This is a genomic window from Paenibacillus solanacearum (assembly GCF_910593845.1).
Classification (GTDB): Bacteria; Bacillota; Bacilli; order Paenibacillales; family NBRC-103111; genus Paenibacillus_G; species Paenibacillus_G solanacearum.
This window is the reverse complement of sequence record NZ_CAJVAS010000001.1, coordinates 173,015-230,685: the sequence shown is the minus strand read 5'-3', so window position 1 is coordinate 230,685 and position 57,671 is coordinate 173,015. Positions and strand designations below refer to the sequence as shown.

General features: G+C 54.4%; 56 protein-coding genes (1 of these 56 cut by a window edge). 7 read left to right on the top strand and 49 right to left on the bottom strand.

Features of this window, described 5'->3' with window-relative positions; genetic code table 11:
* Positions 1–54: 54 nt before the first annotated feature.
* From KXG62_RS00955 to KXG62_RS00800, 32 genes are all read right to left on the bottom strand, one after another.
* Complete coding sequence (locus KXG62_RS00955) at positions 55–492, bottom strand: PTS mannitol transporter subunit IIA (protein ID WP_218090025.1); 438 nt, start codon at positions 490–492, stop codon at positions 55–57.
* A 52-nt stretch (positions 493–544) separates the two neighbouring features.
* Positions 545–1,981 (bottom strand): PTS transporter subunit EIIC, encoded by a 1,437-nt coding sequence (locus tag KXG62_RS00950; protein WP_218090024.1) that lies wholly within the window; start codon positions 1,979–1,981, stop codon positions 545–547.
* Between the two features lie 187 nt (positions 1,982–2,168).
* Positions 2,169–3,176, bottom strand: coding sequence for a galactitol-1-phosphate 5-dehydrogenase (locus tag KXG62_RS00945; protein ID WP_218090023.1), 1,008 nt, complete (start codon positions 3,174–3,176; stop codon positions 2,169–2,171).
* A 77-nt stretch (positions 3,177–3,253) separates the two neighbouring features.
* Positions 3,254–4,021 carry a glycerophosphodiester phosphodiesterase family protein gene (locus KXG62_RS00940; protein WP_218090022.1) on the bottom strand — a complete coding sequence of 256 codons (768 nt, stop codon included), beginning with the start codon at positions 4,019–4,021 and terminating at the stop codon, positions 3,254–3,256.
* 167 nt (positions 4,022–4,188) lie between these two features.
* On the bottom strand, positions 4,189–5,484 hold the full coding sequence (locus tag KXG62_RS00935; protein ID WP_246627240.1) for an ABC transporter substrate-binding protein: 1,296 nt from the start codon (positions 5,482–5,484) through the stop codon (positions 4,189–4,191).
* A gap of 35 nt (positions 5,485–5,519) precedes the next feature.
* Positions 5,520–6,353: a carbohydrate ABC transporter permease gene (locus KXG62_RS00930; RefSeq protein ID WP_218090021.1), complete on the bottom strand. Its 834-nt coding sequence runs from the start codon at positions 6,351–6,353 to the stop codon at positions 5,520–5,522.
* A gap of 35 nt (positions 6,354–6,388) precedes the next feature.
* On the bottom strand, positions 6,389–7,267 hold the full coding sequence (locus tag KXG62_RS00925; protein WP_218090020.1) for a carbohydrate ABC transporter permease: 879 nt from the start codon (positions 7,265–7,267) through the stop codon (positions 6,389–6,391).
* Complete coding sequence (locus KXG62_RS00920) at positions 7,260–8,312, bottom strand: ABC transporter ATP-binding protein (RefSeq protein WP_218090019.1); 1,053 nt, start codon at positions 8,310–8,312, stop codon at positions 7,260–7,262. The genes KXG62_RS00925 and KXG62_RS00920 overlap by 8 nt, the downstream gene beginning before the upstream one ends.
* A 147-nt stretch (positions 8,313–8,459) precedes the next feature.
* Entirely contained in the window at positions 8,460–9,122 is a 663-nt protein-coding gene (gene rpe / locus KXG62_RS00915; protein WP_218090018.1) for a ribulose-phosphate 3-epimerase, read from the bottom strand.
* Between the two features lie 310 nt (positions 9,123–9,432).
* A complete protein-coding gene (locus KXG62_RS00910; protein WP_246627239.1) occupies positions 9,433–10,227 on the bottom strand; it encodes a DeoR/GlpR family DNA-binding transcription regulator in 795 nt (264 codons plus the stop codon).
* 312 nt (positions 10,228–10,539) lie between these two features.
* On the bottom strand, positions 10,540–11,301 hold the full coding sequence (locus tag KXG62_RS00905) for a DeoR/GlpR family DNA-binding transcription regulator (RefSeq protein WP_218090016.1): 762 nt from the start codon (positions 11,299–11,301) through the stop codon (positions 10,540–10,542).
* Positions 11,302–11,618: 317 nt separating this feature from the next.
* Positions 11,619–13,076, bottom strand: coding sequence for an MDR family MFS transporter (locus KXG62_RS00900; RefSeq protein WP_281426598.1), 1,458 nt, complete (start codon positions 13,074–13,076; stop codon positions 11,619–11,621).
* A gap of 392 nt (positions 13,077–13,468) precedes the next feature.
* Positions 13,469–14,869, bottom strand: a complete 1,401-nt coding sequence (locus tag KXG62_RS00895) for a sulfatase family protein (protein WP_218090015.1) — start codon at positions 14,867–14,869, stop codon at positions 13,469–13,471.
* Between the two features lie 57 nt (positions 14,870–14,926).
* On the bottom strand, positions 14,927–15,727 hold the full coding sequence (locus KXG62_RS00890; RefSeq protein ID WP_218090014.1) for a sugar phosphate isomerase/epimerase family protein: 801 nt from the start codon (positions 15,725–15,727) through the stop codon (positions 14,927–14,929).
* Between the two features lie 37 nt (positions 15,728–15,764).
* Entirely contained in the window at positions 15,765–16,754 is a 990-nt protein-coding gene (locus tag KXG62_RS00885; protein ID WP_218090013.1) for a Gfo/Idh/MocA family protein, read from the bottom strand.
* A 147-nt stretch (positions 16,755–16,901) separates the two neighbouring features.
* A complete protein-coding gene (locus KXG62_RS00880; RefSeq protein WP_218090012.1) occupies positions 16,902–18,854 on the bottom strand; it encodes an ABC transporter substrate-binding protein in 1,953 nt (650 codons plus the stop codon).
* Positions 18,855–18,886: 32 nt separating this feature from the next.
* Positions 18,887–19,816 carry an AraC family transcriptional regulator gene (locus tag KXG62_RS00875; protein ID WP_218090011.1) on the bottom strand — a complete coding sequence of 310 codons (930 nt, stop codon included), beginning with the start codon at positions 19,814–19,816 and terminating at the stop codon, positions 18,887–18,889.
* Between the two features lie 134 nt (positions 19,817–19,950).
* On the bottom strand, positions 19,951–20,775 hold the full coding sequence (locus KXG62_RS00870; protein WP_218090010.1) for a sugar phosphate isomerase/epimerase family protein: 825 nt from the start codon (positions 20,773–20,775) through the stop codon (positions 19,951–19,953).
* The gene (locus tag KXG62_RS00865; protein ID WP_218090009.1) at positions 20,775–21,242 is read right to left on the bottom strand and encodes a hypothetical protein; all 468 of its coding nucleotides are present in this window, start codon (positions 21,240–21,242) and stop codon (positions 20,775–20,777) included. Before KXG62_RS00865 ends, KXG62_RS00870 begins: the two co-directional genes overlap by 1 nt.
* Positions 21,217–21,624, bottom strand: coding sequence for a hypothetical protein (locus KXG62_RS00860; RefSeq protein ID WP_218090008.1), 408 nt, complete (start codon positions 21,622–21,624; stop codon positions 21,217–21,219). Before KXG62_RS00860 ends, KXG62_RS00865 begins: the two co-directional genes overlap by 26 nt.
* Positions 21,621–22,640 (bottom strand): ABC transporter ATP-binding protein, encoded by a 1,020-nt coding sequence (locus KXG62_RS00855; protein WP_218090007.1) that lies wholly within the window; start codon positions 22,638–22,640, stop codon positions 21,621–21,623. Before KXG62_RS00855 ends, KXG62_RS00860 begins: the two co-directional genes overlap by 4 nt.
* The gene (locus tag KXG62_RS00850; protein WP_246627237.1) at positions 22,627–23,691 is read right to left on the bottom strand and encodes an ABC transporter ATP-binding protein; all 1,065 of its coding nucleotides are present in this window, start codon (positions 23,689–23,691) and stop codon (positions 22,627–22,629) included. Before KXG62_RS00850 ends, KXG62_RS00855 begins: the two co-directional genes overlap by 14 nt.
* 12 nt (positions 23,692–23,703) lie before the next feature.
* Positions 23,704–24,858, bottom strand: a complete 1,155-nt coding sequence (locus tag KXG62_RS00845) for an ABC transporter permease (RefSeq protein ID WP_218090006.1) — start codon at positions 24,856–24,858, stop codon at positions 23,704–23,706.
* On the bottom strand, positions 24,855–25,853 hold the full coding sequence (locus KXG62_RS00840) for an ABC transporter permease (RefSeq protein WP_218090005.1): 999 nt from the start codon (positions 25,851–25,853) through the stop codon (positions 24,855–24,857). Before KXG62_RS00840 ends, KXG62_RS00845 begins: the two co-directional genes overlap by 4 nt.
* 123 nt (positions 25,854–25,976) lie before the next feature.
* Positions 25,977–27,923: an ABC transporter substrate-binding protein gene (locus tag KXG62_RS00835; RefSeq protein WP_218090004.1), complete on the bottom strand. Its 1,947-nt coding sequence runs from the start codon at positions 27,921–27,923 to the stop codon at positions 25,977–25,979.
* Positions 27,924–28,161: 238 nt separating this feature from the next.
* Positions 28,162–28,920 (bottom strand): DeoR/GlpR family DNA-binding transcription regulator, encoded by a 759-nt coding sequence (locus tag KXG62_RS00830; protein ID WP_218090003.1) that lies wholly within the window; start codon positions 28,918–28,920, stop codon positions 28,162–28,164.
* Positions 28,921–29,012: 92 nt separating this feature from the next.
* Complete coding sequence (locus KXG62_RS00825) at positions 29,013–29,387, bottom strand: sensory rhodopsin transducer (protein ID WP_218090002.1); 375 nt, start codon at positions 29,385–29,387, stop codon at positions 29,013–29,015.
* 219 nt (positions 29,388–29,606) lie between these two features.
* Positions 29,607–31,004, bottom strand: a complete 1,398-nt coding sequence (locus tag KXG62_RS00820) for a sulfatase family protein (RefSeq protein WP_218090001.1) — start codon at positions 31,002–31,004, stop codon at positions 29,607–29,609.
* 172 nt (positions 31,005–31,176) lie between these two features.
* Positions 31,177–32,622, bottom strand: coding sequence for a sulfatase family protein (locus tag KXG62_RS00815; RefSeq protein ID WP_218090000.1), 1,446 nt, complete (start codon positions 32,620–32,622; stop codon positions 31,177–31,179).
* Positions 32,619–33,218: an adenylyl-sulfate kinase gene (gene cysC / locus KXG62_RS00810; protein ID WP_218089999.1), complete on the bottom strand. Its 600-nt coding sequence runs from the start codon at positions 33,216–33,218 to the stop codon at positions 32,619–32,621. The genes KXG62_RS00815 and cysC overlap by 4 nt, the downstream gene beginning before the upstream one ends.
* Before the next feature lie 40 nt (positions 33,219–33,258).
* Complete coding sequence (locus KXG62_RS00805) at positions 33,259–34,257, bottom strand: Gfo/Idh/MocA family protein (RefSeq protein ID WP_218089998.1); 999 nt, start codon at positions 34,255–34,257, stop codon at positions 33,259–33,261.
* A 219-nt stretch (positions 34,258–34,476) separates the two neighbouring features.
* Positions 34,477–35,118, bottom strand: coding sequence for a DUF2306 domain-containing protein (locus tag KXG62_RS00800; protein WP_218089997.1), 642 nt, complete (start codon positions 35,116–35,118; stop codon positions 34,477–34,479).
* Between the two features lie 181 nt (positions 35,119–35,299).
* On the opposite strand from KXG62_RS00800, the gene KXG62_RS00795 reads away from it, so the two are divergent.
* Positions 35,300–35,530 (top strand): eL33 family ribosomal protein, encoded by a 231-nt coding sequence (locus tag KXG62_RS00795; protein WP_218089996.1) that lies wholly within the window; start codon positions 35,300–35,302, stop codon positions 35,528–35,530.
* Between the two features lie 233 nt (positions 35,531–35,763).
* A complete protein-coding gene (locus tag KXG62_RS00790) occupies positions 35,764–36,057 on the top strand; it encodes a hypothetical protein (protein WP_218089995.1) in 294 nt (97 codons plus the stop codon).
* Between the two features lie 263 nt (positions 36,058–36,320).
* Here KXG62_RS00790 and KXG62_RS00785 read toward each other — a convergent pair whose 3' ends face one another.
* On the bottom strand, positions 36,321–36,509 hold the full coding sequence (locus KXG62_RS00785; protein WP_218089994.1) for a hypothetical protein: 189 nt from the start codon (positions 36,507–36,509) through the stop codon (positions 36,321–36,323).
* A 216-nt stretch (positions 36,510–36,725) separates the two neighbouring features.
* Positions 36,726–37,478: an SDR family NAD(P)-dependent oxidoreductase gene (locus tag KXG62_RS00780; protein ID WP_218089993.1), complete on the bottom strand. Its 753-nt coding sequence runs from the start codon at positions 37,476–37,478 to the stop codon at positions 36,726–36,728.
* A 204-nt stretch (positions 37,479–37,682) separates the two neighbouring features.
* On the opposite strand from KXG62_RS00780, the gene KXG62_RS00775 reads away from it, so the two are divergent.
* Positions 37,683–38,324 carry a TetR/AcrR family transcriptional regulator gene (locus KXG62_RS00775; RefSeq protein WP_218089992.1) on the top strand — a complete coding sequence of 214 codons (642 nt, stop codon included), beginning with the start codon at positions 37,683–37,685 and terminating at the stop codon, positions 38,322–38,324.
* A gap of 213 nt (positions 38,325–38,537) precedes the next feature.
* On the opposite strand, the gene KXG62_RS00770 is transcribed toward KXG62_RS00775, so the two are convergent.
* Positions 38,538–39,278 (bottom strand): SDR family NAD(P)-dependent oxidoreductase, encoded by a 741-nt coding sequence (locus tag KXG62_RS00770; protein ID WP_218089991.1) that lies wholly within the window; start codon positions 39,276–39,278, stop codon positions 38,538–38,540.
* 29 nt (positions 39,279–39,307) lie between these two features.
* Positions 39,308–40,198, bottom strand: coding sequence for a DMT family transporter (locus KXG62_RS00765; RefSeq protein WP_218089990.1), 891 nt, complete (start codon positions 40,196–40,198; stop codon positions 39,308–39,310).
* A 130-nt stretch (positions 40,199–40,328) separates the two neighbouring features.
* Between KXG62_RS00765 and KXG62_RS00760 the strand changes: the two genes are divergently transcribed.
* Positions 40,329–41,213 carry a LysR family transcriptional regulator gene (locus KXG62_RS00760; protein WP_218089989.1) on the top strand — a complete coding sequence of 295 codons (885 nt, stop codon included), beginning with the start codon at positions 40,329–40,331 and terminating at the stop codon, positions 41,211–41,213.
* On the opposite strand, the gene KXG62_RS00755 is transcribed toward KXG62_RS00760, so the two are convergent.
* The 3 genes from KXG62_RS00755 to speD form a co-directional block, all read right to left on the bottom strand.
* The gene (locus tag KXG62_RS00755; protein ID WP_218089988.1) at positions 41,210–41,737 is read right to left on the bottom strand and encodes a CBO0543 family protein; all 528 of its coding nucleotides are present in this window, start codon (positions 41,735–41,737) and stop codon (positions 41,210–41,212) included. The two genes, KXG62_RS00760 and KXG62_RS00755, sit on opposite strands and share 4 nt — an antisense overlap.
* Entirely contained in the window at positions 41,718–42,212 is a 495-nt protein-coding gene (locus tag KXG62_RS00750) for a hypothetical protein (protein WP_218089987.1), read from the bottom strand. Before KXG62_RS00750 ends, KXG62_RS00755 begins: the two co-directional genes overlap by 20 nt.
* A 136-nt stretch (positions 42,213–42,348) precedes the next feature.
* A complete protein-coding gene (speD, locus tag KXG62_RS00745; RefSeq protein ID WP_218089986.1) occupies positions 42,349–43,158 on the bottom strand; it encodes an adenosylmethionine decarboxylase in 810 nt (269 codons plus the stop codon).
* A gap of 161 nt (positions 43,159–43,319) precedes the next feature.
* Between speD and KXG62_RS00740 the strand changes: the two genes are divergently transcribed.
* Complete coding sequence (locus tag KXG62_RS00740; protein WP_218089985.1) at positions 43,320–43,841, top strand: CBO0543 family protein; 522 nt, start codon at positions 43,320–43,322, stop codon at positions 43,839–43,841.
* 54 nt (positions 43,842–43,895) lie between these two features.
* Here KXG62_RS00740 and KXG62_RS00735 read toward each other — a convergent pair whose 3' ends face one another.
* Positions 43,896–44,942: a DUF1080 domain-containing protein gene (locus KXG62_RS00735; RefSeq protein WP_218089984.1), complete on the bottom strand. Its 1,047-nt coding sequence runs from the start codon at positions 44,940–44,942 to the stop codon at positions 43,896–43,898.
* A 153-nt stretch (positions 44,943–45,095) separates the two neighbouring features.
* On the opposite strand from KXG62_RS00735, the gene KXG62_RS00730 reads away from it, so the two are divergent.
* Positions 45,096–45,461, top strand: coding sequence for a winged helix-turn-helix transcriptional regulator (locus KXG62_RS00730; protein WP_218089983.1), 366 nt, complete (start codon positions 45,096–45,098; stop codon positions 45,459–45,461).
* Here KXG62_RS00730 and KXG62_RS00725 read toward each other — a convergent pair.
* The 4 genes from KXG62_RS00725 to KXG62_RS00710 all read right to left on the bottom strand — a co-directional run bounded on the left by KXG62_RS00725 (position 45,451) and on the right by KXG62_RS00710 (position 50,241).
* On the bottom strand, positions 45,451–46,734 hold the full coding sequence (locus KXG62_RS00725) for a Gfo/Idh/MocA family protein (RefSeq protein WP_218089982.1): 1,284 nt from the start codon (positions 46,732–46,734) through the stop codon (positions 45,451–45,453). The two genes, KXG62_RS00730 and KXG62_RS00725, sit on opposite strands and share 11 nt — an antisense overlap.
* 29 nt (positions 46,735–46,763) lie before the next feature.
* The gene (locus KXG62_RS00720) at positions 46,764–47,480 is read right to left on the bottom strand and encodes a gamma-glutamyl-gamma-aminobutyrate hydrolase family protein (RefSeq protein WP_218089981.1); all 717 of its coding nucleotides are present in this window, start codon (positions 47,478–47,480) and stop codon (positions 46,764–46,766) included.
* Between the two features lie 324 nt (positions 47,481–47,804).
* The gene (locus KXG62_RS00715; protein ID WP_218089980.1) at positions 47,805–48,899 is read right to left on the bottom strand and encodes an alpha/beta hydrolase family protein; all 1,095 of its coding nucleotides are present in this window, start codon (positions 48,897–48,899) and stop codon (positions 47,805–47,807) included.
* Positions 48,900–48,915: 16 nt separating this feature from the next.
* The gene (locus KXG62_RS00710; protein ID WP_218089979.1) at positions 48,916–50,241 is read right to left on the bottom strand and encodes an ABC transporter substrate-binding protein; all 1,326 of its coding nucleotides are present in this window, start codon (positions 50,239–50,241) and stop codon (positions 48,916–48,918) included.
* A gap of 129 nt (positions 50,242–50,370) precedes the next feature.
* Here KXG62_RS00710 and KXG62_RS00705 point away from each other — a divergent pair, with 129 nt between their 5' ends.
* Positions 50,371–51,327 carry an AraC family transcriptional regulator gene (locus KXG62_RS00705; protein WP_218089978.1) on the top strand — a complete coding sequence of 319 codons (957 nt, stop codon included), beginning with the start codon at positions 50,371–50,373 and terminating at the stop codon, positions 51,325–51,327.
* A 233-nt stretch (positions 51,328–51,560) separates the two neighbouring features.
* On the opposite strand, the gene KXG62_RS00700 is transcribed toward KXG62_RS00705, so the two are convergent.
* The 5 genes from KXG62_RS00700 to KXG62_RS00680 form a co-directional block, all read right to left on the bottom strand.
* Positions 51,561–52,013: a GNAT family N-acetyltransferase gene (locus tag KXG62_RS00700; RefSeq protein WP_218089977.1), complete on the bottom strand. Its 453-nt coding sequence runs from the start codon at positions 52,011–52,013 to the stop codon at positions 51,561–51,563.
* Between the two features lie 190 nt (positions 52,014–52,203).
* Complete coding sequence (locus tag KXG62_RS00695) at positions 52,204–53,136, bottom strand: macrolide 2'-phosphotransferase (RefSeq protein WP_218089976.1); 933 nt, start codon at positions 53,134–53,136, stop codon at positions 52,204–52,206.
* 366 nt (positions 53,137–53,502) lie between these two features.
* Positions 53,503–55,011 carry a UDP-N-acetylmuramoyl-L-alanyl-D-glutamate--2,6-diaminopimelate ligase gene (locus KXG62_RS00690; RefSeq protein ID WP_218089975.1) on the bottom strand — a complete coding sequence of 503 codons (1,509 nt, stop codon included), beginning with the start codon at positions 55,009–55,011 and terminating at the stop codon, positions 53,503–53,505.
* A 277-nt stretch (positions 55,012–55,288) separates the two neighbouring features.
* Complete coding sequence (locus KXG62_RS00685) at positions 55,289–56,293, bottom strand: ComEC/Rec2 family competence protein (protein ID WP_218089974.1); 1,005 nt, start codon at positions 56,291–56,293, stop codon at positions 55,289–55,291.
* A 306-nt stretch (positions 56,294–56,599) separates the two neighbouring features.
* A protein-coding gene (locus tag KXG62_RS00680) for an ABC transporter substrate-binding protein (protein ID WP_218089973.1) crosses the window boundary here: on the bottom strand, positions 56,600–57,671 show its 3' portion. 245 nt of this gene lie beyond the right edge of the window; only the last 1,072 of its 1,317 coding nucleotides appear in the window; the start codon falls outside the window, past its right edge; the stop codon is at positions 56,600–56,602.

Sequence of the window (57,671 nt, the reverse complement as noted above, 5' to 3'; positions counted from 1 at the left end):
ACGAATACTGTGGACATCATTTATTATTTGACCCGGCTCCGAAATGAACGGCTTTCACCCGTCTACTTCTCCGTCAAAGATGGAAATGATTTCTTCGGCAGTAGAAGCCTTTATCAATCGATCCAAGTTATCGTCATCAGCGCAAACCGTCGCTACGTTCGTTAACATTTCGAGATGGTCATCACTTGCCGAGGCGATACCGACGAGTATGTATGCCTTCTCTCCTTCCCCAAAGTCAATGCCGTCGGCAAACTGTACAATGGACAGCCCCGTTGAACGAATGAGCTTTCTGGCTTCGTTCGTACCATGTGGTATCGCCAGACCCCCTCCCATATAAGTGGACAGCAGTTGTTCCCTCTCGATCATTTTGTCGATATATTCCTCTCCGACGTGTCCGGCATCGACCAGCAATTGACCGGCTATCCGAATCGCCTCGAATTTGTCCTTTGCGCTTGCTTGCAGCTTCACCTTGTCCAAAGATAGTATGCTCACGGCATGTCTCTCCTTCTATCTATTTTTCTTAGTGCAAACACGATCGCATCCTTCACCCGGCATGTTGGTTTTTGAGACGGTTGATCAAATCGTCATATGCGGGGCTTTTAAGAAAATGATCAATGGAAATATGCTCAGCGTCCGGGACCATAAGCCTGGCCCTGTCCGTAAGCGATTTCTGTGTAATGACCAAATCGACGTCCTTCGGAATGTCACTGATCGCCGTATTCGTGACGGAGGCCACGACACCCGCTTCTTTCATTTTTTTCCTAAAGATGGAGGCCCCCATCGCGCTGGACCCCATCCCTGAATCACAAGCGAATACAATTTTGTTTATTGCCGTCTGCAGTACGACACTGCTCGAAGAAGCAGCCTGCTCCAGCTCCACCATACCGCTTAGGCCGGTCATCCCTTGGCCTAGGTTTTCCGGCAAGTCCTTATCCGCAGCGGACGCCTGCTCACGGTTGGCTGCCAAAATAACCGCCGCAGTGGAAAATGAAACAACGGTCGCCGCCAAGATGCCGGCTAGCGCCGGAATCAGCCCCTCTTTGGTGCTCAATGCAACGTAAGCGATGATACTCCCTGGTGAGGGCGCTGCGGTGAAACCCGCATCGAACAGCCAGAAGGTGAATGAGCCCGCCACCCCGCCTGCGATCAGAGCTGCGATGAGACGCGGCTGCATCAGAATAAACGGAAACGACGTCTCATGTACTCCGCCTATTGCATGAATCACCGCTGCTCCTCCTGCGGATCGTTGCAAATGACCTTTCCCTAACACGCTATAAGCGAGTAAGACACCAAGACCGGGACCCGGATTGGACTCCAGCGCGAAAATCATGGATTGACCGGATTGGGCCGATTGAATATAACCGATCGGATTCAGTATACCGTGGCCAACCGCATTGTTTAGGAAAAGAACTTTAGCCGGCTCAACGAGGATGCTCAGCAGCGGTAGAAGTCCGGTGTCGATGAGAACTTGGGCACCGGCAGCCAAACCGCTGTGGATCGCCGCAAGAACGGCTCCGGCACCTGCGATGCCAATCAACGCCATCACGGCTCCGACGATTGCTGCGGAGAAGCTGCCAATGAGCATTTCTGACCCCGGGCGAACTTTTCGTTCTACGAGTTGATCAAGCTTCTTCAATACCATTGCGGACAATGGGCCTATGATCATCGCTCCCAAGAGCATGGAAACCGTCGAGTCTATAATAACGCCCATCGTCGCTATCGACGCGACGACGCCCCCGCGCGAACCATGAATCATTTGCCCGCCTGTGTAACCAACGAGAATAGGCAGCAGGAAAGTAATCATAAGGTGAAGCAGCTTGGCAAAATGTTCATTGGGGAACCAGCCTGCCGGAGCAAATAATGATGCAATCAGTCCCCATGCGATAAACGCTCCGATATTGGGCATCATCATGCCGCTCAATAAACGGCCTAAGCGTTGTACGGTGACCCGGGTATCACCGGGAAGCCGCTTCCTATGCATTGCTTTCACTACAATTTCCTCATTTCATTCGTATGCTCGCTAGCGCTGCCTATTGGATGCGTTGTAAACACTTACATATCCATATCGTATATCAGAAATAGCGGCATGACAACGAAATGAAAAAACGATTTCGTCATCAATGCTGTCGACAACATTTTAGTTATAACGAACTCACCCACCCGTACATTTAAATATGATTCACATACATGACCTTTACGGTAAATTCGCTGCGATCGCGAATCATCTTAAGCGCTTCGCCGATGCCTTCAATTGGCACGCGGTGTGTGATCAGCGGAGCAAGACGCAGCTTTCCCGAGGCGATAAAGTCAAGCACAAGCTTCCATTCATTGAGCGGCAGATTCGCATAATATGAATTCCAGGTACCGATGATCTTAAGATTTTTACGAAGAATTTCCCAATAGCCTTTTTGGGTCAGTGTCATCTCCCCTGCGGGATTACCCATCAGTACAATTTGACCAAACGGACGGGTCGTATGCATTGCGTTTTCCAAAGATACGGAGCTGCCCGCACCTTCAATCGTTACGTCTGCGCCTCGGCCGCCCGTTCGCTCGCTCACCCAGGCTCTCACATCGGAAGCGACGGCATTGCATGTGTTGGCTATGCCAAGCCCGCGCGCAAACGCCAGCTTCTCTTCATCGATATCGACGAGCAATGTTTGGCCTGCCCCCCAAATGTCGGCCCATTGAGCCAACATGAGTCCGATGGGACCCGCCCCATAAATGAGCACCGTATCGCCGATGCCTACACCGGATTGCCGCAGGGCATGGACAGCGACAGCCGCAGGCTCAACCATAGCCGCTTCTTCATAAGATACGCCCTCAGGCATCAACAACAAATTCCATTGGGGCACTTTCATATATTCGGCAAAAGCTCCGTCGCAGCGCGAACCCATATAATTGTAATTTTCGCATAGCGCATATTCCCCAATCTCACAAGCGCTGCAGCAGCGGCAAGGAAGCAGCGGGAACACCGCTGCCCCTCGGCCGATAAGCGACTCGTCTACGCCTTCGCCTACCGCTTCGATTTCACCGGCAAACTCATGCCCAGGCACCGTCGGGAACGAATACGTTCCTTTCGAAAAAACGCGTGGAATATCGGAACCGCATATGCCGCACGCCCGGACCTTCAGGAGCACCTCCCCCGGACCCGGTAGCGGCTTCGCCCTGGTCTCCATCCGAATGTCTCCGATTGCGTGTAACGGCCAAGCCTTCATCTTCATCGTTCCCTTCTATCATGCTATCTGCTAACCGGTTATACACGATCTGCGATTTGCTTCCTGATCTTCATTGCGGGCAGCGGGTTGTTGCAAGTCAATAATGTAACGCCGCAGCCTAATGCATAGTGAACCTGTCTAGCGTCATCCGTACTGTAGCAGCCAACGACAAGCCCCATCCCCTTATACTCTTCTGCCAATGGGGGCGTCAACAGCTTCAAGCTGATCCCAATGGACCACATTTTGGAATAGGTTCCGTTTTCGCCTGCAACAAAATTCGACATCTGCTGATCGGGAAAGCCCTGTGTTTTCAGTTGATGCGTATCGTGAATGTACGTAATTACCGCAGCGTCAAAGCTGGTAAACAAACAACGCGAAATCAAGCCGTATTCCTTAAGCATGGCTATGGCCTTGTCGGCAATTTCCATGGCATCGATGCTTGGCTTAATCTCTACATTAAAGAGTACATCGGGATAGGAGAGCAAAAGCTGGCAAAGCTCGTCAAAGGTCGGGATTTTGAGTCCTTCAAAAGGTTTGCCAAACCATCCTCCGGCATCCAGCCGTTTGAGCTGCTCCGCCGTAAAGTCGCTTACTTTACCGGTGCCGTCGGTTGTTCGGTCCACGGTTTCGTCGTGTATCACCATGATGACCCGATCCTTGGAATAACGGAGGTCGAATTCTAGCACATCGATTCCCATTTGGAGCGACTCTTGAAACGCGAGCAGCGTATTTTCCGGATAATCAGATTTGTATCCTCTATGCCCGACCAGAAGTATTGAGCTATTGTTGCGGAGACGTTCAATCATGTGCTAACCGTCCTTTCCAGACGTATATATTGGTCACAACCACCGATCCCAGCGTAATACTATCACGCAGCACTTCATTGATATATGTTACGAAGAAAGCAGGCCGGCAATCCATGAATTAAACAGCCGGCTATTCCACATAGCCGGCATCGGGAATGTTATTATTATTACTTTCCGCTCATCAGGCGTTCAGCTTCTTTTTTGAAAGTCGTCAATGTGGCTTGAATATCGTTGTTGTCGTACATAATCGCCTGCATGGCTTTACGGAACTCTTGGTTGACGCCTGGCCAAGCAAGATGCTTATTCGTATCTATTCCATACTGCAGTTGATCGTAAGCAACCTTACGGTTAGGTTCCTTGGCAAAAAGGGCTTTCATTTCCGGTGACTCTACCATTTTCTTCGTGAAAGGCAAGTATCCGGTATCGATGATGAACTGCTGTCCGCCTTTCGGATCGGTCATCAGCCAGTTGATAAACTCCCAAGCCGCATCCTTATGCTTAGATCCCGATAACATCGCAACGTTCGCTCCGCCTGTAGGATTTGCATAAACGTCGTTTTTAGGCAGGTAGGCGGTAACATAGTTGAATTTCACGGTCTGGCTGAACTTTCCGATATTGCCCGTTGACTCGAAGAGCAGACCGATCTTCCCATCCATAAACATCTGGCCTACAATGTTGCCGGAATCTTTGGCAGCCGGATAATACAAGGCGCCGCTTTTTTGAAGATCTTTCAAATAATTAAACACTTTAACGCCTACGCCATTATCGTAAAATCCGATAGACGTTCCCTGATCATTAAAGTATTTGCCTTTTGACTGGGTTATCATCGCAAGCACATACCAATCGTCGAATGGCATGGAAAGACCTTGACGCTTAAAGCTACTGCCATCTTTAATAACCAGCGCATTGGCCACCTGCTTCAACTCGTCCCAGTTCGTAGGCACTTTAAGCCCCATCTCGTCCAGCATCGTCTTGTTTACATGCATAATCGGTGTTGAACGGTTAAAGGGAAGCGTAACCAGTTTCTTATCGAAGGTGGAGTGACCCATAAGTCCAGACACAAAATCATTGCTGCTTAGATTGGATTTCTTCATAAACGGAGTCAGGTCTTCCAGCACGTCGGCATCCGCAAACAATTGTACGTAAGAACGCTCCAGCATGGTGACATCCGGTGCTGTTTTAGCTGGGATCGCTTGCTGAAGCTTGGTTACCACTTCATCGTATGCACCCTGAAAGGTACCGACAACTTCAATATTCGGGTGGGTCTCATTGAAACGTTTGATCATCGCATCGATATATTCGCCATTTTTACCGCCCATCGAGTGCCAATACTCTACGGTTACTTTGCCTCCGCCTGCTGCATTCCCGCCTGCCGACGGCTTTTCCGACTGCGAATCTCCGCAGCCTGCAAGCGCGCCGAGCGCCATTGTACATGCCAAAAGAACCGAAACTTTTTTCTTCACGATCGATTGCCTCCCTTTTTTTCACAAATACTTCGTTACTTAATCCCTGAATACACGAACGCCTTCACAATTTGCTTGGAGCAAAATATATAAACGATAAGAATCGGAACAACCAGCACGACATTTCCGGCCATGATAATATTCCAGTTGCTGATGCCTTCAGTCATCCTGAGCATTGCTATCCCAATCGTGAGCGGGCGAATCGATGCCGAATCGGTCATAATGAGCGGCCAGAAATAATCGTTCCAGTGGCTAACAAAGCTGAACAGCGCGATGGTCGCAAGCGCCGACTTCGACATCGGAATCATGATGTTCCATACCACTTTTAACTCGCTGGCGTTATCCAGCTTCGCCGCTTCCAGTATTTCTTCCGGAATTTGCATGAAATATTGGCGCAGCAAGAAGATGCCGAACGCGTTCGTCATGAACGGGATAATTTGCGGCAGCAGCGTCCTGCCGATTCCCCAGTCCGCCATCATTAAATAAACGGGTATGAATGTGACCTGGCCGGGAATCATAAACGCCAGCAGGACCATGCCGAACAATACATTTTTCCCTCTGAATTTATATTTGGCGAACGCGTACGCAGCCGGAATCATTACCAGCATTTGGATCACAATAATAGAAATCGTGATAATGACCGAGTTTTTCCCGTACGTCAGGAACGGCCCTGAATTCATCGCATCCGCAAAGTTGACCCACTGAGGCCATGCCGGCACGAGCGTCGGCGGAAACGCCATCGTTTCCTCGAATGTCTGAAGCGAGGTGGATATCATCCATAGAAACGGGACGATAAATATCATCAATACGACCGTTTTTAGGATCATCTCCACCACCGAGTTCGCGGAACTCCATTCAAAAGTCTTCAAGTCTGGACTCCCCTTTCCTTGGTTACGCAGGCCGCTTATTGATAATGCACCCGTTTGGACAATACCCGGAAATAAACAAAGGTCAAGATTCCGATGATCGCCATTAGAATAACGCCCGTGGCAGCCGAATAACCAATATTCGTCGTCCGATATTCATAAATGTAGTACACGAGTGTCGTTGTCGCGTTGTTCGGCCCGCCGCCCGTCATCACCTGTACCGTATCGAACACTTTAAAAGAGCCGATCGTCATAATAATCAGGATGAAGAACAACTGCGGCGAAATCAGAGGAATCGTAATCTTCGTGAACACCTTGAATTTGCTCGCATTGTCCAGCGCCGTCGCCTCATAGATCGTAGGCGGGATGCTTTGCAGCGCAGCAACGATGATCAGCGTATAGTAACCGATGCCGTGCCATACCGATACGATAATAACCGAGATCAGCGCCGTCTTGGAGCTTTGCAGCCACTGGGAAGGCGGCAGCCCGATTACCTTAAGCACATAGTTGAGCAAGCCTTGGTTCGGTTCCATCAGCCACAGCCAGACGAGCGCAATCGATACGATCGAAATGATGTGCGGCGTAAAGATGCCGGCCTGTACGAACGCGTTGAACTTTTTCTGTTTGACCAGCCAAAGCGCCATCAGCAGGGAAAGCAGTAAGGTCAGAACAACGACGCCGACCGTGTAGAGCGCCGTGTTCCCGAACGCCTGATAGAAATCTTTTCGACTTAAAATTTGCGTGTAATTGTCCAGCCCGATAAATTTGCTTTTCGCCTTATTCAACAGGTTGTATTTATAGAAGCTCAAATAAATCAAATAAATGACAGGATACATCACGAACAACCCTATGCCGATCATAGCCGGAGCCGTTAACAAGTACGGACGAATCTTTGCCCATAAGGTGTTTTTATCCATGATGCTGCCCTCTCAGTGCCTCCATATAATAGAGGAAGCTGCTGTGGCTTTCATGGATGCGCTGCTCATTCGCTCCGAAGAAGAACAGTTTGGCCGCATCAACGCCGACGTATACCTCTTGGTCGACGCTAAACCGGTCTTCGATGCATTTGATCATGAAAGCGTGCTTGTCGGATTTCACCTGGTACAGCGTTTCCGAGCCCAGCATTTCCCGGGTCGCGATCATGCCCTGAACCGAATAATGGAAGTCGCCGGGTTCATGAGACAATACGGCACCCTCGGGACGGAAGCCGAACCTGACACCGTCTACCCCCAAGTCTCCTACATTCATCGGCGGAACGCCGATAAACTGGGCGGCGAACAAATTGTTCGGCTGCCGGTAAATCACATCCGGCGGAGCCTCCTGCTGAATCACGCCTTGATTCATAAGGACGATCGTATCCGCCATGGACATCGCCTCCACCTGATCATGCGTAACGTAGACGAAGGTGGTGCCTAACTTCTTATGCAGCTCAATCAACTCAATCCGCATCTGCGCTCTCAGTTTCGCATCCAGGTTGGACAGCGGTTCGTCCATCAGAAACACCGACGGCTTCTTGACCATGGCGCGGGCCAGTGCGACGCGCTGGCGCTGACCGCCGGACAATGTAGACGGCTTACGATCCAGGTAATTGCCCAAGCCTACCGTAGCGCTGATGCTTTCGACAAGCCGAGTGCGTTCTTCATTGGGCACCTTGTTGTTTTTCAATCCGAATTCAATGTTTTCACGGACCGACATCGTAGGGTAGATGGCGTAGTTTTGGAATACCATGGCCACCCCTCTTTGTCCGGGCGGAATCCGCGTAACGTCTTTGCCGTTAATAAGCACCTGACCTGACGTTTGCGGATCGATCCCCGCGATCATGCGAAGCAGTGTCGTTTTACCGCAGCCTGACGGACCTACCAGCACGGTAAATTTGCCGTCTTCAATTTTCAAATCAAGATCTTTAATTACTTCCTGCTTATCGAATGATTTCGTAACTTTTGCAAACTGTATCGATGCCAAAAAACTCCCTCCCCGTGCTTCATCTGATCTTTAAAGCGCTTACAATCACTGCGAAGTTTGCAGCTTTTACCACACTCCATAGGGATGCTTCCGACTACAGTTATCGTCACATGAAACATCCTTTCCCGGTGGGTTGGAATGAATCCGCTATTGATGACAAAATTGTCTTAATCGGGTTACAGCCAGCTCCAGGTTGACGTCTTGCATAAACAAACTCGACGTTCCGCAGACCAGCATGGACGCTCCCTCCTCCATCACCCGAGGAATGGTTGCATAGCTGATATTTCCATCCACTTGAATGGATATGTCCATATGGCTTGCCTGAATCTTGGATTTCAAATCGGCTATTTTGCCGAGCGCACTCGGGATAAACTTCTGTCCGGCAAATCCAGGATTGACTGTCATTAAACATACATAATCGATACAATCCATAACATAGTCCAGAATGCAAAGCGGGGTTGACGGGTTTAAGGCTACGCCCGCTTTCAGTTTGTGATCCCGAATGGATTGCAGCACTCTCTGCAAGTGTGATTTCGATTCCGCATGCACCGAGATCATGTCCGCCCCCACATCGGCAAACATATCGATAAATCTGTCCGGCTCTTCCACCATCAAATGCACATCGAACGGTTTGCTTGTATAGGGACGCACCGCCTTCAGCATGTCGGGCCCCATCGTAATGTTGGGAACAAACCTTCCATCCATAATATCAAAGTGGAAAAAGTCGACGCCGCCCTGATCCAACGTTTGAACGGATTCAACGAGCCGTCCTAAATCGGCACACATTAGAGAAGGACCTATCATTTTCATTAGCAACACCTCATTATGTCTGTTTCAAACAAAATAAAGTCTTTATTTCAAATATATTTATTTTTGAAATCAACTTTATACCAAGAGTATACATTCACATATATTTGATTTCAACATATTTTATGATTTATCTGGCATGTATTTTGTTTTCGCAGTCTGACGGTCGCGTTTCGGACATCTGTATTCTGCACAATGGCTTCGTACTTTTCGCACGATCGGATGGACTCGACAAAGAAAAACGCCTCCTGCACCACATAGCCTGTGGAGTTGAAGGCGTCTTTTATATGAAAAATAACTGTATTATAAAAGATCAATGAACGATTACCATATTGACATTGCTTGATTCCATTTCTTTTAACGCTTCGGGCGGCATGTTATTGTCCGTCACCACCATATGAATTTCCTCGAGTCCGATTAATCGGACCAGGGACTTCCTTTGGAACTTGCTGCTGTCGGCTAACAAGATGAGCTGATCCGAGATGTCAGCTATGTTTTTCTTTAATTGGGCATGAGCCTCATACGGCTCGCTGACGCCTCTTTGCAAATCAAAGCCCTGGCATGAAAAAAAGAACTTGTCCGCATGGTACCCTTCCACCATTTTTTCGGCGGGAGAGCCGGTATTGCCGAGCGAGTGGCGGTCCAAATAACCGCCGATCAAAAAGATTTGGATATTGTTTTTTTTGACCAGCTCGTAAGCAATCGCAACGGAGTATGTGATGACGGTAATTTCTTTGTTAGGGAGATTTTTGGCCATCTGCAAGCATGTCGTGCTGGCATCAAGAGCAATCACTTCCCCGTCTTTGACAATCGATGCCGCGTACTCGCCAATCGCCTTTTTTGCATCCAACTGAATCAACTCGCGCTGCAGCACCGGCAGCTCCGGGCCTTCCTTTCGATTCAGCACGGCGCCGCCGTGTGTCCGAAGCAGCATCCCTTCGCTCTCCAGCCGTTCCAAATCGCGGCGGATCGTCTCCTCCGTAACTCCGAATCTTTTACTCAATTCAGACACACGGACAACGCCTACATCTTCCAGCAGATTTAATATTTCTTTTTTACGGTCGTTTCCGGCTAATGACTCCACTTTTTTGGTTGTATTGATTTCCACCAACTTCACCTGACCTCTATAATCCATATGTAATTCTTTGCTCAGCAATGTCGTAATATCCGATTACCAAGTCGTATATTTTAATTATTTTACTTTAACTTCATGTAAAGGGCAATGCCGCTTCTGTGTTTCATGATAGGTAAGGTGGCGGGAATAACCCCCATATATACTGGGAGCTCATTTGTTAAACTCGAACATATGAGGAGTATAAAGATAAGTATCCGCGGGGAGTAAGAATGGAAACTATTATTCGTGTTTTGCAAGATATAGCGAAACATATGATGTCGTGGGTCTGGGTTTCACGAGGCAGCTTCAATCTGCGTAAACAACTTCGAAATCTTTGTTTTCCAAAACAACTGACTCTTCCTCGAGCAGTTCTTTATCGGTTATTAACATATGGACATCCTCCAAACCGATCAAGCGAATCAGCGATTTTCTCCGGAACTTGCTGCTGTCGGCAGCCAAAATCAGCTGGTCTGATATGTTCATTATCTTCTTTTTCAGACGTGCATGCGTTTCGTACGGCTCGCTTACTCCTCGTTGGTGATCAAATCCTTGACAAGAAAAGAAAAATTTATCGACGTGGTACCCTTCCACCATCGCTTCTGCAGACATTCCCGTTATGGCCATCGAGTCCCCGTCGAGGTTCCCACCCGTTAAAATAAGCGATATATTATGTCTGGTGATTAATTCGTTTGCAACAGCAAGCGAATAGGTTAACACAGTTAAGGGCATGTCGGGTAAATGCTTGGCGATTTGCAAACAAGTCGTGCTTGCGTCCAGCGCAATGATTTCTCCTTCTTCGACCAACGAGGCCGCGCATTTGCCGATTGCCTGCTTTTGCTTCAGGCGCATGGATTCCCTCAGAAGCACTGGGGGTTCAAAGCCTTTATCCCGCTGACTCAACACAGCACCGCCATGCGTGCGTACGATGAGTCCTTCTGATTCAAGCCGATCCAAATCTCGCCGGATCGTTTCCTCCGTTACGCCGAATCGTTCGCTCAGATCGCCGACCCGAACCGTCCCGCTATGCTCAAGTATTTGAATAATTTCTTTTTTTCTATCTACCGCCACACCGTTTCACCTTTCATACTTGTTTTCTTGTGCCTTCATTTTTTCAGCTAATATTATGAAGAAACGGGCCGCGGTTGTCCTTCGTCTTCATCATCCGAATCGAAGCCGTTTTATTACAAAACACTATATAATATTCTCTTGGTTCCTGCAACTTATCATCCGGGTTGATCATGAAACGTGGCAAACCATATGGCACAATTGCAAACAAGCACCCTTGCGATAGATGCGCATCAAAACGAAAAAAAGCGTTGGCAGTACGGCAGCACTTTATGGATAATTCTCTGCCGTCTTGCCTTCGCTTTTTATATCAATCAAGTCTATCCGTTTGCTTGCGCCACTTCCGTACGTTCAGATGATAGTACCTCATTCTTCAAAAACCAGCAGACAAAAAACGCCAAGATGACAAATACGAACGAGATCGAGAACATGCTCTGGAACGATTGAGCGAAAACAAGCTTCACTTGCGTGACGAGCTCTGCCGGCAATCCCGGCGGGATCCCACCGGTCTCCACATGGTCGAGCGTGCCCGGCGGAAGCTGTCCGCTCAGATCGGCCACGCCGGTGCGGATGTGATTGGACAACAGGCTGCCGAAGACGCTGAGGCCGATCGTCGCCCCGAGCGACTGAATCAGCTGCACCGTGGACAAGGCGATGCCGCTGTCCTTCTTGTCGACCGACTCCTGAACGATCAGGTTGTCACCGCCGAACAAGGCGCCAAGCCCGATGCCGAGAATGAGAAAGCTGGCGACGATATACAGGACGCTCGTCTCGACATGAATCCTCGACAGCAGCCAGAAGCCGACGACCGGCAGCGTGAACGAGACGATGAACAATTTGCGGTACGCAACCCGCGTAATCAGAAATCCGTTCAATATGCTCGCCGGAATCGCGCCGGCCATGAACGCCAGCGTCAAGTAACCGGAAGCGGTCGGCGTCAGCCCCATCACGTTCTGGGCAAAAAACGGAAACGCCGCAATGCCGCCCATGATGCCCAGCATCAGTGTAAATACGAGCACGGAAAGCACGACGACATTCCGGTTGTAGAACAGATGCAGCGGAATGATCGGTTCCTTCGCTCTCGATTCGATGCGGATCAGCAAGGCGAACAGAAGGCAGGACAGCACAAGCAGCGCAAGGATAATCGGGGACTTCCAGGCATAGCCCTGATTGTCCACGAGCACCGGCGCGAGCAGCAGCGACAGCAGTGCAAGCACAAGCGTCGAAGCACCCGCCCAATCGATGGACCGCTTCTCCTCTCCCCTCGATTCGCGCATGCCTGCGGCAAGAACGGCCGCGGCGACAAGACCGACGGGGATGTTGATCAGAAACACCCAATGCCAATTCACGTGGCCGACGAGATAGCCGCCGACCGTTGGTCCGAGCAATTGCGGGATGATCATCATCGGGCCGAACAAGCTTTGAATCTTGGCCCGCTGCTCCAGCGGATAGGTCTCCCCGATAATGACGAGGGCGAGCGGCATGAGTCCGCCGGCGCCGATGCCTTGGATGCCGCGGCCGATCAGCAGCACGGCCATCGAAGGGGCAAGGCCGCTGACGATCGAACCGGCGATAAACAGCGCCATGCAGCTTAAATATACACGTTTGCGTCCATACAAGTCGGCGAGCTTGCCGAGGATCGGCATGAACATCGTCACGGCAAGCATGTACACTCCGGCTACCCAGCCATACAAGGGCAAGCCATGCAGTTCGCGGATGATCGTAGGCATTGCGGTCGACACGATCGTCTCGTCGAGCTCCGCAAAAATAAGACCGATGATCAGCCCGGTAAGTACGAGCGTTTTGTTGTTTCCTTTGTTAATGGGAATTCACCTCTAATCGATAAATATGCCTTGCGGCAGACATCAAGCAGTATATGACGTCATTGTAAACTGAATTTAAACGGCTGCCGCATTTATATAAAATTACATAACCCGCGCCCCATTTCAAAGGAAAAAACAGTTATACCCGTCCTGTCCGGAACGGTCCGCCGCTTACGAAATGCCAAATAAGGCAAATCGGCAAAAAAATAGAGCCGCGAGAGCTCTATTTTTCGCAAAAGTGATGGACGCGCATCGGCAGAGGCCCGGCTTCCCGGTCCGTCCAGGGAACAGGCCCTGTAGCGCCTGATCCAATCCCGATTCTCCGGGCCTAGCCTAGCTTCCACGCGTTATTTGTTTACTTGCTCCTTGCCCGCCTTCGCCTGAAGCGACTGCGCGGTTTTCGGCGATCCGATATACAGCGCGTCGTAAGCCTGCTGCGACGATTGGAACGGTCCGCCGCCTTTGCCGTGCCAGTCTTCATTCATGTACATCGGATTAGTGCGGCCCGTCTCGGCTTCCCGCTTCGCGATATGCGCCTGCATCCGCGACTCCAGCATCGCCACGATTTCGGGTTCTTCCTCCGCGACGTTGCGCAGCTCCTGCGTGTCCTTGATCAGATTGTACAGCTCGATCTCCGGCTTAAAGTGAAAATCCGGTTCAAGCGCATGAATCAGCTTCCATTCCGGCGTGCGCCAGCCGTGCTTGCGCATCCACGTGCATTCCGTGATGTAGAACTCCGGCTCGCGGGCCCGCTCCCGCCCTTCCAGCAGCGGCTGCAGGCTTCGGCCGTTGAACGGGATATCCGTCTTGATCTCGAGCAGATCCAGAATCGTCGGCATAATGTCTTTGATTTGACTGTAGTCGGAAACACGCTTGCCGGCCGGAACTTTGCCGGGGTATTTGAAGATCAGCGGCACGACGAGATTCGTTTCGTACAGGCCATGATGATCGTAATAGCAATCATGCTCGTTCAGCGTCTCTCCGTGATCGGAAGTGACGACGATCAGCGTTTCTTCTTCGATGCCGAGCGCTTCGACCGTCGTCAGTATGTTCTGAATGCACGCATCCATGTAGGCGATCGCGCCGTCGTACTGGGCGTCGATATAGTCCGAGTCCGTGCAGCCCTCCGGGAACCATGACGCGAAGTAATCGCGGAACGGTTTGAAGTCGTACAGTCCCTTCAACGATTCGTTATCCGGATCGCGCTCGTTTCCGTCATAGAACATTCTCTCGTACGGCCGGGGCGGCAAATACGGCGAATGCGGATCCATATGGCGCAGGAACAGGAAGAACGGCTGATCCTCCTGCGCGAGCCGCTTCAGCTCCGGGATCGCGACGGTGTTCAGGTTCTCCGCCTTGGGACTGCGGCCCGTTTCGTTCGGTCCCCATCCCTCGAAATTCATATATTTATGAAAGCCGCGCGACGACGGGTTGCCGGTGAATCCGATGCATGTCGTATTGTAGCCGCTGTCGCCGAGCACCTCGGCGAGCGTGGCCACATGGCTGCCGAGCGGGCCTTTATGCCGCAGCGCGACAACATCGGAGCCGAAGCAGTCCATCCCCGTCAGCATGGAAGCATATCCCGGCGTGGTCGGCACGCTCGGGCTGAAGTGATTCTCGAACAGCGCCCCGCCCTCCGCAAGCTTGTCGATGTGCGGTGTCGTCAGGCGGTGATAGCCGTAGGCGCTCATATGATCGCGGCGTAAACTGTCGATGCCGAATAGCAGCAGGTTCGGTTTCTTATTCATCGTCATTGCCCTTTCTGTACGGATTTCGAAACATTCGGATGCATGCTCCCCGCCGCATTACCTTGCGCCGAGCCCTTTGAGGCATGCATTCAAGTAGCCGTAGCTTTCGGCGGCCACGATGGACACCTCGGCCAGCGAATGTCCTTTCGCGCCGATCACTTCGAGGCAGACCGGGCCTTCGTATCCGCCGTCGACCATCGCCTTGCAGTAAGCCGCCAGATCGATGTCGCCGCGTCCGCATGCCTGATTGGCGATCGGACCAGGACCCGACGTTCTCCCCTTGCAATCGCGGATATGAATATGCTTCACGCGCGACAACACCTGCGGAAGCGCTTCCTCCGGATTCTCATTGCCGCGGTAAATATGGCTCGGGTCCATGTCGATCCCGAATGCCGGCGATGCAATCTCCCGCATGGCGCGCAGCGTGGTCGGCGTATTGTAGATCGCATTGCCCACATGCGCCTTGACGCACAGCGTCACGCCGTACGATTCCGCCTTCTCCGAGAGCCTGGCGAGCTTCTCGATGGAAGCTTGCAGATCCTCTTCGATGTCCGATTTGCCGCCCGGCCCGACATTGATGACGGGGATGCCGATCTCCGCGCCCGCTTCAAACGCGCGAGTCAGCCGCGCTTCGTCCAGCGACGCAACCTCCATCGATAGAAACTGCACGCCGTGATCGCTGGCGATCTGCCGGAACTCCGCAGCCTGCTTCTCCCATTCGTCGAGCACCAGATGCTCGCACATCCCTTTGATCGCCGATACTTCTACGCCGTCATAGCCGCTTAATGCGATATGCTTCACGGCCGTCGCAAAATCAAACTCCTTGAACAGCACCGTGTTCACGCCCAGCTTGATCATCTTTTCCCCTCCATTGCCCGTATGGTTTACGCTAAGCCTATAGCTCCACGATTTGGCCGGTTTCCCATGATTGAATCGCGGCCTCGATAATCATCTGCACCTTCAGCGCGTCCTCACCCGATCCATTGATTTGATCGTACGGTACGCCCGCATCAAGCTGGTTGATCCAATCGCCGATCCGGCTCTTGAACGTCTCCGGGAACGAGCGCATGCCGCCGAGATAGCTGTACGTTTCCGTCTCGATGCTGGTTCTCGGGTAGAACGTCAAATGCTCGCAGGCATCCTCGAGAACGAAGCGCCCTTTCGAGCCGACCACCTCGCACAGCTCCAGACCGTAGCTTTTGCCCGCGTCGTAGCTGCCGACCAGGTTGCCGATCGCGCCATTCTCGAACTGCAGCAGCACCTGCGTGTTGGACCAGATCTTGCGGCCTTCGCCTTTCATCATAAAGGCCGCAACCTTCTTCACATCGCCGCAAAAGTACCGGATGACGTCGAAGGAATGCGGGTGCAGCGCGCGCAGATGAAACCACGGCGAGGTTTCGACCGGATTGTTGATCCACATCCGCATGTTGATCATATGCAGCTGGCCAAGCCGTCCGCTTTCGACCCATTCTTTTGCGCGCAGCGCGGCCGGGGTGAACCGGTGGTTCAAGTTGACGGCATATGGAATTTGCTTGCTTCGCGCCAGCTCCACCATTTGCTTGCCTTCCTCGATCCGGTTCGAGATCGGCTTCTCGCCGAGCACCGGAATGCCCGCTTCGAGCAGCTCCATCGTCGGCGCGAAATGCTCGCCGCCGTTCTCCTCCCCTTTCGTGCATACGCTCACGGCATCGAGCTTGATGCCGCTATCGAGCATTTCCTGCACGCTATAGAACGCCCTTGCGCCAAATTTCTCGGCAGCCGCATCCGCCTTTTGCTTCACAATGTCGCACACGGCGACCAGCTCGGTCTTCGGGTGATCCTTATAGACATTCGCATGAATGCTGCCGATGTTGCCGACGCCGACGACGCCAACCTGAAGTGCCATCTTCCTTCTCCTCCTTTGATTGAAACCGCTTTATCCTTTGAGCTGAGCATCGCTTCCCGCATGCCTTCATTGTAGCAGTCTCTTGCGCCGGGCTCATGGCCTATTGCGCTAAGTTCATGTCGGATTCGGACATCTTCGTCCCGGCGGTCATGGTTTGAAAAACCACTGCTCGCCGGCAAAATTGCTGGCGATCCCCCAGCCCTTATCCGAGAAATTACCGATACGGGAATGGACCGCAACCGGCAGCACGATATCCTCGGCATGAACGAAGTACCATACATTTTTCCCGAGATTGGCCCGAATTTCATCCCGCTTCTTCTCGGCCTGCTGCAGCGACACCTCGCGCAATTCGAAGATCGATTCCAAATACGCTTTCGCTTCCGCCGGCGGCTCTTCCCCTTCCCGACCCCCCGTATTCCACCATCGATCCCAGAGCGGAGCCCAGATGTTCTGACCCCATTCCTGGCGAGACCACTGCACCGGCCCCGGCGTGAACATGATCGTCGCCTTCAGCTCGTTGGCCTTGTTGCGGGTGTCCCACAGCGCCGAATCGATTTGCTTTAAGGTCACGTCGAGCCCGAGCAAACGCCACTGCTCGGTCACTACCTGGCCTAATTTGATGAAGTCCTGATTGCTGGACGAAATTTCGAACGGAATCGTGAATCGTTTGCCGTCGGGACCGATGCGGAACCCGTCCGCGCCCTTCGTCATGCCCATGGCGTCGAGGATGCGGGCGGCTTCCTTCAGGTCGAACGTCGTATCTTGAATCGGCGAGGGCTTCGCCATGCCGAAGAAGACCGTGTCGACGATCTCCTTCTTGTTGAGCGCCAGGTTAAGCGCCTTGCGGAATCGAACATCCTGCACCACTTGGCGCCAGACCGGGTCGTTATACGTCAAATTGAGCTGAATATCGTTCGCCGTCCGATGCAATTTCGTCAAGTAGAGCGTATATCCGCCCTTCTTCTCCTGCTCTTTGAGCAAGGGCAGCTTCGGGATCGTTACATATTCGTAGCTATGGTCGATTTCGCCGGACATGAGCTTCATGATGACCATCTCCACGTTCTGCACGAGGCTGCTTCGCAGCTTGTCGATGTAAGGCAGCTGCTGCCCGGCCGCATCGACCTTGAAGTAATACGGATTGCGCTCGAACTCGACCGTATCGCCCGCTTTCACCTGCATATAGGGAGTCAGCACCGGAAAGCCGACCGCCTGCGGATGCGTGATCTCCGTATTGATAATGTCCTTCAAGTGAAACAGATTGGCCCAATCGCCCGGCTGAAAGCCCGCTTCCTTGATGAGCGGCTGCAGCTTTTCCGGCGGCGTGTATTTGGCGTGGAACTGCTGCAAGTAGTGCTTCGGCTTCAGCAGGTCGTTATAGCCTCTCCAGCTCTGTACCGCCAGCTGCATCAGGAATCCGCCGTACGGCTTGTCGAAGCTGATTTTGAACGTATAGTCGTCGATGACTTCAAACTTCATCGGCGCCCCGGCCGAATCGGCGGCGCTCTTCAGCCATGGCGGCAGACCGCCGGGCGTCAGCTCGCTATTCGACAGCACGTCCTCGACGGCAAACTTCACATCCTCCGTCGTCACCGGCTGCCCGTCGGACCATTTCAAGCCCTCTCTCATGTAAAAGGTGAACTGCTTCTGATCGTCCGAAACGATATAGCTTTTCAATACGTTGCCGGTCACTTCATTGCCGAGCAGCCCGGGCGTATTGACGAGCGGTTCGTTCTCGATAATGAATACTGTATTGTCCGTGTTCACGTCTGTTCTTGCCGTCCGCAGCGTCCCGCCGTAGCTCCCGATCTGATAGGAGAGCAGCTCGGGCGGCATTTCGTTGGTCAGCTTCGGCTCCTTCGGCAGCCGCTGCGCGACGTCCGGCAGTCCCTTGCCGTCGAGGAACGGGGCCTGCTTCCACCCCGTCCCGGCTGCGGCCGAAGGAGCGATGCCCGGAGCGGTTGGAGAAGGACTTGCCGCCCCCTCCTTCCCGGGTACCGGAACCGGCCGGTCGTGAGCCTGCTCGGCCGGCTCGCGGCAGCCCGCCAGCATCGCGCCTGCCAGCAGAACGGTCAACGTCGCAAAGGCCATCCTCTTCTTCATCCGTCCGGTACCCTCCACATTCAGCTCCCCCTCTACGTCGGGCTGTGATGGCCGCCGGTTCGCGCCGGCAAGTGGTGCTCGCGGTATTTGCCCGGCGAGCAGCCGACAAGCCGCTGGAACAGCCGGCTAAAAAAGGCAGGGTCGTCATAGCCCACTTTCCCGGCGATCGTAATAACCTTCTCGTCGGTTTCCTCCAGCAAAATCTTCGCTTTATCGATACGGATGTGATGCGCCGCTTCAATGACGGTCATGCCCGTTTCTTTTTTGAAGATACGGTTGACTTGCCGCGTGCTGACGTTGAACAATTCGCAGATCGACGGCACCGACACCTTCTTGTCGTAGTACCGCTCCAGATACCCGCTGATGCGGCGGACGATCAGCTGATGCTCGCTTTCGCGCTGCGGCTTGGGCCCGCTCATGACGTCCTGCTGCCCGTAATACCGCGACAGCAGGATCAGCAGCTCGACCAGTTGAATGCGAATGAGCGTCGAATAGCCGGATTGCCGCCGGTCGTTTTCCTGGATCATGCCCTCGAGCAGCACCAGCGTTCGCGACGCATCCTGTCCGCGCAAGTTCAACCGGTGATGGAACCGCTCCGTTGTATTCAGGAACGGGTGCACATAAAAGTAGTCCATCGATTGGGAAATGCCCAGCTCCCGCAGCCAGCTCTCCTGAATGAGCTCCGGCAGGAACAGGCAGTTAATAATTTCAAGCCGCTTGCCCGGCTCGATCCGGTAGGCGTGAACTTCATCGGGATTGATGATGAATACGTCTCCTGCGCGAATATTGTAACATTCCCCTTCGAACACATGCTCCGCTTCCCCGTAGACGATATAGACCAGCTCGATAAAATCATGCCGGTGCGCGGAAGGGGTGTTCGCATGGTCATGAAAGTAACGGCGTATCCAGAACGGGAACGCCGCTTCTTTCATAAATTGACTGCTCGTTAATTTGAATTCCACCGGATTCGCCTCATTCCAACCGTAAGATTACACCGGAAGTCCGGAAGCGGTCTTCCCGCGTCGGTCCTGATGCCATAACTGCAATGCCGTTCGCGCGAAGGCGCGAATGATTCATATGAAAGCCGGCCGGCGCTTTAACGGCTCAGCTTGTCGGCCGCCAGCACACGGTCGCGTATTTCGCAAAAATTATCGGCGGTCACGTACTCCAATATAAACGGAACGCCTTCGGTATACGTATGATATAGCTTCAAAAATACCGGCCAATCGATATCCCCGTCGCCGACCGCCCGGCCGTAAGCGTCGTTTACTTTGCGGTCTTTCCCATGAAAGTACGCAATATGCGGCGCTAAATAGCGGAACATGTCTTCCTCCGAGCTGTTGGCGATCAGATTGGCGGGATCGAGCAGCACGCGCACCCGGTCCGAGCCGACCTCCTTGATGAAATCGGCGGTCCGCTTCGCGCTGGGCACAACATCGAGCACGCACGGCTCCAGCGCGACATGCACGCCATAGCGCTCCGCCATCGCCGCCAGCCGCCTGAAGCTGTCGACCAGCCGCTGGTAAGCGGTCTCATAACGGTCCGCCTGGACGCCCCGCGCCCCTTTCACGAAGCCGCATTCCGTTGCGACGTATGGGATCCCGTTGAGCGCCGCAATCTGCATATGCCGCTCGAAATAAGCGAGGTTGCGCTCCCATTCCTCATCATCCGGCTCCAGCAAATTGGTGAATACGCCGAGCGAAGGCACCGACACGCCTTGGCTTCGATACGTCTCCACAATCTCCTTGCTACGCGCGTCGGTCAACTCCGACAAGTCGGATCGACCGTTATATACCCAGTAATTCGAATCGGTCTGGGAAAAGCAAAGCTCCGTCCATGCAAACCCGTTCGTCGCGATCAGCTCCGCCGCCTCCCGATTCGTAAGCTGCCGAAAGCTGCGCGACACGACGCCAACATCCATCACAACCGCTCCTTTCCGCGATTCCGCTTCCTACTCGAATAATACCGTGCAAGGCATACGAGCGCCGTTCCGACGACCGCCTCTGCGCCCGCCATAACGAATTGCAGGCTCGTATACCTTATTATACCAATTGCCGGCGGAATGAGGTGGCAAAAAAATAGTAAAAGCACCTGAATCCCGGTGAACAGCATGACCGTGCTCCACAGTGTCTGACGCTCGGCGCGCCTCGCGTAGTTGTGCTGGACATACAGGACGAATGCCAGCCACAGCATGCCGAGCAGCAAAAAACTGAATTGATCGATCGCCCGCCATGACCAGCGGCTGATTGAGCTGCTTGCCACCAGCGTCATCAGCATTTCCCGCAGGACGACCCAGTTCAGCAAGCCGAGCGCTCCGGTGAAGGCGCTGAGCAAGTAAGCGGCGATGACGAGCAGCCTCTTCCTATTGTGATCCGGCAGGCTGTTCATGACAAGCTCCTCCCCATTGCCCGCGGATACGCGACAGATCGGCCAGCAGCGTCCGGCGTGTTTCTTCATCCTCCACCAGCCTCGTCGTCCGCACATAGCCGATGAGCCGGTCCAGCTTGCGTATCGATTTCCGTGCCGCCCTGTCGTCCGCCGCCGCTATCGTTCCTGCTCCCTCCGTACGCGGGGCCCGTCTGACTGCCGCAAGGCTGTACGAGGAAGCCCATTGCTCAGGCACTTGCTCCGTGCGGAGAATTTGTTCGAGCAGCTCGTGCTTCGACCCGATATACGCTCGCATGAGCCGGGTCATGAACCAGCTCGTCGCAGCCATCATCGCAAAGAGCAGGAGCAGCGACGCCGTCAAGATCGCAACGATGGCGGTCATTGCGTGTGCACCCCTTGCAGTTCAAGCTCGCCGGCCAAATGGCAGGCCACGTAATGGTCTTTGCCGACCTCGGTCCATTCCGGCGCCTTCTGCTTGCATAGTTCGGTGGCGTATTTGCAGCGCGGGTGGAAGTAGCAGCCGGACGGCGGATTCGCCGGATTCGCCACCTCGCCTTCCAATATAATGCGCCTGGATTTGGCTCGCGGATCGGGAACGGGCTTTGCCGACAGTAGCGCTTCGGTATACGGATGCTTCGGCGTGTTGAACAGGGCGTCGGTTTCTGCCATCTCCACCATTTTGCCAACGTACATGACCCCGACGCGGTCGGAAATATGCTGGATGACGCCCAGATCATGCGAGATGAACAAGTAGCTTAAGTTCAGCTGCTCCTGCAAGTCCTGCAGCAGGTTCAAAATTTGCGCCTGCACCGAGACGTCGAGCGCCGATACCGCTTCGTCGCATACGATGAACCTTGGATTGGTCGCCAGCGCCCGCGCGATGCCGATCCGCTGTCGCTGCCCTCCGCTGAACGCATGCGGATACCGCTCCAGATGCCGGCTGTTCAGCCCGACCATCTCCATGAGCCGCTTGACCCGCTCCCTGAGCTCCTCTCCCTTGGCGATGCCGTTGCACAAGAGCGGCTCGCCGATAATGTTCAGCACCGTCATGCGCGGGTTCAGCGACGAGTATGGGTCCTGGAATATAAGCTGCATATCCCTTCGAATCTTACGCAGCTGCTTCGGGTCGAGCGTCGTCAGCTCCACCGGATTGCCTTTGCGGTCCTTGAACCGCGCAGAACCTTCCGACGGCTCGATCGCCCGCAATATACATCGCCCGAGCGTCGTCTTGCCGCAGCCGGACTCGCCCACGAGTCCCAGCGTTTCGCCTTCGTTAATGTGCAGATGAATATCGTCGACCGCTTTAACGTGACCGACCGTGCGCTTCAGAAACCCTTTTTTGACCGGAAAATATTTTTTGAGCGACGTCACTTCGAGAATGCGGCTATTGTTCTCCATGCAAGCCTCCCACCTCTGCCGGCGTCCGTGCTTCGACGAGCAGACATCGTACGTAATGACCGTCCTTCACTTCGACGAGCGGCACGTCCTCTACGTTGCACAATCCGTCCTGCGCCCGCTTGCACCGGGAATAAAAGCCGCAGCCCTTCGGCAAATTCATCGGGTACGGCACCGTGCCCTCGATGGAATCGAGCCGTGCGTTGCGCTTGGCCACCGACGGAATCGAGTGCAGCAGCGCCTGCGTATACGGATGCAGCGCGCCGTAAAACAATGATTCGACGTCGGTATATTCCACCACTTTCCCCAGGTACATGACCGCCACCTCATCCGACATTTCGGCGATGACGCCAAGGTCATGCGTGATGAATATGACCGAGGTGCCGATCGTCCGCTTCAAATCGTTGATGAGCTGCAGCACTTGCGCCTGCACCGTCACGTCAAGCGCCGTCGTCGGCTCGTCGGCGATCAGAATCGACGGATTACAAGACAGCGCCATCGCGATCATCGCCCGCTGCCGCATGCCGCCCGACAGCTGGTGCGGGAATTCCCCGAACCGCTGCTCCGGATTGGACATGCCGACCTTCCGCAGCGTCTCGATCGCCATCCGCTTCGCTTCCTCCTTATTCTTCGTGCGATGGAGCATGATCGCTTCCACAATCTGATTGCCGATCGTATGGATCGGAGAGAACGCCTTCATCGGCTCCTGGAAGATCATGCTGATTTCTCCCCCGCGGATCGATCGGATCTCGGCGCCTTCCGGCTCCATGCGCGCCAGATCGACGACTTCCGTCTTGCCCTGCTTCCGTCGGCGCAGCTTGATCTCGCCTTCCACGGCCGCCGTCGTCGGCACGATCCGCAAAATCGACTGCGAGGTGACGCTTTTGCCCGAGCCGCTCTCGCCGACGATACCGAGCGTCTTGCCCGCCTTGATCTTCAAATCGACGCCGTCGACCGCCTTCAGCAGCCCTTCGTCCAGCCGGAAATATGTCCGCAAATTATTCACTTCCAGAATGACGTCGTCCTGTCCGCTCTTTGGTTCATGAACCATCATTGGTTGCCCCCTTTACTTGTAAGGATCGGCCGCATCCCGCAATCCGTCGCCGAGGAAATTGAACATGAGCACGGTGACGACGATAAAGGCGGCCGGCCACAGCAGCCAGGGATGATGGGCCAATGTCTCCAGATTTTGCGCCGATTGCAGCAGCACGCCCCAGCTCACGACCGGCGGCTGCAGTCCAAGACCGAGAAAGCTGAGCGACGTCTCCCCGAGAATGGTAGCCGGGATCGACAGCGTCACGTTGACGATAATATAACTGGCAAATGAGGGCAGCAGATGCTTCGTAATAATCCGCATATCGCTCGCCCCGGCCAGCCTCGCCGCCATCGTGAAGTCTTCTTCGCGCAGCGAAAGCATTTTCCCCCGCACGACGCGGGCAAGACCCGTCCAGCCGATGATCGACATGATCAGAATCATTCCGAAATAAATTTGCAGCGGCGTCCAATCCTTGGGCAAGGCGGCGGCGAGCGCCATCCAGAGCGGAATCGTCGGCTTGGAAATAAGCAGGTCGATGAGCCGCTGGATGATCGTGTCGGTGATGCCTCCCAAATATCCGGACAGCCCGCCGAGCAGCAGCCCCAGAATGAGCGTAAACACGATACCGATCAGCCCGAACGACAGCGAGATGCGCGCGCCGTACAATATTCTCGTGAACAAGTCCCGGCCCAGATCGTCCGTCCCCATCAGGAACAGCGGGCTCTTCGGGTCCTTCGTCCCGAACAAATGAAGGTTCGTCTCCAACAATCCCCAGAACTTGTACGTCTCCCCGCGCACGAACAGGTAGATCGGGAACTTCGTCGACGTGTCCTCCTGGAACGTTCGCCGGAACGTCTCCTTGTCGATTTGCTGCTTCATGTCGTAGACGAACGGCCGCAGGCTGAACCCGGTTTCCGGATCGACGAACCGGATTTGGGAAGGCGGCGCATTCTTATACTCGGTAAACCGTTCGAGCGGAAGCGACGGCGCGAGAAACTCGCAAAACGCCGCCATCAAATAAAGCGCAATCAGCACAATCCCCGCGATCATCGCCATTTTGTGCTTTTTGAACTTCCACCACATCAGCTGCCATTGGGAAGCGACCTCGTATGGGTCGGGATTCGCCTTCTCCGGCTCCGGCCTGCGCCTCAGCCCGGTTCTTATTTTTTGCAAGATCGCGCTCATTCCTGCACCCCTCCAAACCGGATCCGCGGATCAACGACCGCGAGCAGTATATCCGAGAGCAGTGTCCCGATCACGGTCAGCACGCTTAAGATGAGCAGAAAGCTGCCAGCCAGATACATGTCCTGAAACATTAATGCCTTGAGCAGGATCGGTCCGGTCGTCGGCATATTGAGCACGATGGAAACGATGGCTTCGCCGGAAATGATGCTCGGCAGCGTCCAGCCGATCGTACTGATCAGCGGATTGATCGCCATGCGCACCGGATATTTGAACAGCAGCCTGCGCTCCTCCACCCCTTTGGCCCGCGCCGTAATGACGTATTGATTCTGCAGCTCGTCAAGCAGCATGCCCCGGGTAACGCGGATCAAGCCGGCCGTTCCCGACATGCCGATGACGACGATCGGAAGCCAGATGCGCTGCATCATATTGACGATTTTGTCCCAGCTCCACGGCGCGTCCTGAAATTCCGGCGAGAACAGCCCGGTGATCGACAGGCCGGTATTGACGAACACCGCGTACACCAGAATGAGCGCGATTAGAAAGCCGGGAACGGCCAGGCCGATAAAGCCGATAAACGTAAACACATAGTCCAGAATCGAGTATTGATGCGTTGCCGAATAAATACCGATCGGAATGGCGACGACCCATACGAAGATGAGCGTCAGGACGGAGATCGCCATCGTCAGCCCGAGCCGTTCGCCGATCACTTGCGATACCGGCAAATTCCATTGAAACGACCGGCCCAAGTCGCCGTGCAAAATAATGTTCTTCATCCAAATGAAATACTGCATATACATCGGCTGATCCAGTCCGTACTGCTGCTTCAGGCTGATGATCGTCGAAGCGTCCACTTTCGATCCCGACAGCTCTAGCTGCTGGATATACGTTGTGAGAAAGTCGCCGGGCGGGAGCTGGATAATGACGAAGACAATGATGCTGATGGCGATCAGAAGCGGGATTAACTGGAGCACCCGGTGCCCGATAAAATGTAACATGCTGCGCTCATCCCCTTTTGGCCGGCCCGGCGCCGGGCAAAAAATCTCAGGCGGCCGCTCAACGCATGAGCCGCTGCCTGAGATCCTGCCCGCCGCCGGATGACGGCTATTCCCGTTTCCGGGTCATTTTTTGAAGAAGAACTGCTCGCCGCTGAAGTTCGCCGCAATGGCAAATCCTTTCTCCGGAATGTTGCCAAGCTTCGCACTCACGATAAGCGGCTGCTTCACATTTTCGATGTGCACGAAATACCAGTAGTTTTTGCCCATTTCCTTCTTCACGTCTTCGATCGCTTTGATGGCTGCGTCCGGCGGACTGGTCGACACTTTATCTACGAGGTCGTAAAATTTCTTGACGTCGGCCGGCGGTTCCTCGCCCTGCTTGCCGCCTGTATCCAGCCATAATTTCCACAGTCTGCCCCAGAAGTTTTGGCCCCAATCCGCCATATACCAAAGCGGCGTATGCGTCCAGATCATCGTCGCCTGAAGCTCGTTGGCATCTCTGCGCGAGCCCCACAGCGTCTGGTCGATCGTCTTCATCGTCACGTCGATGCCGATCTTCTTCCAGAACTCGACGACAAGCTGCGTCAGCGGGACGATATCCGGCGCTTGGGCTCCGATTTCGAACGAGATGCTGAATTTTTTGCCGTCCGGCGCAAGACGGAAGCCGTCCGGGCCTTTCTTCATGCCCATCTCGTCGAGCAGCTTATTCGCTTCGTTCACGTTATACGCAGGGTCCTCGATTTTTCCCGGTTCGGCAAAGCCGTAATAAATCGTGTCGATAATTTCCTTACGGTCGAGTCCGAGGCTGAGCGCCTTGCGGAAACGGACGTCCTGCACGACTTTGCGCCAGGTCGGATCGTTGTACGTTTGGTTCAGGAAGATGTCCGTCGGCGTCACATGCATGTCGGAGAGCAGCGTCCGGTAGCCGCCCTTCTTCTCGTTTTCCTTGTACAGCGGCATCTTGATGAGCGCGGCCGATTCGCGCGAGAAGTCGACCTCGCCGGCGATTGTCTTCATCGTGACCATCTCGATATTTTGCACGAGCGCGCTTTGAATTTTATCGATGTACGGCAGCTGGTTGCCTTTGGCGTCCACTTTGAAGTAGTACGGATTCCGTTCGTAATCCGTCATCGTGTCGGACCGCTTCACCATCATCCACGGATACAGAACCGGGAAGCCGATCGCCTCGGGCTTGGTCAGCTCGCGGCTGGTCACGTCCTTGTCGTTGAACATTTTCACCCAATCGTCCGGCCCGTACTGGCCTTCCTTCAGCTTCGCCTCGAGCTGCTTCGCATCGGCATATTTCTTATGCAGCGGCTTCAGGAAATGCGCCGGCTTCAGAATGTAATCGCTGTAGCCGCGCCAGCTTTCGATCGCGAGGCGGATCGGGAAGCCGCCATACGGCTGATCGAACGTAATCTGGAACGTATACTCGTCGACAACCTTGAACTTCAGCGGCGCGCCATCCGCCTTGCCGCCCGCTCTCAGCCAGGCCGGGAATACGGGGGTCAACTCCTCGTTAAACAAAATGTCCTCGATCGAGAACCGGACGTCCTCGGAAGTGACCGGCTTCCCGTCCGACCATTTCAGCCCTTTGCGCATCATAAACGTAAATTCTTTGCTGTCCGCGCTCGCCTTGTAATCTTTCAGCACGTTGCCGGTAATTTCTTTACCGAGAATGCCCGGGGTGTTGAGCAGCGGCTCGTTACTCATGACGAACACGTCGGCGTCCCATCCGATAACCGAAGTCACCGTGCGCATCGTACCGCCGTAGGTGCCAATTTCCGTCTTAAGCATATCCGCCGGCATTTCATTGGCGATCTTCGGCTCCTCCGGCAGCCGGTCCTTCAGCGAAGGAAGTCCTTTCCCGTCCAGCATTGGCGCCTGTCTCAGTTCAAAGGCTCCGCTGCCTCCTCCTCCGCCTCCAGCCGGCGGTGCGGCCGTGTTCTCTTTCATGTCCGTTTTTGTGGGTTCTTTTGCGGGCTGGGCTGCCGGTCCGCCGAAACATCCGCTCAAGGTCGCGGAAATCAGGAGACCTGTCACCGTCATGGACCAAAACGACCTTTTCATCGAATCCCTCCCGTTCTGGATTGGACTGCATAACTGTAAGCGCTTTATTTTGTTGCTCTAGCTTACGACGCGATTTCCGAAAAAATAACTATTTCTTTTTGAATTTCGCGATTTAAGTCCGCAGTCCCACAAAATCAAAAGAGATACCGCAAATTTCAACAAGCAAACGGATGCGCAACAAAAAAAGCATCCCATGTCTGCACATTGCCGATGCTTTTTCGCTCTCGAGACTTGCGGACTACACCAGCTTGACCGAGAATTCCCTGCTTTTCAGTTGTTGTAACAGCGCCGCGTCGATTTTGGAATCGGTGATGATTTCTTCGACATCCTTCAGCGGCGCCAGCATCTCCAGCGCCTTCGTACCGAATTTGCTATGGTCGGCGAGCAAATAGCGCTGGTCGGCAATCGACATCATGCGCCGCTTGATCATCGCATTCGACTCGCTCGACTCGCGCAGCCCGAGCTGGATATCGATGCCTTTGCACGAGAAAAACAGCTTGTTCACGTGGTATTCCTTGAGCATTCGCTCCGCCGCCGGTCCGACAAAGGACAGCGAGGCCGGGGACAACGTGCCCCCGGTAGAAATGATCCGGACCCGGCTTCTGTCGGCCAGTTCAACGGCTACCTTGATCGCGTTGGTCAGCACGGTCAATCGCATGTCCGGCAGCAGACGCGCCATTTGCCACGCGGTCGTGCTGGCGTCGAGAAGAATCGTGTCGCCTTCCACGACCCGCTGCACCGCTTCTTTGGCGATCGCGATTTTTTCCTGCATATAACTGATTTCCCGCTCGGAGAACGGCGCTTCCCGTTCGGAGTGCTTGATGCCGACCGCGCCGCCGTGTGTGCGCATGAGTTTCCCTTCCGCTTCAAGTCTTTCCAGATCGCGGCGAATCGTCTCCTCCGTGACCCGAAATAACCGGGCGAGCTCCGACACCCTGACGCTCCCCTCCTGATCGAGCACATTCACGATTTCCCGATGCCGCTCCGCAACCAGCATGAACTTAGCCTCCCCAACGTTCTATGGTCTCTGTCTGTTTGCCGTCTCCCCAAGCGACGGCGCGCCAATCGCGCGATCCCGGCCATCCGTTGTCAGCGTTCGGGATATCCCATGACGGACATCAGCGCATTCTCCGCCTGCGTCGCATCCAGACGGCTGTACTGCACGATGACGGGAATGCTGCTCTCCACTTCCATCGCGTAGGGCACGCCGACCGGGATGCGCCGGCCGTCCTGCTCAAGCGAGCTGGTGCGGATATGAAACGTGCGGCGGGCCGGAACGGCCGCGGGCAGCCTCTCGAGCGGCGGCTGATCCTCAAAATATACCGTGATGCGCAGCTCGGCCGCTTCGTCGCTGCAGTTCAAGACGCAGATCGATTCGTGGCTCGTTAAGGCGCCGGAGCTTTGCGGCGGAATATAGCCGTCCGGGATAAACCATACGTTATGTCCTTTGGCCGAATTTCCCATGTTGTATCCTCCCGTTATTGTTTATTGGGCGATGGACGGCTGTCGTTCCGTCATGCCCCTGTGCCGAGAACATCTGTAAGCGCTACCATTTCATGAAAATCGTTCGCTGCCTTCATACAGCTGCGGCGCTCCCGAATCACAAAGGACCGGGTGCGCCGTCGCTTCGTTTTACTGCAATATATGCCCGTTTATTTTTGATTATGTTACTTTCGTTCAGGTTCACAACTTATTCCCAAGCAAAAGCTGGTCCTTCATCCAATGGTTCGCCGCAAGCCCGTCCCCGTCTTGCACAAGCTGGCGGTACAGCCCGGTCCGCAGCTGCTGCAGGATGTCTGCGACGACCGGATCGGCAATCCGGTTGTTCAGCTCTCCGGGGTCATGCGCCAGATCGTACAGCTCATCCACATCGGTCGTATTCCAAATGTATTTCCAGTCTTTATTGCGGATCATCCGCTGTGTATACAAACCGAACTGCTGGCCGTTGTAGGAGGCGACGACCGCTTCCCGCCAATCCGCCGGCGCGGCTCCTCCTCCCTGCAGCAGCGGCAGCAGCGAACGGCCCTGCAGCGAACCCGGCACCGGCAGTCCCAGCAGCTCCAGCATCGTCGGAGGCACGTCGAGCAAATTGTACACGAATGCATCGGACACGGTTCCTTGCGGGATGACGTCCGGGCACTTGATAATCAGCGGAACGCGGACCACGTCATCGTACAGGATGTAATGCTTATCCATCATCCGGTGCGCTCCGCACATGTCGCCGTGGTCGGAGGTGAACACGACGATCGTCTCGTCGGCGATACCGAGCGCCTCCAAATGCCGCAGCACCGATCCGACCGCGTCGTCGACCTGGCTGATCATGCCGTAATAGCGCGCGACGACCGGCGCCCAATCGTCCCATGTGTAATCCTGCACCTGCCAGTTCAGCAGTTGCTGCCGCTGAATGTACGGCTTATGGACGAAGTCGTCCCGGAAGTTATGCCACTGGGGAACGGCGGCGGGATCGTACATGGCGGCGAAGCGGCCGGCGGGCCGGCAGGGCGGATGCGGCTCGGAGAAGTTCAGCCGGATATGCCATGGCGCTCCGGCGGCGGTCAGCTCGCTGATGCTGTCTGCCGTCTGCCGGGCCAGCCAGTGGGTTCTCGCATCCTCCAGCGGAATCGGGTCCGGCTCCCCGAAGAAGCCTTGCGTGTAGCTCGCCTGCGGGTACCGTTCCGTCTGGAACCGCTTGTACTCGGCTTCCCCCGTATACCGCTCGTAGCCGTAGCGGGTCGGGTCATGCTCCGGATGCACGCCCCACTTGCCGAAATACCGGCTCCGGTAGCCTTGCGCGGCGAGGTCCCGAGGCCACGCGTACTGCTCCGGCGCGAGACCCGGGACCGGGAGCGCGATGTTGAAATTCCACAGGCCGCCGAACGTCTCCGCGCGCCGTCCGTTCATGAACGATTGCCTCGCCGGACAGCACAGCGGAATATGCGTAAAGGCATGGGAGAACCCCATGCCCTCGGATGCAAGCCGATCCAGATTCGGCGTATGTACGGGATAGCTTCGGCTATACCCTACGCAATCGTAGCGCAGTTGATCAGCCATAATGATTAACAGATTCGGTCGTTTGTTCATCGGTAAACGATCCTTTCGTTGTCATTGCTGCGGCATGGACGAGGACCGCAGTTCAGAAATTCAGCAGTTCAGCAGCAGCCTTGCTCCGGCTGACCTTTTCGCCGGCAAGCGACTAGCGGCATTCGCTGCATGGCCCACGCTCCTCGCCGCGCTTGCGGCTGCGAAGCCTGGCTTATTTGGCGGCGCCGGGCACGCGGCCATGCGCCTTCTGCGCATGAAGCGCGTCGAATCGCTCCCGCTGCGGATCCCGCAGCCATTCCTCCCACGTCAGCCCGACGCCCTCCAATATTTTCTCGATCCGGTTGCGGAACGGCAGTCCCAGCTCCTGCAGCTGCCGTTCCATCGGGTCTTGGCGGCCCTGAAGCTTCGCGCTTACCCAGCCATCCAGCTGCCGCTCCAGCGCATCCGCCGTCTCCGCATACGTCTCCGCGAGGTTGACCGTCTCCTCCGGATCGGCGTGCAGATCGTACAGCTCTCGCGGCGGGCGGGAGAACGGTCCCGCATCATGGGTGCGGATGAACTTGTACCGCTCAGTGCGAATGCCGCGGGCGGCCTGCCAGGCACATTCGCTGAGATAGACCGCCTCATGCGTCCGGTCGCTCTCTCCGCGAATCGCGTTCCACAGACTGCGTCCGTCCAGTCCCGCGGGGGCTGCGAGACGGGCCGCATCGATCCCGGACAGCGCCGCCATTCGGGCCGCTTCCAATACCGTCGGCATGAGATCGACCTGCTGAACGAGCCCCTTCACCCGGCGTCCCGCCGGGACTGCTTCAGGCCAGCGCATAATGACGGGAACGTGGACGGTCGGCTCGTACAAGCCGCAATGGTCCCAATAAATGCCGTGCTCGGTCAAGCTTTCGCCGTGATCTCCGAACAGGACGAGCAGCGTCACTTCACGAATCCCTTGTTCCTCCAAATAGCCGTCCAGCTCCCGGAGCAAATCGTCCAAATACCGGACCTCTGCATCATACAGCGCATTGATGTAGTCCGCGTCGGTCACGGAACCGAGCAAATCGTAATGGTGATGCTTGAAGAACGGGTAAGCCATATGATTGTAGGCTGCTTCCATGCTGCGGTTGGACGGGTCGTACGGATTGCGGCCCGCTTCGTAAAACGGGGAAATGTACCGCTCCGGCGGCAAATAAGGCGTATGCGGGTCCCAGTAGTGCAGGAACAAAAAGAAGTCCTCGTCCTTATGATCGCGAATCCACGGCTTCGCCAAATCGTTGATCGTTCTGCCGTCGATCCACCGCTTTCCTCCGACGCTATTGATATAATAACGGTAACCGCGTGCGAACCATTCCTTGAGCTGATACAGATTGTCCACCGCGCCGGTCGTAAAGCCGGCCGAACGGAGCATTGTAGGCAGCCATTCGGTCGATTTGGGGAGCACGCCCAGCTCGGAGCCATGCGATACGACGCCGGTCGTCAGGCCGACCTTCCCGGTGAATATGCCGGTATGGGCTACCTCCGTCGGAATGTCGGCGGCATACGCGTTCTCGAATAGCACGCCCTGTGAGGCGATTTCGTCGATATACGGGCTTGTCGGCTTGGCGTACCCGTAACAGCCAAGACGCGAAGCCCGCATCGTATCGAGCGAGATCATGATGATCTTCATGGCATCCGCCTCCTTGCCGCTGCGGCGCTAGCCTTATCCGGTACCGCGATGCCGCCGGTCGCTGCAGCGCGCCGGTTCAGCCAAGACATGATCCTCCGGCAGTTGTCCTCGACGGAATGCTGCGCCGTGTCGATCGAAAGATCCGGCCGCAGCGGCTCCTCGTACGGATCGGAGATGCCCGTAAACGCCGCGATTTCCTGTCTGCGCGCTTTGGCGTACAACCCCTTCACGTCTCTTCGCTCGCATTCCTCCAGCGGGCACTGCACATATACTTCGGCAAAGGCGGGAATTTGCTTGCGCACGTACTCTCTCATCTCCCGGTAAGGGGTAATGGCCGATACAAGCACGATCACGCCATGCCTCGACAGCAGGCCCGCAATATAGGCGATGCGCCGAATATTTTCGAACCGGTCCTCACGGCTGAAGCCGAGTCCCTTGCAGATCGTTTCGCGCAGCTCGTCGCCGTCCAGCAGCTCAACTCGAAGGCCTCTGTCCTCAAGCAGTTGATTCAAATGCTTGGCCGTCGTCGTTTTGCCCGATCCGGACAGCCCGGTAAACCAAAGCACCCTTCCATCCGTATGGTCATTCGCGTTCATTGCCGCCGCTCCTCTCGAATGCTTTGCCGCGCAAGCGGTTTCATTTGGGCACGTCTACGACAGCGCCATTGCTCATCTGCGACGCGATCGCCGCCTCGATCACTTCTTGCGCCGCCAAAGCGTCGGCGCCGGAAGCTTCGATTTGTTCCGGAGAGACTCCCTGCTTGATTTGCCCGATAAACCGCTCGATCCGGTTTTTGAACGTATCGTCGAATCCCTGCATGCCGCGGAAGATCGGATTGCGCATCACAAGCAGCTCGTCGCTCTTATGCGGATAAAACGTAAAGCTCTCGTACACGTTATCGATGACGAGCCGTCCCTGATTGCCCGCTACCTCGCAATACTCGATCGGGTGCTTCATCGACATGTCGTAGCTGCCGGTCAAATGCCCGACCGCCCCGCTCTCGAATTCCATATTGATCGAGGCGGTGGACCACGTATTGCGTCCCTCCGCTTTGGTCATAAACGCCTGCACCCGCCGCACGTCGCCCATAAAGTAGCGCATCACATCGATGGAATGCGGATGCAGCGCCCGCATATGAAACCATTCGGTCGCCTCGGATTTATTATCGATCGTCAGCCGCATGTTAATAAACAGCGGGGATCCGAGCGCTCCTTGCAGCAGCAGCTCCTTCCCTTTGGCCGCCGCCGGTGTGAAGCGGTGGTTCAAATTGCACGCCAGCCGCACGCCCCGCTCCCGGGCAAACCGCACCATTTCTCTGGCTTCCTCCACGCGGTTGGAGATCGGCTTCTCCACAAGCACGTCCTTCCCCGCTTCCATCGCAATCATCGCCGGCTCGAAATGATGGCTTCCTTTCTCCACGCCGGCGGTCGCGACGATCACGACGTCAATATCCTCTTGCTCCAGCATCACGCGCATATCCGTATAAGCCTTCACCCGGTATTCGCGCGCGGCGGCATCCGCCCGCTCCTCCATTAGATCGCACACCGCGGCAAGCTGCGTATCCGGGTGCTGCGCATAATATTTACAGTGAACTTTCCCGATGTTGTTTACACCGACGACGGCCACTTTAATCATACCGACCATCCTTTCGAAATGGATATTTCCTTCCTGCTTGTTGCATCGTAACGCCGGCATACACAACATGACGCCGGCCGGGGAAAATCACAATCGTCTCTGGCTTCATTGTACACTCCCGCCGCGTCCGGAGACATTGCCGATTCAGACAACTGCATTGTCGATCCGGTCATGATAAAAAACCACCGCCTGTTCGGCGATGGCGCACATTATCGATTGCTAGCGAACCCGGCGCACGAAGAGCCACTCGCAGAGCAATACATTGAGGACAAGTCCGACCCAAATATTCGCTTCCAGCACCGGCGCAATCGCGGCCTTCACTCCCCCGTCCGGCGCTCCTTGCAGCGCCATATAAGCCAGCAGGCACAATGGCGTAACGAGTCGGGCGGTCGCTGCGACAAGGGTAACCGCGTAGCTGCGCAGCATCCAAATCTGATGGTCCCGCACTTCCCCTCGCCGAATCGTGCGATATCCTTTCCAGCCTGTGATGAGCCACAGCACCGCTAGCGCCAAAAAGGCGAGCTGGCGAATATAGCTCTCGGTATACATGCCTACGGCAAGCCCCGTTATTCCGCCCGCTGCAATGCAGCCCAAATATATACGTCCGACGAGCCGGTGAAGACGGAGGAAGTTGGTACGTAGGCCGGGAATGAATTGGATCCATCCCACCGCGAGCGCCAGAAACGATGCAAAGATATGGATAAGCAGCAGCGGATAATGGAATGGCAGCGCCGGGTTCAGCTTCACACGGCTGTAGGCTGGATCGAATAGCAAATAGGGGGCGATCGCGAACATAGCGGCCGCCGCAACCAGCAGGAAGACGACGCTCCGAACCGCTCGTTTTTTTCCGTTTACTTTCATAGATTCGCATCCTTTCGATACAGGGAACTTCTAAATTTCATTCCTCTCCATCATAGACGCCAAATCTAAACTACGCTGAAATCATTTCTAAAAAAAGTATAAAGCCGGCTGCTGCATAAACCCACACGCTTACCGGACGCGGACATATAATGGACAACTACGGTATAAAGGAGGAAACCGCATGTCAGCCGTATCGATGTACAAGAAAAGTAAAAATTATATCGGCCGTACCGTCAAAATCAAAGCGAAAAACGGGAATACGTATACCGGTAAAATCGTAAAGGTCACCGGCAAAAAATTGTATTTGAAAGTGACGTCCGTTCGCAGCGGAAACACCGTTCACACATCGTTTTTTCCGTTTATTTTGCCGCTGGTGCTGTTCGACCTGCTGGCGATCACGCTGCTTATTTGACCAGCAGATTGGATAATGAAAGGACCTCAGCCACTTGTCGTGGACTTGAGGTCCTTCTTATGTTCAGGTAACGCTCCCCATCATAAGAGCGCTTTAGCGGCCGTTTTATTTTATTTCGCGCATCATGATTAGCACATCATGCGGCGTTTCATTAATGCGATGAATATTTTACAATTTCCGCTCATACGTTTTTTAGTACTTCGTTACCTTTCATTATAAGGAGAGTGATATTCATGAAGGCGATAAAAACGAAATTGGGTGTGCTTGTGGCTTGTTCCTGCCTGCTTTTACCGAATGCGGTCAGTGCCGCGACAGCCTCTGCAACGGCAACCGACAAAGCGAAGGATCTTCCGACGTACTCGAACGCCGTCGCTCAAACGAAAGTCAACGGCATATCCGTACCCGGCATATATATCGTGACCAAAGATTCGAGAGTCGCCCTCGTCCCGGGAGGCATCGGACTGGTCGTGGTTCATAAGGACATCAAGCTTCCCGCCGGCTCGCTCTACCTCTCCGAAATAAAATAGACAATCGCAATTCGCAGCTCCGGGAGCAGATAGACGCGCAAAAAGCTGCTATCACTCCAGCATACCGTACTTAGCCAAAACCCCTTCCATCTGCTTCGATGGAAGGGGTTTTGGGTGTTGGATAAATGTGAATAAAACGCCTAGAGAAATTTCGGGTTGGCTCCTCTGTTCTTCGATCACGCTGAACATAAAAAGGCGCGGATTCATCTCCGCGCCCTTACTTATAATTATTTCATGCTCAAGACTCGTTATCCGCTTTCCCGTCAGTCCAGATCGCGTAAAGCTCTCCGGACAGAACGTCTTGCGTCATTGATATTTCTCCGCGCATCGTCCAGGCTTCCGAGCGCATCCCGGAGATCGTCTTCTTGTTTCACCCGATAAGGTCTCTTTTTCACAGGAGCTACTTTTGTTTTCACTGGAGCTACTACTTTCTTGATTCTTTTCACAGCCATTACAATCACCTCCAATTTTGAAGATAATTAATAATATGCCGGAAACCACAACCCGACAGCATGCTGCTGTCTATCTTTAGGGTACGTTTATCTTCATTTCAGTAATATGCGCAAATCCCTATTTTTTCACCAGTTGTCATTTTTTTCTACGCCCAAGCATATTTACAACCTGGATGATCCAAGGAATGGAGTCAACAAGTTCCTTATGAAATTACATTATTTGGCCGTGACGCCGCCATCCACCGGCAGCTCAACGCCGGTTATATATGCGGATTCGTCCGAAGCAAGGAACAGCACCGCCTCCGCAACCTCCGACGCCCGTCCCACGCGCGGCAGCGCCGTCTGCGACAAAAACCATTGCAGCATTTGTTCATTGTTCACGAACTGCTCGCTCATCGGCGTTTCGATAAAGCCGGGGTGGACCGAGTTGACGCGAATGCGGTCTTGGCCGAAATCGACTGCCGCGGCCTTACTCAGCATGCGAACGCCGCCCTTGGACGCAGTGTAAGCTCCTGCGCCGCTGCTTCCCGTCAGCCCCGCGATCGAGGAAATGTTGACGATCGAGCCGCCTCCAGCCGCCTGCATATGCGGAATCACATACTTCATGCCGAGGAAGACGCTCGTCAAATTAATGTTCATGACCTTGTTCCACTGCTCCAGCGTCGTCTCCAGCAAGCCCGTCGCAAGCGAAATACCAGCGTTATTAACCAATATGTCCACTTTCCCGAAAGCGCGCACCGCGTCCTGGACGACCCTCGTCCAGTCTTCCTCAAGCGCGACGTTGTGCTGGTAAGCAGCGGCTCGTCCGCCGCGCGCCTCGATTTGTTCGGCGACCGCTTGCACCGCCGCTTCATTAATATCGGTAGCGACGACAGCCGCGCCTTCTTGCGCAAACAACAGCGCTTCTTCGCGCCCCATCCCGCTCCCTGCTCCTGTAACGATCGCAACCTTGTTCGCCAGACGGCCCATAGGTCATATCTCCTTTGAAATCAAATGTGTGATACATAGGATAATCATTAGACAATTAAGTCATGATAGTTATCGTATCATTATGATAGTAATTATATCACCGCGATATACGGAACTCAAACGTTTCTTGAATATGGCATAGCCGGCCGATATAATACTTATCATCACCGACAATTATCCTTTACCGAAGGCGAAAGGGAACCTATGGATCCGAAATCGAGATACGAGAAGGAACGGTCAGACGGCAAACTCCAGCGGCTGCAGCTGATTCTTGACGCGGCCGAGCGCGTTTTTACCGATAAAGGAATTGAAAAAACGACGATGCAGGATATCGCCAAGAGCGCAGGCATCGGCATCGCCACATTGTTCCGCTATTTTCCGAAAAAGGAGAAGCTGATCGTCGCCGTCGCCGTCCGGCTGCTCGAACCGATTTATGAGCGGTTTCGGCACATTGCGGACCTCCCGCTGACCAGTCTGGACAAGCTCGATCGGTTATTCGACTTTTTCATCGAAGACCATGACCATCCGCGGATCAAGTTCATGGTCGATTTCGAAAGCTATGCCTCCCACTGCACGGAGCCGCTCGACGATATTTTGCAGTTCAACCTGCTGAATCGCCGCATTTCGGACGAGTATGCGACCATCATCCAAGACGGGTTGGAAGACGGCTCGATTCGCGCCGGTCTACCGGTCAGAGAGACGCTCACGACGCTGATCAATGCGTTCGGTCTGTTCTCCAAGCAGCTGTCGCTGCAAAAAAATATTTTGCTGCTTGAATCGGACATGGAATCGGATCGCCAGCTTGCTCTGCTGAAGCGTATTTTTATCGATTACTTGAGGGGATAGGCATATGCAAGCGAAGGGCATGCCGCTCCGGCCTGGAAACACCTTGCGGTGGCGCGTGACCGGGAATGCGCATGCCCGATCCATATACGATATAAACCCAGAAGCTTGAATTGAGCGAACGGTTGCGGAGGACGCATATGGCGCCTCACCGGCAGTTCGCATGACGCCTTTGCCTGATATTTACACTCATGCGGCTCGCTGCCCGCCGATTCGTCACATCGTCTGCCCGCCGTCCACAATGATCATCTGCCCGGTCATCGACGGCTGTATCAATACGGCACTAATCATCTGCGCGATCTCTTCCGGCGTTGAAATACGCTGCAGCGGCACATGGCCGACCAAGCGCTCCATCTGCGCTTCCTTCCCCTCCCACCATCGGGTCGCCACGGCTCCCGGCACGACGCTGTTGACGCGAATATCCGGCGCCAGCGCGCGGGCCAGCGACTTGGTCAACCCGTGGACCGCCGCTTTGGATACGGCATAGGGCAGCGAGGAGCCGGAGCCGGTCAGCCCTGCAATGCTGCCGACGTTTACGATGGCGCCCTGCTTCCTATTCTTCATATACGGAGCCGCGGCGCGGGCGCAGTGGAACATGCCCTTGACATTCACCGCGAACAGTTCGTCCCATACGTCATCGGTGGCGGAATCCAGATCGTCCAGCGGGATATGTCTGCTCATGCTGGCGTTGTTGACCAGCATATCGATCGCGCCGAATCGCTCTGCGACGGCGTCGACCATGGCGCGCACCTCCATGTCGCGCGAGACGTCGGCTTGAACCGCAAATGCGGTCCCTCCCATTGCTATAATACGCTGCACCGTATCCTCCGCGTCCGCCTTGGACCGCGAATAATTCACCGCAACGCAGACTCCCCGTTCTGCCAGCAGCATCGAGACCGCACGGCCGATCCCCGTGCCTCCGCCTGTCACCAGCGCCACGCTTTGCTTCATGTCCATCGCAACTCTCTCCCTTGTTCCTTTTCTTACTATTTAAAGGCGATTTCCCTTGCAGCTGGCTTATGAGCCTTGCGATTGCCTTCCCAATTCACGAGAAAGATGCCGGCGCACACGAGCAAGCCGCCCCAGCCAACAAACTGGTTCACCTGCTCGCCGAGCAGCAGCCATCCGGACAGCACGCCGAACAGCGGCACCAGAAACAGGAATGCGCTTGTCTTCGACGGATCTCCGCTGCGAAGCAAGGAAAACCAGACTGTAAACTGAACGATCGAGCACATGACCACCAGACACAGCAGCACCGTTACGGATACCGCGTTCACCGTAAAATGCGGATGCTCCGTCAGCGCGCTCAGCAGCAGCAGCGCGAGTCCGCCGGCCAGCATCTGATATGCGGCCAGCACGGACATATCGAATACCGCGCCCCACCGCTTGATCAGCAGCGTCGCAGCGGCGAAGCAGAACGCACCGGCCAGCCCGATGAACGTGCCTGGCTGCAGTCCGAGATGGAAGCCGAATGCGACTGCGACCCCGAGGAAGCCGATAACCGCCCCAGCCCATTGCCGGCCGCTGTAAGCCGCGCCGCCAAGCAGACGGGTCAGCACGATGACGATGAGCGGGTTCGAGCAGGTAATGATCGACGATTCCCCTGAAGTAATCCAGCGCATGCTGTAATACGCGCAGCCCATGACGCCGGCCGATTGGAACACGCCGATAGCTGCCGCTTGCAGCCATTGCCTCGCTCCGCGGGGCCGCTGCTTCCTCCGGACGAGCAAAGCGAGCAGCACGCCGGCTATAACAAAGCGGATCCCCATCAGAAAAAACGGCGGCGCATACCGTATGCCGATTTTCCCTAACGGGAAAGCGATGCCCATGAGGAAGGTCGTAAACAAAATCAGAACGATATACTTGGTTTTACGCATCTGGCAAATCCCTCCGTTTCCCGTGCAGGTATGAGCCTTATTGTAACGGAGGCTTGCATTTATGTATAATGATTGTTATTGATGTTGGATATCACTATAAATGATAGTAGAGAGAACGGAGGCTTATTCGATGGAAAGTACAGATTTGCGCGTCTTTCAAGCGGTTGCCCGCGAAGGCTCGATTACGAAGGCCGCGATGCGGCTTGGCTATGTTCAGTCTAATGTGACTGCACGGGTACAGCAGCTCGAATCGGAGCTCGGCACGGTGCTCTTTCACCGCCATAACCGCGGCATGACGCTGTCTTCCAGCGGCAAAACGCTGCTTGGCTACGCCGACAAAATTATCGGCTTGCTGGACGAGGCGACCAAGGCGATTGCTTCTTCCGAGACGCCGTCGGGTCCGCTGATGATCGGGTCCACCCAGACGGCCGCCGCCGTTCGCCTGCCCAAGCTGCTCACTGCCTACTATGCGCAGTACTCGAACGTGCGGCTGTCGATTGCGACGGGACATACGCAATTTTTAATGGAGCAGGTGCTGCGTTATGAGCTGGACGGCGCTTTTATCGGATGCGAGTGCCGTCACCCGGAACTGCAGTCCGTGCCGGCATTCGAAGAAGAGCTTGTCATTGCTGCGGCGTCCTCGGTCGCCAGCTTGGAGGAAGCCGTCAAACGGCCAGTGCTTGTCTTTACTCCGGGTTGTACATACAGGGAGCTGCTGGAAGCTTGGCTGCTGGCTAACGGCTTGTCACAGTCGGTCATTATGGAATTCGGCACGCTGGAAGCGATCGTCGGCGGCGTATCGGCAGGGCTTGGCATATCGCTGCTGCCCAAAGCAGTGATTGGCAAGCAAGAGGCGGACGGATTGATTCGTTCCTTCGAGGTTGAGCCGGCGTACCGCCACATGAAAACCGAATTCATCACGCGAAAAGATTCGTTCGTCAGCAGCGCCTTGCAGGCGTTTATGAACATGCTGCCCGGTGCGGGAGCCGGCATCGCCGCCGAGAAACGCAGCTAACGCGAAGACTTCCGCGCCGGGCTCTGTTTAAGGCCGGGAGTCCAATGCCTTGTGAGATGGAGTACCAGGATGTTCAGCACGTAGACTCCGATATAGACCAGAGGCGAAAAGGCCAGGTGCCAGCCCTTGTACGTGAACACGCGATACTGGACGGACAGCCATTCCAGGAACGTCGTGAACAGCGACCAACCCAGTACGTACAAGACGAGACGGCCCGCGCTCTTCTCCATCCTGTCATAAAAGTGCAGAAACAGATAGGCCACCGGGGGATACAAGAAAAAATAAATGACGATATCGAGCATTTCGTATTTGGACGAGTCGCTCACATCGTACAAATCGAACGGCGCCACGGCAATCATCGAATCGACCGATTGCGATAAATACAGATTAAAGACAACCGTTGCCGTAATATCCACCGCCGACAGCCGTCGGGGCAGCAAAAACGAAACGGTGAACACCAGCACGACGGAGATCAGGATGAACCATTCGTTAGCATCAAACCGTTCAGGCGGATACAGAATCATCGCGTTCTCTCTTTCGCAGCAGCTTTCGAAACCACCATACAAAACAAAACGATTCCGTCAACACCGTCAGCCAATAAGCAAGCGAATACAGCATGTGCCAGCCCTTCAACTCAAATATGCCGAGCTTATCGAATAAATAGTAAGCACCGGACATGGCCAAAAACCAGGCGATAGCAAACAGCGCTTTCCGCAGAACACGACCGGACACGGCGAAAAACGAATGCAGCAGCCATAGCGTCACGACCGGAAAAATAATGATCTGATTGAGCTTGAAGCAAAAGAAAGCGGAAACGCTTTCCGAAAATCGGATCAGCTTCAAATTATCGATGATCGCCGAGTGGGTCTGCTCAATGGCAACGGTAATGACCATATAGTACAGCAGCGTTTCCAGCGGCCGGAACGCCGTACGCAGCATCCGAACCGTCGACAGTACGGCGATACTGAGGGCGATACATATCGTAATCCATACGACCATCAGGGCACCTCCCACCTGTCATGATAGAGTAGTGTTCCCTTTCCTCTCCGCCCTATGCGGCTTCGCTGCGGCAATGGAACGCGATGGCGCGCCCGCATCAGGACACGCCCGCCTCCCCATTGCGCCGCGGTATCCGTTAATAGGCGATATTTTTCCCGTAAAAAATTTCATCCATCTCCCACTTGAGACTCTCCTCGATATTGCGCTGCTCTTCGTCGCTCAACTTTTCCTTCGTATAGCCGAACAAATAGTTATTCAAATCGAACGCTTTCAGCTTGCACTTGGTATGGAAAATATTTTCCTGATATACGTTGACGTCTATCATCTGATACATTTCTTTGATCTCGTCGGGGATGTAATTCTGGATCGAGCCGATCTCGTGATCGATAAACAGCTTGTGGCCGCTAATGTCCCGCGTAAAGCCGCGGACGCGGTAATCCATCGTCATGATGTCCGTGTCGAACGAACGAATCAAATAATTCAGCGCCTTGAGCGGCGATATTTCCCCGCAGGTCGATACGTCGATGTCCGCCCGGAACGTGCTGATGCCTTCATCCGGGTGATATTCGGGATACGTATGAACGGTAATATGGCTCTTGTCCAGCGCAAGGACGACCGCATCCGGGAGCGGACCGGGCGACTCGTCGTAAGACTCCGTCGGCACTTCGACGATCGGGCCTTCCGAGACGAGCATGGTCACGCTTGCGCCTTGCGGCACGTAGTCCTGCTTGGCGACATTTAGCACATGCGCGCCGATAATGTCCGCCACATGCTTCAAAATCGTGGTCAGCCTGTCCGCATTGTATTGTTCGTCAATATATTCGATGTAAGCTTCCCGTTCTTCTTTCGTTTTTGTATAACAGATGTCATACATATTGAAGCTTAATGATTTCGTCAAATTATTAAAGCCATGCAGCGTAACCCTCTGTTCGGGCGTTAATTTCATGAACACAGCCTCCTTCCGACATCGTACTTACTATTTCCTTCTTCTGTAAAAATGATTCCAGCGAAAAGGTTCGGTTTCGAACTCACGATTTTGTTGTTATTTCTGTTAGTAACTGTAAATAATAGCATGGTATGGCTTATCGCATCGGAAGGGGCTGCTTCATGAATTCGTTATATGCGCTCGCTTTTGCCTTCGCGGGCTATAAATGGGGCGATTGGAAAAATTGGAAAGCCTACTACAGCACCATCTTGTTCTGGATTGTGATCGATCTGGTGCACAGCGTCTTAACTTACCATTATACGCTGTGGGAATTTCACACTTCCTTCGATAAGGCACTCTTGCCGAATCATACGTTCATCTCGTTTACGCTCGATTTTATTTCGTTTCCCGCGACTGTCCTGATTTATCTGGGGCATTACCCGTCCGGACTCCGAAAGCAGGCCCTGTACATATTCAGCTGGGCGCTGTTCTTTACGCTGATCGAATTACTGACGCTGCATACGTGGAAGGGCATATCCCATCATCACGGCTGGAACATATGGTGGTCTGTGGCAATCAACCTGCTGACGTTCCCGATGCTGCGGCTCCATTACAAGCATCCGCTCTGGGCATGGCTCTTGTCGCTTTGCGCCACCGCCTTGTTCTGGAACGTATTCGATGTGCCGCTCGGTACGATGAAATAAGGGATCATATGAAAAAAACCACCGCGTGCTCGCGATGGTACTAACCGGTGACTCTTATTTCGATGCTGCTGTAACGCGGGGCAAACCCGTTCTTACGCAAAATCCCCAGCCGAACTTGCCTTCCAGGTTCGTAATTTCGGCGCGAACCGTATTGCGCCCCGCCTGCCAGCGGACCGAAACGTCCGCATGTTCGGGGCGAATCCGCCCGTCGCTTGCCGGCGGCCCCCACTTCCACTCTCCCTTGTACACTTCCGCCTCGTTAACCCATAAGCGCATATGGTCGCTGAAGCCGAATGACAGCACGGATTCGCATTCCTCGGACAGCTCCAGCGTGCATTCCGCCATCACCGCCGTCCCCTTCTCGCCGAGCGGATACAGCCTGTTCAGGTTGACGGTACCATTCTCCTCCGCAGCCGCTCTTGCCAAGCATGGCAGCGGTCCGGCCGATGCAGCCGGCACGTAAGGTTCGGAAACGAGCCATTCCGTCAACAGGGACGCGCCGGCATCTTGATCGCTCGGCTGAGGCCGTTGCTCATGAGGCACAGGCTGCAGCGGCTCGATCATCAAGCCGCGTATGTATGCGGGCAGATTGGCCCACAAGCCTACGCTGCCCTTGGCCGGGCCGTGCTGCAGCTTTGATACGACGAGCTGCGGCGCCGTATGGTCGCCGACGCCTATCGCGACGCTGTCTTTGCGAACTTCCAGCGTCAGCGATACCCATTCGCCCGGCGGCACCGGCGCTTTGGCTTGATAACGGGGACCGTTATAAATTTGCCATGTGGTGGAGCCGTTCATGACCGGATCGTACTGAATGTCTCCGATGCTCGCCGCGGTTGACGGCGAGATGTAGACGAGCTCATAATTCTGCTCGTCCCGGACCCCGAAGACGAGACCGGCAAATCCGTTCGGGCCGGGAATCGCAATATCCGCTCGAAGCCGGTAGCAATCCGGCGGCGCGTAATCTCGAACGAGCACGGGATGCGTAAGGAAATCTTCAATATATAGCGCAGCTTCGCCGCGCCATTGCCCCAGTCTGGCTCCCGATTCGCCGAGCTCCAGCTGAGCCAGATCATCCGCTAATGTCCAATGTCTCATCTGCATATGTTTTAGCCTCTTTTCTGCGATTAGTGATTTATCCAAAGCTGCTGCCCGGTTGACATTCGCCGGAAGCTGCAATAATAATGGAAGCAGACCTATTTTCAGGGATTGCTTCCCTGTTTTGTTCAACTATATTTTAGTAAGGAGGTTTCATTTATGAGTACCCTTTCCCACGAGGAACACCCGACAGGCTCGAATATTTGTGAAGTGCTGCAAATTCTCGGTGCCAAGTGGGCTTTTCTGGTTATCGACGAGCTGTGCAAAGGCCCGCAGCGGTTCAAGCAGCTGCAGCGAAGCGTCAAAGTCATCAAAACCCAGTCGCTGACCGATACGCTGCGGCATCTGGAACAGAACGGCATCGTACTCCGGGAAGTATTCCCCACCGTACCGGTAACGGTACAATATTCGTTAACGGAAAAAGGAATGGATTTCCAGGCGGCGCTCAAGGAAATGGAGAAGTGGGTATTGAAGTGGGGCAGCGTTGGACCGCACACCAGCCTCGAATCAGCCGCTAAAATCTAACCAGTTCAGCCACCTTAACCGCTTGACCCGTCTTCATCGAATGATTGCCCGCGACCCCTGTTAGTATCGACATTGCTCCGTCCATGTGTGAAGCTGCACGATTGAAACGATCATATTCGGGCACACCGAACAAATCATTTAACAGTACAGGGTCTCCTCCGCCATGTCCGCCCGTTTGTTGTTCCACTTGGACTTCATATGGTGCGCTGAACGTCGGATGCACTATGATGCTTTTTCCTTTAATCGCTCCTTCCAGCGCCTGATCACCGCCTGAATTCACGTAAGACGATTCGACAACATTCATTTCAATACGGCCCTTGCTGCCGTTAAATACTACGCGGAAACCCTCCCAAGGAGCATAGGCATGAAGCGAATAAGTTAAAATGGTGCCGTTACGGTATTTAACCATAACCCCCAACGTATCCTCAATGCTGATGCCATCCCCGAACACACTTTGATCACGGTAGTAGCCATCCTCTTTCTCCGCATCCAGGTACATCGACTTCAGTTTCCCCTTATCCAGATGCAGCGCAAACGGATCATTCTTTGCGTATTCGCTGCCGTGTGCTCGAGAGTAAAATTCGGTAACGCCGCGTTTTTCTGCGTTTTCCCTGCCGTAGAACATCAAATCGCCAAGTGCATATACCGTTTCCGGCTTTGTATTCAACCAGAAATTGACGAGGTCGAAATGGTGCGTCGATTTATGCACGAGCAGCCCCCCGCTGTTGCGCTTGTCGCGGTGCCAACGGCGGAAGTAGTCGGCTCCATGGTCCGTATTTAGCAGCCACTCGAAATGTACGGCATGCACGTTACCGATAGCCCCGTCATCAATCAACTCGCGGATTTTCGTATTATGAGGCGAGTAGCGGTAATTGAACGTCACACGCAGATGACGGCCCGTTCTTTTGACCGCATCCAAAATATCCTGGCATTTCACTTCGTCTACCGTCATCGGCTTCTCGGAAATAACGTCACAGCCGAGCTCCATCGCGCGGATAATATAGGTGTGATGCGTCCGGTCAATGGTGGTCACGATCACGATTTCCGGCTTCGTTTCCTCGATCATTCGGTCAAACTCATGCGATCTATACGTAGGCAGGGGTGCAACCCCGAATTTTCCCAGTTGCTTGTTAGCGAAATCCATCCGTGTTTGGTTCAGATCGCAAAATGCGACGAGCTCGCTTGAAGCAGCGAACTCTTTGGCAATCGCTTCATAAAAGAAGCTGGCACGGCCACCCGTACCAACGAGTGCATATTTTTTACGAACTGACATTTTGTTTTCCTCCTACCGATGATCAAAACTTATTTTTGTTTCGCCGCTTCCACAAATCGTTCGAATAGCCGGTAGGATACGGCGTCGCTTGAAGACGTATTTTCGGGATGCCACTGCACACCCAACACGTAACGGTGACTCTCGCTCTCGATGCCTTCCACGATTCCGTCGGAAGCCCATGCGCTAGCGCGGAAGCCCGGCGCAACGACTTTCACTGCCTGATGGTGGAAGCTGTTCACCTTGCATTCGCGCGTACCGGCTGCATTCTCGAGCAACGTGCCTGGAGCAATCGATATGCGGTGGAACAGATGCGACCGTGGCGCATCCTGCTTATGAAGATGCGCTCCGTCGATCTGTCTGCCGATATCTTGGAACAGCGTGCCGCCGGCGGCCACATTCAACAGTTGATGCCCCCGACATATGGCGAATATCGGCTTGTCGGCATTCAGGAATACGCGGGTCAGCATAAGCTCCAGCCGGTCGCGGTCCGGCGACAACGCCCCCAGGCCTGGCAGCGGGTCCTCCCCGTAATAGCCCGGATCGATGTCCTTGCCTCCGACAAGCAGAAGCCCGTCCGTCATATCGCATATTTGTGCAATATCCGACTGCTCCTCTATATACGGCACAATAAGGGGGATGGCTCCCGCCCGGAGGACGGATTCCGTATTATCCCGCTTCAGCTGCGTCGACTCTTCGTCAATCCAAGCGGTTACCGCGATGACGGGTTTGCGCGCTTTCTTCTTCATAGGTGTCCTCCTTTATAATGTCGCCTCTCGTGAGACCGGGTGCCCGCCATAATACGATCAATTCGGATCGTCTGCGTCTTAAGGACAGCAACGCATCTCAAACAGTGTTGAAGCAAACGCGTTTCAAGCACCATAATTACATAGGTTCAAAGAAGACGTTGTTCTGCACGGACGTGCCGGTACCGCCATCGGTAATTCCATTGGAAGTAGGAATCGTCGTTCCGAACAACAGCTGGTTTCCGTGTATTATGTTGTACTTCCCCGTGGAATTAAAGATACGTATTGAATTTTGCGCTCTACTTGATGGGATTTAGATGTCTTTTTTCATGGCGATTCTAAGAAACGATCCCCGCCTTTACCTGAGGTTAGATGCTGGCGGACGAACGGCCATACGCGTTCCTTGTAATATCGGTGCCCGCCGTTACCTTCATACAGCTCACAACAATCGGTTAACTTGCGGTCAATAGCTTCGTAAATGATCCTCGCATGCGCAAAAGCTTCGCGGGTATGCTCAATCGGAAAATCCTGATCGAGAATTCCGTGAACGAACAATAGCGGCCGGGGCGCGATTAAACCCGCAATATCATACATGTCTCCGAGCTTCATAATGCCGGGGATAAAATTGCAGTGACAGTGCGGCACCTTCATGACGGACCCAGGATACGTACAGAAGCATGAACTCGGCACACAAACCGAAATACGTTCATCTAATGCGGCCGTAAAGAACGATACCGTACCGCCTCCCGAATTGCCGGTAATGACCATACGGCTGGTATCGATATCCGGGTGAGCGGAGGCGTAATCGATCAATCTGCCCATATCGTGCACCCGTTCTCCGATCAGCGTCCTTCCATACATGAAGGCGCGCTTCTGCAGCTCGTCGCAGGAACCCGCTTTCTTCGTGGAAAACTCCTCATCCCTGGACATTTCCCAAAATCCCCGAACGTCCATGGCGATAACGGCATATCCTTCCATAACCGCCTGCAGCGCAACGTCGCGTTCTCCTGCCTCAGCTTGCTCGCGCTCACTGTCGCTGGAATAATTACCCACATACGTTTCCTTACCTCGTTTGCCATGGCCGTGAGGCGTCAGCACGAGCGGGAAAGGACCGGTGCCGTTCTCCGGAATCAGCAAATAGAATGGAATTTCTACCCCGGGCTCGGTAGTGATATACGTTTTCTCCCTGCGATAGCCTGGAAATCGAACCGTTTCTGTCGTTCTTGGGGATAACGGCAGGTCACGGGTATACTCCCTGAGAGAGGCGAGCCCTGTCAATTCTGCGAGACGTTCGCGGAACGACTGCTGCCAGCGCTTCCAATCACCGCTGTCCAAAGCCTGCTTATAATCAAATTCCCGGACTGTGTTCTCGCGCAAGTTGCGCATGTAGCTGTCTGTCGCGAATAATATCGATTCTGTCATATCGATCACTCCATTCTTATTTTTGCGCGGCTATGTTGCTGTTGATCTTCTCCCCCAGCTCCCGGATCGTTGTGTTAAGATCCTTGCCATTGATGTACTCATACATGGCATCCGTCAATGCGGTGCTGTTGGCTCCGAATTCGAACCGGGAGAATACGGGAGATGCGATAATCTTGCTCTTGGTGATGGCCTCCATATGCTTGCCCTTCAGAAACGGCATATCCATCCCGAGCTGTTGTTTGATGCCGGTATCTTTCAATATCGTTAATCGGCCCAACGTCCTCGTCGTTTTCAACTGCACCTCATCGGATGTAAACACTTTCAACGCAAGCATGGCCGCGTCCTGATGCTTGCTTGTTTTTGTAATCGAGAATACGTGGCTGTCCACAATCGTAGCGACATTCGGAGCTTCCTTGTAACTTGGGTATTGGGCGATATCCCAATCCAGCCCTTGCTTCATGGCGTCCTCCAGCCCGAGATCCAATATATTGACGGTAGCCAGCATAGCCAACGTTTTATCCTTCATGAATCGGTCATAAGAATTGGTGGTTTGGGGGCGCTCATTATTCGGAATGGTGTATACCGTGCGAACCAAGTCGAATGCTTTCCGCCAGGCTTCGGTGTCTACGGACGGCTTATCCGTTCTTCCGTCGACTAGAAGCGCGGCCAGCGGTCGAGCCACTCTGGAGACCGTCTGCACATCCAGTCCGGCATAGGTCATATTCCCATCCGAACGGGACAGCAGTTTGGCCAGCGCAATGGCATCCTCCCATAGCATGCCGTCCTTCGGATATGCAACGCCAAACCGGTCAAACAATGTCTTATTATAGTATAAGGCGGTAAATTGCTGGCTAAAAGGCAGCGCAACAATGCCCCCTTCCTTGGAGATCGATTGGATGGATTGCATAACCGGCGGATCGAAGCGCTGCAAATCGATAGCATGCTTCTTGATCAACGGCGACATATCCATGAGCAGATCACTCAAATCATAGGTGGGCAATATGCCGTTAAACGCGAAGATGATATCGGGAGTCTCGCCGGACATCATCAACGAATCGAGTGTGACGCCTTTTCCGGGTCTTTGGATTTCCAATGAAATATGCGGATATTTTTTCTTCAACGGCTCAAGCCATATATCGTTCACCTGCTGATCGGTGAAGGCTTGCTGCATAAATACCCGTAAGGTAACCGGTGTCGTATCGGCAGCCTTTTCGACCACTTTATCGGCAGGCTGTTCGTCAGTCCCCTTAGCTCCGCTGCATCCCGCCATCGTCATCATGCTTGCGATCATGCATACGCTCACACCCGTTAAGGCCCACTTTCTTCCATAATGCATATTCATTGAGTATAGTCCCCCCCCTTACCAAAATATGCTGCTTTTTCATCCCCAAAACTCGTGATTACAGTGAAGTTAATTCCCTATATCGTGGTTTTCGTTTATCCCACAAGCCAAGTATAGAATATATTTGCCATGGTTTCTGCCTTTAATCTTGCCTTTTTAACAAAGAAAGCGGTTTACTTTGCTCTAACTTCTTGCTACAGTTTAAACGGAATATGGAGGAGGCTATCCATGGAATCGACAAGCGATTTGAGATACCAGACATTCCCGCTGGCAGGAATAGAGTTTTACCCTGAGGAAAATGTTGTAAGCTCTGAGGAAATGCGCCGTCCACATTATCATGAAATGTACGAGATCTACTATTTGATTTCGGGGGAGCGCAATTATTTAATCGGCAATAAAACATATAAGATTACGCCGGGGGATCTGGTGTTTATTCGTCCTTATGAAATCCATAGGGCGACAAATACTTCCGTGCTTTATCATGAAAGAATTGTGGTGCATTTCAGCAAAGAGTTTTTGGGCGAGAACGGTGCATGGGTGGATGACGAGCATTCGCCTTTTGCGACACATACCTCCGTCATCGCCTTGCCTTTGACTGTTCAGAAAAGAGTCGAGGAATTGCTGTACCGAATCAACAGCGAGTACCGCAAAAAAGAAAAAGGATTCGATACGCTCATTAAAGCAGCTTTGATTGAATTGCTGGTTACCAGCTTGCGGCTAAACAGGGATACGATGAACAAATCCTCTCATTACGTCACCCCGATGCACCAAAAAATTTCAAGCATGATCCGGTACATAAACGAAAATTACGAGAGTCCGCTAACGCTCGCATCGCTAGCCAAGCAGTTCCATATAAGTCCCTTCTATTTGAGCAGATTGTTTAAGAAAACAACCGGATTTACGTTCGTTGAGTACTTGTCGACGGTTAGGATAAAAGCGGCGCAAAAGCTGCTGCGGGAAACCAAATGGAAGGTAAGCTTCATAGCGGAGAAGATCGGATTCCAGGATTTGGCGCATTTCGGTAAATTGTTCAAAAAGACATCCAACTACACACCTCTTCAATATCGCAAAATGTGTAAAAAATGATGCCTACAGAGGGCAGTCAGGGAGGAGAAAACGATAAATCATCGGTGCTTCCGTGGAGGTGGAGCCCGAATCGCTGAGATAAGGATGAAGCAAAAGCATCCCGGTTGAACAATGAAGCTGGACGGCTCGCCGTCGCTTCCAGACGACGGGCCATCTTGTGTAAAAATTTTTTCGTACGTACCTCCTTCGACATGGAAAGGCGTCCAGCCGTGCTTTCTTCTCGCTTTCCCTTCTCAAATGTCCTGCGATAAACGCACCATGTCCACAACCTGTATGCCGTTCTCGTAGATCGGTTCATCGTAATGCCGCAGGAAAAAATCCCGGTCGACGCCGGTGATGCGGAACCCGCATTTTTGATAAAGCGCCAGCTGCCCTACGCCGGAATTGCCGGTGCCGATCTCGACTGTCTTGCACCCTTGCGCCTTCGCCGTCTGAATGGCGTGGTTCACCAGCCGCTTGCCTATGCCTTGGCCTTGATAAAGCTCATGAACCGCCACATTGACGATTTCCGCCGTATCCGGCCTTGTCGGCAGCAGCACGTACACGCCGACAACGGCGCCGTCCGCCTCCGCCACATAACATTCCCCTCGCTTCATATACTGCTCGACCAGTTGCTGCGACGGATCTGCAAGCAGCAGCAGCTCCATCGGCGGTTGTTCCTGCCTTGCTAACTTTCGTATTTCCACTAGCCTTCTCTCCTCCTACGTTCTGCGAACCTCTTTTATATCCAGGATTTGGATGATTATACCATTGATTTGATCGTTACAGCTACCATTTGCAGCCTGCATTTTGCTCTCGCCGCATGTCTGCAGCAAGCGAAAAGACCGCCGGCTTGCGCGGTCCCTATCGTCCTTGCTTTCGGACAGTCGCTTCTGGCTATTGTGCGCTCCAGCTCGCGATCATCCCTTTGGCCATCTCCATATCGGCCTCTTTTCCGGTCATGAGCGCGAACTTCGCGACCAGCGCCGGATAAGCCGCCCATTGCTCGGCGATATGCTCATGCATTCGGGGCCACACGATGCCTCCGGCCCGTTCATATCGGCCCAGCAAATCGCGCAGCCCTTCGTCGCCGAACAGCGCGTAGTAAATGACGAAGTCTTTGCCCGGATCGGCGACTTCCGCTTCGGTCCAGTCAATCAATCCGGTCACGCGCTGCGTTTCATCCACGAGAATATGCGGTGGATGCAAGTCGCCGTGGATGAGCGCCGAATGCCCGGGCCAGTACGAATCTGTGGTCAGCCACGCCTCCCACCGCGCCGCAAGCGGCTCGGGAATGACGAAGCTGCCCCGGATTTCTTCGATGTTCGCGGCAAAAGCGTCACGCGCCTCGCGCGGACTTCGAATGCGAGCGCCGGCTTCTCCCGCTGCCTGATGATCGATGCCGTGCAGCGCCGCCAGCGCATCTGCGAGCGAATCAAAGAACGCGTCCGTCAGCGACTCCGGTTCGTACAGCCAGGCGTAGCCTCCGGCTGCTGCGTCCACGGTCGCGACCGGCCGGCCGCCAAGCAGCGGATACGCGATCAGCTCCGGCGTGAAGATACGCCAATCGGGCACTTGAACCGGAAGGCGCCCGCTCACGAGCGCGAGCACCTTCCGCTCATTGACCGCCCGCTCCCATACATCGGCGCGTCTCGGCTTGCGCAGTACCCATGCGGTCCCGTCGTCATCGGTTGCAAACGCGACCCGAAAGTCCATCCCGGATTCGTTGATCTCCATTCGCTCCGCCTGCAGCATCAGTCCGTGCGCGCGGGCAGCGGCCGCCATCTCGGCAGCGTGCGTTACATTATCGTCTTGCTGCTGTATTGTCATAAGAACATTCGCTCCTTTTCCAAAATTAAAATAAAAAAGACACAGACGTCTCGCCGCCTGTGCCGATCGCAACCGAAAAAAAGGAATGTCCCGCCCCGTTCAATGGAAATCACAGGAACAGAGACCGACCGTTCCCGATTCGTACAGGAACAGCCTTTCTCGCCCTATGTGTTACCCTTGGGGTTATCCGTGTGAAGACAAACCAATCCCGATCGCTCTGCAGACACAGAGCCAGCAAGCGCAATTATTTGCATCGCTTTCTCAATCGGGAATAATCGATCACACGTAACCCTCCGTTCCATTTCAAATTATGCATACTTTACCATACCCTTCGCAGAAACGCAACCGTGCCAAATCTGCGATCTCCTAGCTTCCGGGGAGCCGGTCAATCGCTTCGCGGGCAATGTCCCGGTCATCGAAGTGAACGGTCGTCCCGCCTGCGATCTGATACGTCTCGTGTCCTTTCCCGGCAATGAGCACCACATCGCCTGGCTGCGCCCGCTGCACCGCACGCTGAATGGCCGCCGCGCGATCCGCGATCCGCTCGTACCGGTCGGGGCCGCAGCCTGCTTTGACCAGTCCCGCTTCGACATCGTCCATGATCGCTTCCGGGTTCTCCGAGCGCGGGTTATCCGATGTCAGAATGACATAGTCGCTATGCCTGGCAGCAACCGCCCCCATGACCGGCCGCTTCGTGCGGTCCCGGTCGCCTCCGCAGCCAAAGACGGCGATCACCTTCCCTTGCGCGAATTGTTTGATCGCGGACAGCGCGTTATCGAGGCCGTCGGGCGTATGCGCATAATCGACCAGCACAAGAAACGGCTGCCCTGCATCGACCGGTTCCATCCGGCCGGCGATCCCATCGAGCCGTTCCAGACTCCGCTGCACTTGCTCCAGCGTCAGCCCTTCCAGCAGACAGCTGGCGATCGCTCCCAAGGCGTTGTACACATTGAACTTCCCGAACAGCTTCATCGATACATAGGTCGAGCCGACCGGCGTCGTCACATGAAATCGAGTCCCTTGCGGAGTTACGCTCAGCTGGCTTGCCTTAATGTCCGCTTCCTTCTCAACACCGTACGTGATCACCTGCGCAGCCGTTAAGCCCGCATATTCCGCAGACGCGGCATCGTCCGCATTCAGCACGGCATAACTCGCATCGCGGGCTTCCGGGCCGTAAGCGTTGCCGAGCCGGGAGAACAGCAGCCCTTTGGCCGCTTTATACTTTTCCATCGAGTCATGGTCGTCCAGATGGTCCTGCGTCAAATTCGTGAACAGCGCCGTTCGAAAATCGATCCCTTTTACTCTGCCGGATTGCAAGGCGATACTCGCGACTTCCATCAGACAGTAGTCCGTTCCCGCCTCTCTCATTTTGCGGAAATACCGCTGCAGATCGACCGACTCCAGCGTCGTATGGATGCCGCCGAACTGCTGCTCTGCATCCACGGCTTCGCCCTTGATGCGAATGCCGATCGTGCCCATGACTCCCGTGGCGAAGCCGGCGTCCCGAAGCACTTGCTCGATCATATAGGTCGACGTCGTCTTGCCGTTCGTGCCGGTCACGCCGATGACACGCATCTCGCGGCTCGGATAGTCGAAGAAATGACTGGACACTCTCGCCATCGCGTCTCTGGCGTTGCTGACGACAATCTGCGGAATCGCAGCGTCCACCTCGCGCTCGACCAGCAGCGCAGCAGCTCCCCGTGCCACCGCTTCCTGTGCGTAAAGATGCCCGTCGAACGTACGGCCGCGAATGCATACGAACAAATCCCCGGGAGCCACCTTCCTGGAATCCATCTGGATGCCGGTTATTTCCGTCCGTTCATCGCCGCGGATGCCGCAAAACACTACGGTTGAAGCCAACTCCTGTAAGTTCATGCCCGTTCCCACCTGCCTTGTCGATTGTACCTCATTATATTCGCCTAATAGCGCAAATCATGCAATCGACGGTGGCTGACAGCCGACTGACGATTTGCTCATAGCAAAATGACCGGCGCGCGTGGGGTTCGACCGACCGCCGCGCAGCGTTGCAACGCGCACCTGGGATTGGCGCGCGTTGGAAAAGATGTGGACGTATAATAGGCTGTATGGATGTTGCATAGGAGGCTCGGGAGGCTGGACTAAAGCTTCTGCCGGGAGAAGCGCGGAACAAGCGCTATTTTACGGCAGGCCGGTCCTTCTCGGCGATCACCTTCATATGGCTGCCATCCGACGTGATCAGGATGTTGCCGTTCAAGCCCGTTGCGTACACGGCTGCGCCCTTCTTCTCGTAAGCCTTCAGCACTTCGCCGCGGTTGAACAAATTCATGCTGATCACGGCAACCTTCGGCGTTACGGCGTCGATGAACGTCGATGAAGAAGAAGTCGAGCTGCCATGGTGGGGAGCATGCACGAAATCGGTATCGAATTTTTTGCCATGCAGCGTCACGAGCTCCATCTCCTTGTCCTTGTAAATGTCCGCCGGGAACAGGAACGTGTTGTCCCGATACGTCATCTTGATCACGAGCGAGAAGAAATTGAGCGTAGTCGCATCATAATTCGTAACCGCCGCCGGCAGCGCACCTTTCTTCGGACTGAACACTTCGAACTTCAATTCCTTCCCCAGCTCGAACGTATCGCCCTCCTCCAGCATCGTGACCGGAATTTTCTTCTTCTCGACCTGGGCCATCGCATTGCGGTAAGCGCCGGATGACGGGAACGGCAGGTTCTCCATATAAAATGCTTTGGCGTCCTTCTTCTTCAATATTTCCGCATAACCGCCGATGTGGTCGGAATGCGGATGCGTATTGAGCGCAATATCAAGCGTATCGATGCCGAGCTGGTCCAGATAGCGGACGACCTGCCAGCCGGAATCCGCGATCCCCGCATCGATCAGCATCGTCTTCCCTTCGGGACTTGTGATCAGGATACTGTCCCCCGTCCCGACCTTCTGGTCCTTCAGATCGAAATAGCGAATCGTCAACTGGCCTTTATATTTCTCCTTGTCGAACACCTCGCCTGTCCGCAGCGGCGCCTCTTGCTTCTTCGCCTCCTGCGCCGCGGGAGCTGCCGCCGGTACGGGCTCCGGGTTGACCTTGGCGCAGGCGGCTGTGATCAATAGCGCGCCGATCGTGACCGCACCGGCCGCTTTGAGCCCGTGCTTTCGAATATACTGTTTCATTGCCGACCTTCCTCCTTAATGGCTGCTGCGCGTACAGCGATAAATTGAACAAGAGCTCCAATTCAGATCGATGTCACGTGATGTTTATCGCAGTGGCCATTTATTTAATCAATTTGATTTATTATCATCAGAGTACAATAACATGCCCCTATTTACAAGATCGATCTTCCGGATTTTGCGGCAAACGATCCCTATATTTTTGTAAAGCCGCACGCTTCTCCCGGCTTCGCCACGCGAACAAGCCCGCGCCCCCCGGTTCGCAACGAACGAGGTACGCAGGCTGCTGCCCCGCATGAGCTTGCCCGCTTAGCTGCCCTGCTCTTCGATCTTTTTGTTGACGCGCTCCGCCGCCTGCTTCAAGGCCGTGTTGACATCCGTTCCGCTGAGCACATCGTTCAACGCGCTCAGCATCTCCACGTCGGCGATATTCTGGTATTTCCCTTTCGGCGTCGGAGCGGCGAACGCTTGCGGATACAGGGAGCGTATATTTTTCCCTTTGAGCACCGGCACGTCGGTTCCGAATTGTTTCATAATACTCGGGTCCCTTAGAATCGGCCCGTTGCCGGTCTTGATGCTGTCGAGCTGCCACTCGTCGCTCGTCGCGTACGCCAGCACCCGGAACGCCATCTCGCGGTTTTTTGTCAGCTTCGTCATGTACATGTATCCCGGGTAGCTTTGCGGTCCAACGCCCGGTTTGTCCGGCAGGAACGGAATCTGAACGACGTCCCAGTTGACTGCGTCCTTGAACAGCGACGAGCCGCTGCCGCTCGTCGTCATGACCATCGCCGACGTCTTGTCCTTGTAGAACGAATCGGTCTGGGAAGCGAGCGCATATTTGTTGTTGGGAACGCCATTGCCCGGTATTTGGTAGAAACGGGCCAAATTTTCGAAGGCTTGTCTGAACGTATCGCTCGTAAAATTCGCCTTATTCGTCTTCGGATCAATCGATACGGCGCCGGATTGATTCATCAACATCAAGTGATTGAACGACATGGTGAGTCCCTTGTACTGAACGCCACCCTCGTTACGGGTCATCCGCTTCGCCAGATCGTACAGCTCGTCCCACTTCATCCCGTCTTTCGGATAAGGGATGCCGAATCGGTCGAAGATGTCTTTGTTATAGTATAAGGTGGCCGAGCTCGTGCTGATGGGCAGGCCGTAAATGCCCCCGTTTGCCATTTGCCGCTGAATTTCGACAGAGGTCGGCTCCAGCCGGTTCAAATCATACTTTTGCAGCTTGATTTGGTCGCTGATGTCCGTTTCGAGCTCGGAGGCCAGCAAATAGGACGGCGTCGTCCCGACCGAGCCAATGACGATATCGAACGGCTGCTTGATCGAGAGCAGCTCCTTCAAATGCTGCTCGTTTTTCAACACGACA

Bases quoted from the DNA above. Each gene is read 5' to 3' on its own strand.
- KXG62_RS00950 (WP_218090024.1), bottom strand. From the start codon at position 1,981: ATGCATAGGAAGCGGCTTCCCGGTGATACCCGGGTCACCGTACAACGC.
- KXG62_RS00945 (WP_218090023.1), bottom strand. From the start codon at position 3,176: ATGGAGACCAGGGCGAAGCCGCTACCGGGTCCGGGGGAGGTGCTCCTG.
- KXG62_RS00940 (WP_218090022.1), bottom strand. From the start codon at position 4,021: ATGATTGAACGTCTCCGCAACAATAGCTCAATACTTCTGGTCGGGCAT.
- KXG62_RS00925 (WP_218090020.1), bottom strand. From the start codon at position 7,267: ATGGATAAAAACACCTTATGGGCAAAGATTCGTCCGTACTTGTTAACG.
- rpe (WP_218090018.1), bottom strand. From the start codon at position 9,122: ATGAAAATGATAGGTCCTTCTCTAATGTGTGCCGATTTAGGACGGCTC.
- KXG62_RS00895 (WP_218090015.1), bottom strand. From the start codon at position 14,869: ATGAATAAGAAACCGAACCTGCTGCTATTCGGCATCGACAGTTTACGC.
- KXG62_RS00890 (WP_218090014.1), bottom strand. From the start codon at position 15,727: ATGATCAAGCTGGGCGTGAACACGGTGCTGTTCAAGGAGTTTGATTTT.
- KXG62_RS00885 (WP_218090013.1), bottom strand. From the start codon at position 16,754: ATGGCACTTCAGGTTGGCGTCGTCGGCGTCGGCAACATCGGCAGCATT.
- KXG62_RS00880 (WP_218090012.1), bottom strand. From the start codon at position 18,854: ATGAAGAAGAGGATGGCCTTTGCGACGTTGACCGTTCTGCTGGCAGGC.
- KXG62_RS00870 (WP_218090010.1), bottom strand. From the start codon at position 20,775: ATGGATGTTGGCGTCGTGTCGCGCAGCTTTCGGCAGCTTACGAATCGG.
- KXG62_RS00865 (WP_218090009.1), bottom strand. From the start codon at position 21,242: ATGAACAGCCTGCCGGATCACAATAGGAAGAGGCTGCTCGTCATCGCC.
- KXG62_RS00860 (WP_218090008.1), bottom strand. From the start codon at position 21,624: ATGACCGCCATCGTTGCGATCTTGACGGCGTCGCTGCTCCTGCTCTTT.
- KXG62_RS00855 (WP_218090007.1), bottom strand. From the start codon at position 22,640: ATGGAGAACAATAGCCGCATTCTCGAAGTGACGTCGCTCAAAAAATAT.
- KXG62_RS00850 (WP_246627237.1), bottom strand. From the start codon at position 23,691: ATGATGGTTCATGAACCAAAGAGCGGACAGGACGACGTCATTCTGGAA.
- KXG62_RS00845 (WP_218090006.1), bottom strand. From the start codon at position 24,858: ATGAGCGCGATCTTGCAAAAAATAAGAACCGGGCTGAGGCGCAGGCCG.
- KXG62_RS00840 (WP_218090005.1), bottom strand. From the start codon at position 25,853: ATGTTACATTTTATCGGGCACCGGGTGCTCCAGTTAATCCCGCTTCTG.
- KXG62_RS00835 (WP_218090004.1), bottom strand. From the start codon at position 27,923: ATGAAAAGGTCGTTTTGGTCCATGACGGTGACAGGTCTCCTGATTTCC.
- KXG62_RS00830 (WP_218090003.1), bottom strand. From the start codon at position 28,920: ATGCTGGTTGCGGAGCGGCATCGGGAAATCGTGAATGTGCTCGATCAG.
- KXG62_RS00825 (WP_218090002.1), bottom strand. From the start codon at position 29,387: ATGGGAAATTCGGCCAAAGGACATAACGTATGGTTTATCCCGGACGGC.
- KXG62_RS00820 (WP_218090001.1), bottom strand. From the start codon at position 31,004: ATGAACAAACGACCGAATCTGTTAATCATTATGGCTGATCAACTGCGC.
- KXG62_RS00815 (WP_218090000.1), bottom strand. From the start codon at position 32,622: ATGAAGATCATCATGATCTCGCTCGATACGATGCGGGCTTCGCGTCTT.
- cysC (WP_218089999.1), bottom strand. From the start codon at position 33,218: ATGAACGCGAATGACCATACGGATGGAAGGGTGCTTTGGTTTACCGGG.
- KXG62_RS00805 (WP_218089998.1), bottom strand. From the start codon at position 34,257: ATGATTAAAGTGGCCGTCGTCGGTGTAAACAACATCGGGAAAGTTCAC.
- KXG62_RS00800 (WP_218089997.1), bottom strand. From the start codon at position 35,118: ATGAAAGTAAACGGAAAAAAACGAGCGGTTCGGAGCGTCGTCTTCCTG.
- KXG62_RS00795 (WP_218089996.1), top strand. From the start codon at position 35,300: ATGTCAGCCGTATCGATGTACAAGAAAAGTAAAAATTATATCGGCCGT.
- KXG62_RS00790 (WP_218089995.1), top strand. From the start codon at position 35,764: ATGAAGGCGATAAAAACGAAATTGGGTGTGCTTGTGGCTTGTTCCTGC.
- KXG62_RS00785 (WP_218089994.1), bottom strand. From the start codon at position 36,509: ATGGCTGTGAAAAGAATCAAGAAAGTAGTAGCTCCAGTGAAAACAAAA.
- KXG62_RS00780 (WP_218089993.1), bottom strand. From the start codon at position 37,478: ATGGGCCGTCTGGCGAACAAGGTTGCGATCGTTACAGGAGCAGGGAGC.
- KXG62_RS00775 (WP_218089992.1), top strand. From the start codon at position 37,683: ATGGATCCGAAATCGAGATACGAGAAGGAACGGTCAGACGGCAAACTC.
- KXG62_RS00770 (WP_218089991.1), bottom strand. From the start codon at position 39,278: ATGGACATGAAGCAAAGCGTGGCGCTGGTGACAGGCGGAGGCACGGGG.
- KXG62_RS00765 (WP_218089990.1), bottom strand. From the start codon at position 40,198: ATGCGTAAAACCAAGTATATCGTTCTGATTTTGTTTACGACCTTCCTC.
- KXG62_RS00760 (WP_218089989.1), top strand. From the start codon at position 40,329: ATGGAAAGTACAGATTTGCGCGTCTTTCAAGCGGTTGCCCGCGAAGGC.
- KXG62_RS00755 (WP_218089988.1), bottom strand. From the start codon at position 41,737: ATGATTCTGTATCCGCCTGAACGGTTTGATGCTAACGAATGGTTCATC.
- KXG62_RS00750 (WP_218089987.1), bottom strand. From the start codon at position 42,212: ATGGTCGTATGGATTACGATATGTATCGCCCTCAGTATCGCCGTACTG.
- speD (WP_218089986.1), bottom strand. From the start codon at position 43,158: ATGAAATTAACGCCCGAACAGAGGGTTACGCTGCATGGCTTTAATAAT.
- KXG62_RS00740 (WP_218089985.1), top strand. From the start codon at position 43,320: ATGAATTCGTTATATGCGCTCGCTTTTGCCTTCGCGGGCTATAAATGG.
- KXG62_RS00735 (WP_218089984.1), bottom strand. From the start codon at position 44,942: ATGCAGATGAGACATTGGACATTAGCGGATGATCTGGCTCAGCTGGAG.
- KXG62_RS00730 (WP_218089983.1), top strand. From the start codon at position 45,096: ATGAGTACCCTTTCCCACGAGGAACACCCGACAGGCTCGAATATTTGT.
- KXG62_RS00725 (WP_218089982.1), bottom strand. From the start codon at position 46,734: ATGTCAGTTCGTAAAAAATATGCACTCGTTGGTACGGGTGGCCGTGCC.
- KXG62_RS00720 (WP_218089981.1), bottom strand. From the start codon at position 47,480: ATGAAGAAGAAAGCGCGCAAACCCGTCATCGCGGTAACCGCTTGGATT.
- KXG62_RS00715 (WP_218089980.1), bottom strand. From the start codon at position 48,899: ATGACAGAATCGATATTATTCGCGACAGACAGCTACATGCGCAACTTG.
- KXG62_RS00710 (WP_218089979.1), bottom strand. From the start codon at position 50,241: ATGAATATGCATTATGGAAGAAAGTGGGCCTTAACGGGTGTGAGCGTA.
- KXG62_RS00705 (WP_218089978.1), top strand. From the start codon at position 50,371: ATGGTTTCTGCCTTTAATCTTGCCTTTTTAACAAAGAAAGCGGTTTAC.
- KXG62_RS00695 (WP_218089976.1), bottom strand. From the start codon at position 53,136: ATGACAATACAGCAGCAAGACGATAATGTAACGCACGCTGCCGAGATG.
- KXG62_RS00690 (WP_218089975.1), bottom strand. From the start codon at position 55,011: ATGAACTTACAGGAGTTGGCTTCAACCGTAGTGTTTTGCGGCATCCGC.
- KXG62_RS00685 (WP_218089974.1), bottom strand. From the start codon at position 56,293: ATGAAACAGTATATTCGAAAGCACGGGCTCAAAGCGGCCGGTGCGGTC.